General features: G+C 66.4%; 61 protein-coding genes (2 of these 61 running past the window's edge). 30 read left to right on the plus strand and 31 right to left on the minus strand.

What is annotated here, in order from left to right; genetic code table 11:
* Positions 1-739: the 5' portion of a lipase family protein gene (locus tag ACFVUS_RS07390; protein WP_387762332.1), read on the minus strand. 419 nt of this gene lie to the left of the window's left edge; the window shows 739 of its 1,158 coding nt (coding positions 1-739); it begins with the start codon at positions 737-739; its stop codon lies off the left edge, out of view.
* A gap of 36 nt (positions 740-775) precedes the next feature.
* On the opposite strand from ACFVUS_RS07390, the gene ACFVUS_RS07395 reads away from it, so the two are divergent.
* Both ACFVUS_RS07395 and ACFVUS_RS07400 read left to right on the plus strand, forming a co-directional pair.
* Positions 776-1,693, plus strand: a complete 918-nt coding sequence (locus ACFVUS_RS07395) for a Ku protein (protein ID WP_387762333.1) — start codon at positions 776-778, stop codon at positions 1,691-1,693.
* A 44-nt stretch (positions 1,694-1,737) separates the two neighbouring features.
* Positions 1,738-2,310: a GNAT family N-acetyltransferase gene (locus ACFVUS_RS07400; RefSeq protein WP_387762334.1), complete on the plus strand. Its 573-nt coding sequence runs from the start codon at positions 1,738-1,740 to the stop codon at positions 2,308-2,310.
* 6 nt (positions 2,311-2,316) lie between these two features.
* Here the strand turns inward: ACFVUS_RS07400 and ACFVUS_RS07405 are convergent, their stop codons facing one another.
* From ACFVUS_RS07405 to lexA, 3 genes are all read right to left on the minus strand, one after another.
* On the minus strand, positions 2,317-2,931 hold the full coding sequence (locus tag ACFVUS_RS07405; RefSeq protein ID WP_387762336.1) for a hypothetical protein: 615 nt from the start codon (positions 2,929-2,931) through the stop codon (positions 2,317-2,319).
* A gap of 136 nt (positions 2,932-3,067) precedes the next feature.
* Positions 3,068-3,523, minus strand: a complete 456-nt coding sequence (locus ACFVUS_RS07410) for a DUF4189 domain-containing protein (RefSeq protein ID WP_364635815.1) — start codon at positions 3,521-3,523, stop codon at positions 3,068-3,070.
* 87 nt (positions 3,524-3,610) lie between these two features.
* Entirely contained in the window at positions 3,611-4,273 is a 663-nt protein-coding gene (gene lexA / locus ACFVUS_RS07415) for a transcriptional repressor LexA (RefSeq protein WP_387762337.1), read from the minus strand.
* Between the two features lie 88 nt (positions 4,274-4,361).
* Here lexA and ACFVUS_RS07420 point away from each other — a divergent pair, with 88 nt between their 5' ends.
* Positions 4,362-4,988, plus strand: a complete 627-nt coding sequence (locus tag ACFVUS_RS07420; protein ID WP_387762338.1) for a hypothetical protein — start codon at positions 4,362-4,364, stop codon at positions 4,986-4,988.
* A 12-nt stretch (positions 4,989-5,000) separates the two neighbouring features.
* On the opposite strand, the gene ACFVUS_RS07425 is transcribed toward ACFVUS_RS07420, so the two are convergent.
* Positions 5,001-5,528, minus strand: coding sequence for a hypothetical protein (locus ACFVUS_RS07425; protein ID WP_387762339.1), 528 nt, complete (start codon positions 5,526-5,528; stop codon positions 5,001-5,003).
* Between the two features lie 351 nt (positions 5,529-5,879).
* On the opposite strand from ACFVUS_RS07425, the gene ACFVUS_RS07430 reads away from it, so the two are divergent.
* Both ACFVUS_RS07430 and ACFVUS_RS07435 read left to right on the plus strand, forming a co-directional pair.
* Positions 5,880-6,776: an alpha/beta hydrolase gene (locus tag ACFVUS_RS07430; protein ID WP_387762340.1), complete on the plus strand. Its 897-nt coding sequence runs from the start codon at positions 5,880-5,882 to the stop codon at positions 6,774-6,776.
* Positions 6,777-6,850: 74 nt separating this feature from the next.
* Complete coding sequence (locus ACFVUS_RS07435; RefSeq protein WP_387762341.1) at positions 6,851-7,918, plus strand: fatty acid desaturase family protein; 1,068 nt, start codon at positions 6,851-6,853, stop codon at positions 7,916-7,918.
* Here the strand turns inward: ACFVUS_RS07435 and ACFVUS_RS07440 are convergent.
* The 8 genes from ACFVUS_RS07440 to ACFVUS_RS07475 form a co-directional block, all read right to left on the minus strand.
* Positions 7,902-8,753: an alpha/beta fold hydrolase gene (locus ACFVUS_RS07440; RefSeq protein WP_387762342.1), complete on the minus strand. Its 852-nt coding sequence runs from the start codon at positions 8,751-8,753 to the stop codon at positions 7,902-7,904. The two genes, ACFVUS_RS07435 and ACFVUS_RS07440, sit on opposite strands and share 17 nt — an antisense overlap.
* Positions 8,754-8,850: 97 nt before the next feature.
* Positions 8,851-9,267: a metal-sulfur cluster assembly factor gene (locus tag ACFVUS_RS07445; RefSeq protein ID WP_387762343.1), complete on the minus strand. Its 417-nt coding sequence runs from the start codon at positions 9,265-9,267 to the stop codon at positions 8,851-8,853.
* A complete protein-coding gene (sufU, locus tag ACFVUS_RS07450) occupies positions 9,260-9,748 on the minus strand; it encodes a Fe-S cluster assembly sulfur transfer protein SufU (RefSeq protein ID WP_364635840.1) in 489 nt (162 codons plus the stop codon). Before sufU ends, ACFVUS_RS07445 begins: the two co-directional genes overlap by 8 nt.
* Positions 9,749-9,751: 3 nt before the next feature.
* Positions 9,752-11,005: a cysteine desulfurase gene (locus ACFVUS_RS07455; protein ID WP_387762344.1), complete on the minus strand. Its 1,254-nt coding sequence runs from the start codon at positions 11,003-11,005 to the stop codon at positions 9,752-9,754.
* A gap of 12 nt (positions 11,006-11,017) precedes the next feature.
* Entirely contained in the window at positions 11,018-11,788 is a 771-nt protein-coding gene (gene sufC, locus ACFVUS_RS07460; RefSeq protein WP_364635846.1) for a Fe-S cluster assembly ATPase SufC, read from the minus strand.
* A 46-nt stretch (positions 11,789-11,834) separates the two neighbouring features.
* Positions 11,835-13,013 (minus strand): Fe-S cluster assembly protein SufD, encoded by a 1,179-nt coding sequence (gene sufD, locus ACFVUS_RS07465; RefSeq protein ID WP_387762345.1) that lies wholly within the window; start codon positions 13,011-13,013, stop codon positions 11,835-11,837.
* Entirely contained in the window at positions 13,013-14,449 is a 1,437-nt protein-coding gene (gene sufB, locus ACFVUS_RS07470) for a Fe-S cluster assembly protein SufB (protein WP_387762346.1), read from the minus strand. Before sufB ends, sufD begins: the two co-directional genes overlap by 1 nt.
* Positions 14,446-15,240, minus strand: coding sequence for a helix-turn-helix transcriptional regulator (locus ACFVUS_RS07475; RefSeq protein WP_387762347.1), 795 nt, complete (start codon positions 15,238-15,240; stop codon positions 14,446-14,448). Before ACFVUS_RS07475 ends, sufB begins: the two co-directional genes overlap by 4 nt.
* A gap of 184 nt (positions 15,241-15,424) precedes the next feature.
* Between ACFVUS_RS07475 and ACFVUS_RS07480 the strand changes: the two genes are divergently transcribed.
* Positions 15,425-16,096, plus strand: coding sequence for a GAP family protein (locus tag ACFVUS_RS07480; protein WP_387762348.1), 672 nt, complete (start codon positions 15,425-15,427; stop codon positions 16,094-16,096).
* Positions 16,097-16,100: 4 nt separating this feature from the next.
* Here the strand turns inward: ACFVUS_RS07480 and ACFVUS_RS07485 are convergent, their stop codons facing one another.
* Together ACFVUS_RS07485 and ACFVUS_RS07490 are read right to left on the minus strand one after the other, a co-directional pair.
* Positions 16,101-17,123, minus strand: coding sequence for a zinc-binding dehydrogenase (locus ACFVUS_RS07485; protein WP_387762349.1), 1,023 nt, complete (start codon positions 17,121-17,123; stop codon positions 16,101-16,103).
* Positions 17,124-17,165: 42 nt separating this feature from the next.
* Complete coding sequence (locus ACFVUS_RS07490) at positions 17,166-17,759, minus strand: TetR/AcrR family transcriptional regulator (protein WP_387762350.1); 594 nt, start codon at positions 17,757-17,759, stop codon at positions 17,166-17,168.
* 330 nt (positions 17,760-18,089) lie between these two features.
* On the opposite strand from ACFVUS_RS07490, the gene mptB reads away from it, so the two are divergent.
* The 4 genes from mptB (at position 18,090) to ACFVUS_RS07510 (ending at position 22,519) form a co-directional block, all read left to right on the plus strand.
* Positions 18,090-19,772 (plus strand): polyprenol phosphomannose-dependent alpha 1,6 mannosyltransferase MptB, encoded by a 1,683-nt coding sequence (mptB, locus tag ACFVUS_RS07495; protein WP_387762351.1) that lies wholly within the window; start codon positions 18,090-18,092, stop codon positions 19,770-19,772.
* Complete coding sequence (locus ACFVUS_RS07500; RefSeq protein WP_387762352.1) at positions 19,769-20,701, plus strand: ABC transporter ATP-binding protein; 933 nt, start codon at positions 19,769-19,771, stop codon at positions 20,699-20,701. The genes mptB and ACFVUS_RS07500 overlap by 4 nt, the downstream gene beginning before the upstream one ends.
* Positions 20,698-21,480 carry an ABC transporter permease gene (locus ACFVUS_RS07505; RefSeq protein ID WP_387762353.1) on the plus strand — a complete coding sequence of 261 codons (783 nt, stop codon included), beginning with the start codon at positions 20,698-20,700 and terminating at the stop codon, positions 21,478-21,480. The genes ACFVUS_RS07500 and ACFVUS_RS07505 overlap by 4 nt, the downstream gene beginning before the upstream one ends.
* A gap of 64 nt (positions 21,481-21,544) precedes the next feature.
* The gene (locus ACFVUS_RS07510) at positions 21,545-22,519 is read left to right on the plus strand and encodes a heme A synthase (protein ID WP_387762354.1); all 975 of its coding nucleotides are present in this window, start codon (positions 21,545-21,547) and stop codon (positions 22,517-22,519) included.
* 74 nt (positions 22,520-22,593) lie between these two features.
* Here the strand turns inward: ACFVUS_RS07510 and ACFVUS_RS07515 are convergent, their stop codons facing one another.
* The 8 genes from ACFVUS_RS07515 to ACFVUS_RS07550 all read right to left on the minus strand — a co-directional run bounded on the left by ACFVUS_RS07515 (position 22,594) and on the right by ACFVUS_RS07550 (position 31,235).
* Positions 22,594-23,463: a class I SAM-dependent methyltransferase gene (locus ACFVUS_RS07515; RefSeq protein ID WP_387762355.1), complete on the minus strand. Its 870-nt coding sequence runs from the start codon at positions 23,461-23,463 to the stop codon at positions 22,594-22,596.
* A gap of 72 nt (positions 23,464-23,535) precedes the next feature.
* Positions 23,536-24,477 carry a tellurite resistance/C4-dicarboxylate transporter family protein gene (locus tag ACFVUS_RS07520; RefSeq protein WP_387762356.1) on the minus strand — a complete coding sequence of 314 codons (942 nt, stop codon included), beginning with the start codon at positions 24,475-24,477 and terminating at the stop codon, positions 23,536-23,538.
* A 56-nt stretch (positions 24,478-24,533) separates the two neighbouring features.
* Positions 24,534-26,060 carry a serine hydrolase domain-containing protein gene (locus ACFVUS_RS07525; RefSeq protein WP_387762357.1) on the minus strand — a complete coding sequence of 509 codons (1,527 nt, stop codon included), beginning with the start codon at positions 26,058-26,060 and terminating at the stop codon, positions 24,534-24,536.
* Between the two features lie 63 nt (positions 26,061-26,123).
* A complete protein-coding gene (gene nagB / locus ACFVUS_RS07530) occupies positions 26,124-26,906 on the minus strand; it encodes a glucosamine-6-phosphate deaminase (protein WP_387762358.1) in 783 nt (260 codons plus the stop codon).
* Positions 26,894-28,060 (minus strand): N-acetylglucosamine-6-phosphate deacetylase, encoded by a 1,167-nt coding sequence (locus ACFVUS_RS07535; RefSeq protein ID WP_387762359.1) that lies wholly within the window; start codon positions 28,058-28,060, stop codon positions 26,894-26,896. The genes nagB and ACFVUS_RS07535 overlap by 13 nt, the downstream gene beginning before the upstream one ends.
* 46 nt (positions 28,061-28,106) lie before the next feature.
* Positions 28,107-29,762, minus strand: coding sequence for a phosphoenolpyruvate--protein phosphotransferase (gene ptsP, locus ACFVUS_RS07540; RefSeq protein WP_387762360.1), 1,656 nt, complete (start codon positions 29,760-29,762; stop codon positions 28,107-28,109).
* Positions 29,752-30,015 carry an HPr family phosphocarrier protein gene (locus ACFVUS_RS07545; RefSeq protein ID WP_387762361.1) on the minus strand — a complete coding sequence of 88 codons (264 nt, stop codon included), beginning with the start codon at positions 30,013-30,015 and terminating at the stop codon, positions 29,752-29,754. The genes ptsP and ACFVUS_RS07545 overlap by 11 nt, the downstream gene beginning before the upstream one ends.
* On the minus strand, positions 30,015-31,235 hold the full coding sequence (locus ACFVUS_RS07550; protein ID WP_387762362.1) for a PTS transporter subunit EIIC: 1,221 nt from the start codon (positions 31,233-31,235) through the stop codon (positions 30,015-30,017). Before ACFVUS_RS07550 ends, ACFVUS_RS07545 begins: the two co-directional genes overlap by 1 nt.
* Positions 31,236-31,346: 111 nt before the next feature.
* Here ACFVUS_RS07550 and ACFVUS_RS07555 point away from each other — a divergent pair, with 111 nt between their 5' ends.
* Together ACFVUS_RS07555 and ACFVUS_RS07560 are read left to right on the plus strand one after the other, a co-directional pair.
* Positions 31,347-31,577 (plus strand): glucose PTS transporter subunit EIIB, encoded by a 231-nt coding sequence (locus ACFVUS_RS07555; RefSeq protein ID WP_387762363.1) that lies wholly within the window; start codon positions 31,347-31,349, stop codon positions 31,575-31,577.
* Between the two features lie 5 nt (positions 31,578-31,582).
* On the plus strand, positions 31,583-32,032 hold the full coding sequence (locus tag ACFVUS_RS07560; protein WP_387762364.1) for a PTS glucose transporter subunit IIA: 450 nt from the start codon (positions 31,583-31,585) through the stop codon (positions 32,030-32,032).
* A 65-nt stretch (positions 32,033-32,097) separates the two neighbouring features.
* Here the strand turns inward: ACFVUS_RS07560 and ACFVUS_RS07565 are convergent, their stop codons facing one another.
* Positions 32,098-32,793 (minus strand): GntR family transcriptional regulator, encoded by a 696-nt coding sequence (locus ACFVUS_RS07565; RefSeq protein ID WP_387762365.1) that lies wholly within the window; start codon positions 32,791-32,793, stop codon positions 32,098-32,100.
* 60 nt (positions 32,794-32,853) lie between these two features.
* Entirely contained in the window at positions 32,854-33,204 is a 351-nt protein-coding gene (locus tag ACFVUS_RS07570) for a hypothetical protein (protein ID WP_387762366.1), read from the minus strand.
* A gap of 80 nt (positions 33,205-33,284) precedes the next feature.
* On the opposite strand from ACFVUS_RS07570, the gene ACFVUS_RS07575 reads away from it, so the two are divergent.
* Entirely contained in the window at positions 33,285-34,250 is a 966-nt protein-coding gene (locus ACFVUS_RS07575) for a quinone oxidoreductase family protein (protein ID WP_387765440.1), read from the plus strand.
* A gap of 1 nt (position 34,251) precedes the next feature.
* Here ACFVUS_RS07575 and ACFVUS_RS07580 read toward each other — a convergent pair whose 3' ends face one another.
* Positions 34,252-34,857 carry a TetR/AcrR family transcriptional regulator gene (locus tag ACFVUS_RS07580; protein WP_387762367.1) on the minus strand — a complete coding sequence of 202 codons (606 nt, stop codon included), beginning with the start codon at positions 34,855-34,857 and terminating at the stop codon, positions 34,252-34,254.
* A 90-nt stretch (positions 34,858-34,947) separates the two neighbouring features.
* Here ACFVUS_RS07580 and ACFVUS_RS07585 point away from each other — a divergent pair, with 90 nt between their 5' ends.
* The 3 genes from ACFVUS_RS07585 (at position 34,948) to ACFVUS_RS07595 (ending at position 38,718) form a co-directional block, all read left to right on the plus strand.
* A complete protein-coding gene (locus ACFVUS_RS07585; protein ID WP_387762368.1) occupies positions 34,948-36,489 on the plus strand; it encodes an FAD-dependent monooxygenase in 1,542 nt (513 codons plus the stop codon).
* A 209-nt stretch (positions 36,490-36,698) separates the two neighbouring features.
* Positions 36,699-38,201 (plus strand): hypothetical protein, encoded by a 1,503-nt coding sequence (locus ACFVUS_RS07590; protein WP_387762369.1) that lies wholly within the window; start codon positions 36,699-36,701, stop codon positions 38,199-38,201.
* Between the two features lie 64 nt (positions 38,202-38,265).
* Positions 38,266-38,718, plus strand: a complete 453-nt coding sequence (locus ACFVUS_RS07595; protein ID WP_387762370.1) for a flavodoxin domain-containing protein — start codon at positions 38,266-38,268, stop codon at positions 38,716-38,718.
* Positions 38,719-38,908: 190 nt separating this feature from the next.
* Here ACFVUS_RS07595 and ACFVUS_RS07600 read toward each other — a convergent pair whose 3' ends face one another.
* Entirely contained in the window at positions 38,909-39,904 is a 996-nt protein-coding gene (locus tag ACFVUS_RS07600) for a hypothetical protein (RefSeq protein WP_387762371.1), read from the minus strand.
* Between the two features lie 366 nt (positions 39,905-40,270).
* Between ACFVUS_RS07600 and ACFVUS_RS07605 the strand changes: the two genes are divergently transcribed.
* Positions 40,271-40,654, plus strand: coding sequence for a hypothetical protein (locus ACFVUS_RS07605; RefSeq protein WP_387762372.1), 384 nt, complete (start codon positions 40,271-40,273; stop codon positions 40,652-40,654).
* 32 nt (positions 40,655-40,686) lie between these two features.
* Here ACFVUS_RS07605 and ACFVUS_RS07610 read toward each other — a convergent pair whose 3' ends face one another.
* Positions 40,687-41,157, minus strand: a complete 471-nt coding sequence (locus tag ACFVUS_RS07610; RefSeq protein WP_387762373.1) for a DUF6194 family protein — start codon at positions 41,155-41,157, stop codon at positions 40,687-40,689.
* A gap of 62 nt (positions 41,158-41,219) precedes the next feature.
* Between ACFVUS_RS07610 and ACFVUS_RS07615 the strand changes: the two genes are divergently transcribed.
* Positions 41,220-41,924 (plus strand): MerR family transcriptional regulator, encoded by a 705-nt coding sequence (locus ACFVUS_RS07615; RefSeq protein ID WP_387762374.1) that lies wholly within the window; start codon positions 41,220-41,222, stop codon positions 41,922-41,924.
* On the opposite strand, the gene ACFVUS_RS07620 is transcribed toward ACFVUS_RS07615, so the two are convergent.
* On the minus strand, positions 41,925-42,227 hold the full coding sequence (locus ACFVUS_RS07620; protein ID WP_387762375.1) for a hypothetical protein: 303 nt from the start codon (positions 42,225-42,227) through the stop codon (positions 41,925-41,927).
* Between the two features lie 399 nt (positions 42,228-42,626).
* Between ACFVUS_RS07620 and ACFVUS_RS07625 the strand changes: the two genes are divergently transcribed.
* On the plus strand, positions 42,627-43,307 hold the full coding sequence (locus ACFVUS_RS07625) for an LppP/LprE family lipoprotein (protein WP_387762376.1): 681 nt from the start codon (positions 42,627-42,629) through the stop codon (positions 43,305-43,307).
* Between the two features lie 131 nt (positions 43,308-43,438).
* Complete coding sequence (locus ACFVUS_RS07630; protein ID WP_387762377.1) at positions 43,439-44,008, plus strand: hypothetical protein; 570 nt, start codon at positions 43,439-43,441, stop codon at positions 44,006-44,008.
* Between the two features lie 57 nt (positions 44,009-44,065).
* Here the strand turns inward: ACFVUS_RS07630 and ACFVUS_RS07635 are convergent, their stop codons facing one another.
* Positions 44,066-45,052, minus strand: a complete 987-nt coding sequence (locus ACFVUS_RS07635; RefSeq protein WP_375953261.1) for a heme o synthase — start codon at positions 45,050-45,052, stop codon at positions 44,066-44,068.
* Between the two features lie 392 nt (positions 45,053-45,444).
* Between ACFVUS_RS07635 and tkt the strand changes: the two genes are divergently transcribed.
* The 9 genes from tkt (at position 45,445) to ACFVUS_RS07680 (ending at position 54,763) form a co-directional block, all read left to right on the plus strand.
* Positions 45,445-47,589, plus strand: a complete 2,145-nt coding sequence (tkt, locus tag ACFVUS_RS07640) for a transketolase (protein ID WP_387762378.1) — start codon at positions 45,445-45,447, stop codon at positions 47,587-47,589.
* A gap of 6 nt (positions 47,590-47,595) precedes the next feature.
* Entirely contained in the window at positions 47,596-48,729 is a 1,134-nt protein-coding gene (gene tal, locus ACFVUS_RS07645; protein WP_387762379.1) for a transaldolase, read from the plus strand.
* Positions 48,730-48,731: 2 nt separating this feature from the next.
* Positions 48,732-50,297, plus strand: coding sequence for a glucose-6-phosphate dehydrogenase (zwf, locus tag ACFVUS_RS07650; protein ID WP_387762380.1), 1,566 nt, complete (start codon positions 48,732-48,734; stop codon positions 50,295-50,297).
* Positions 50,294-51,202 carry a glucose-6-phosphate dehydrogenase assembly protein OpcA gene (opcA, locus tag ACFVUS_RS07655; protein ID WP_387765442.1) on the plus strand — a complete coding sequence of 303 codons (909 nt, stop codon included), beginning with the start codon at positions 50,294-50,296 and terminating at the stop codon, positions 51,200-51,202. Before zwf ends, opcA begins: the two co-directional genes overlap by 4 nt.
* Positions 51,195-51,929, plus strand: a complete 735-nt coding sequence (pgl, locus tag ACFVUS_RS07660) for a 6-phosphogluconolactonase (protein WP_387762381.1) — start codon at positions 51,195-51,197, stop codon at positions 51,927-51,929. The genes opcA and pgl overlap by 8 nt, the downstream gene beginning before the upstream one ends.
* 109 nt (positions 51,930-52,038) lie before the next feature.
* On the plus strand, positions 52,039-52,851 hold the full coding sequence (locus tag ACFVUS_RS07665; protein WP_387762382.1) for a CPBP family intramembrane glutamic endopeptidase: 813 nt from the start codon (positions 52,039-52,041) through the stop codon (positions 52,849-52,851).
* A 330-nt stretch (positions 52,852-53,181) separates the two neighbouring features.
* The gene (locus ACFVUS_RS07670) at positions 53,182-53,466 is read left to right on the plus strand and encodes a hypothetical protein (RefSeq protein ID WP_387762383.1); all 285 of its coding nucleotides are present in this window, start codon (positions 53,182-53,184) and stop codon (positions 53,464-53,466) included.
* 147 nt (positions 53,467-53,613) lie between these two features.
* The gene (locus ACFVUS_RS07675) at positions 53,614-54,315 is read left to right on the plus strand and encodes an SDR family oxidoreductase (protein ID WP_387762384.1); all 702 of its coding nucleotides are present in this window, start codon (positions 53,614-53,616) and stop codon (positions 54,313-54,315) included.
* Between the two features lie 28 nt (positions 54,316-54,343).
* A complete protein-coding gene (locus ACFVUS_RS07680) occupies positions 54,344-54,763 on the plus strand; it encodes a tautomerase family protein (protein WP_387762385.1) in 420 nt (139 codons plus the stop codon).
* Here ACFVUS_RS07680 and ACFVUS_RS07685 read toward each other — a convergent pair.
* The gene (locus ACFVUS_RS07685; protein ID WP_387762386.1) at positions 54,757-55,410 is read right to left on the minus strand and encodes a TetR/AcrR family transcriptional regulator; all 654 of its coding nucleotides are present in this window, start codon (positions 55,408-55,410) and stop codon (positions 54,757-54,759) included. The two genes, ACFVUS_RS07680 and ACFVUS_RS07685, sit on opposite strands and share 7 nt — an antisense overlap.
* 61 nt (positions 55,411-55,471) lie before the next feature.
* Between ACFVUS_RS07685 and ACFVUS_RS07690 the strand changes: the two genes are divergently transcribed.
* On the plus strand, positions 55,472-55,605 hold the 5' portion of the coding sequence (locus ACFVUS_RS07690; protein ID WP_387762387.1) for a glycosyltransferase. The gene runs 1,036 nt beyond the window's last position; only the first 134 of its 1,170 coding nucleotides appear in the window; its start codon is at positions 55,472-55,474; its stop codon lies off the right edge, out of view.

Genomic DNA, 55,605 nt, shown 5'->3' on the forward strand with positions numbered 1-55,605 from the left:
AGTTCGGATAGTGGTACCGCACGGCCTCCACCAGATACGGCAGGATCAGATATTGATCGGGAACGTTGAGCGTCCCCGCCCGAATTGCATCCGCGAACTCGAGTTCCAATGCCGGTGACAACAGCACCGCCCCACGGATATTCAATTCCGGCGCATACGATTTCGCCGTCTCCGATGCCGATTGCGCGGCCCGCCCACCCTGCGAGATCCCGACCAGCACGGTCTCCCCCGCCAATGGCAGGCCCATCGCCCGCGCCGCCCGTACCGAATTCAAGATGTCGTACCCGGACGACGGCGTATCCACATACGGCGCGGCCCCCGGCCCATCGAGCCCCTGGTAGTTGGTCATCACCACCGCCCGATGTCCCTCGAGTATCGCCGTCACCGCGGGGGCGGACCCGAACAGGGTCGGCGAATTGGTCGGCGCGCACGCGCTGACCACACCGGAGGTGCCGTGCCCGAGGCCGATCATCGGCCAGCCCCCGGCGGGCGCGTCACCCTTGGGCAGGAATACCGCACCCGACACCTCGATCGGCTTCCCCGCGGGCGAGGTCGACAGGTAACGGATATAGGTGGCCGAGGAAGCGGCCGCCGACAATGCCGGGTCCAGCTTCGTCAGCGGGCTCTGGGCAATCAGCGCACCGGCGGTGTCCGCCGCCGTTTTCCCGCTATCGGCGGTCGTACCGCAGGCCGCCACGACCAGCGCGGCGACGATCGGGAAGAGAATTCGCGTTCGCATACCACTCCTCCTACAGAGATTGGCTACGATCAGACCATGCGGTCCATTTGGAAGGGCTCCATCGCGTTCGGGCTGGTCAACGTCCCCGTGAAGGTTTACACCGCCACGGAAGACCATGACATCAAGTTCCATCAGGTGCACGCCGCCGATGGTGGGCGAATCAAATACGAGCGGGTCTGCACGGTCGACGGGCAACCCGTGCAGTATGCCGATATCGATAAGGCGTACGAATCCCCCGAGGGCGATCGGGTGATCCTCACCGATGAGGATTTCGCCAAACTTCCCGCCGCCGAGAAGCATGAGATTCCGGTGCTGCAATTCGTGCCCGCCGAACAGATCGATCCCATGCTCTTCGATAAGAGCTACTTCCTGGAACCGGATTCGACGACACCCAAAGCCTATGTGCTGCTGGCGAAAACACTCGAACACACCGATCGGGTCGCCCTGGTGCATTTCACCCTGCGACAGAAGACCCGGCTCGGCGCGCTCCGAGTGCGGGACGGGGTGCTGGTATTGCAGGCGCTGCTGTGGCCCGATGAGGTGCGTGCGGTGGCGTTCGACAAACTCGACGGGGTCTCCGAGCCGCGACCGCAGGAATTGCAGATGGCCGAGACGCTGGTCGATACGCTCTCGGACGATTTCGATCCCTCGCAGTACGTGGACGAATACCAGATCGAATTGAAGAAGATGCTGGACGAGGCCATCGCCAGCGGCAGCGGCAAGGTCACCCGCGCGCCCGAGAAGGCCGCGCCCGAGATGGATGCCGAGGTAGTGGACCTGGTCGCGGCGCTGCAACGCAGCCTCGAGGCTTCCGGGCGCGGTACCGGTAAGTCCGCATCGGCCCCCGCCAAGGCGGCCAAGGCCACCAAGGCCACCGCCGCCGCGAAGAAGACGCCCGCCAAGAAGACCGCGGCGAAGAAGGCCCCGGCCAAGCAAACTCGCAAGGGCGCGTGAGACCGGGCGGGTGAGAACCGCATCCACCTGGCAAACTGTCGGGTATGGAACCCGCCATAGCCATCGTCCCCATGGGACTCGGACATCTACGCCAGGTCCTGGATCTGGGCTACGAAGTATTCGACACCTCCACCAAGCCCTACACCTCCTGGTCGCTGACCTCGGTGGCCGAGCATATGGACAGCCCCAGCCGCTCCTGCTGGGTGGCGGTGGACTCGGATCGGGTGGTGGGGTTCGTGCTGGGTTCCATGGAATTCGAATTGCGCGATGACTGGGGCTATCTGGAGTGGATCGCGGTCGCACCGGATATGCAGGGCCGCGGTATCGCCGGGCGGCTCATGTCCGCCTGCTGCGACACCCTTTTCGAGGGTGGCGCGCGCCGGATCGTCACCGATGTGGAAATCCACAACACCGCCTCGGCATCCTTGATGAAGCGCAACGGCTTCACCGAGGGCACCACAGTCACCCTGTTCGTGCGCCCGAATCCCAGCCCGGTCGAGGAGGCCGTCGCGGCCGGTGACAGCGATCAGGTCACGCTGACCCCGGGCACCAAACGCGAACTCATCCGCAAGGGCCGCATCGCGGGTGAGGGCGGCCGCCCGCGCGTCAACCGCTAGCCCGCATCACGCGTCGGCGACGGCGCGGGCCCGGCCCTCCCGGAAGAATTCCAGCAGGGCCTCGACCGTGCCCACCTCGGTCCGTGAACGTTTCGCCCCGAACGGGGCATTCCAGAACTCGCCGTGCCGCCGCGTCCACGGGCCGACATAGGCGTACGGCTGCGGGTTCTCCCAATCGCCCGGCGACACACCGTAATTCACCTCGCCCACCGCGACCGACAGATCGAAGTGCTCCGGCCACAGCACCGGCTGCTCGGCCGCGAAGCGCCGTAATGCGGTGTCCCCCACCGCGAACCAGTCGTGCACCGTCACCGCCGCCTCGGTGTCCACCACGAACGGCTCGTCCGGATCCATGCCCGTGCCTTCGCAGTACAACCCGTTGGGCGGCCCGTCCGCTTCGAACCCGGCGGCGATGGCGAGCTGAGTGTAGCTGCCGTGTAATCGGATTCGGCCCTGCGGCCAGACCAGATCCGGCCCGGTCACCGACACCGGCCATTTCACGCCGGTGAACCCGCCCAGCACGATGCGCATGCGAATGCTGCCGAATCTCCGATACTGCGGACCCGCGATGAGCAGTTCCGCCGCCGCGTGCATCGCGAACCGGGTGTCCTCATAGGTCATGTCGTCCACCTCGAAATCATCTCCGGCCGGACGGGTGGTTTGCTGGAAAACGGGCCCTGGCAAACAAAAGTGCGCCGCACCGGAAAATCCGGTACGGCGCACGGGCGGCGAGTACGCTAGCGCGCGCTCGCCAGGGTCAACGCGCGTTATCGGTGCACGCCGACAGAATCACCTTGGCCCCGCGCGGCGACGCGGAACCGACGTCCGGGAACTTCGGCGCGCTGTTGCCCAGCACGTCGATGGCGCCCTTCTCGGCATCTACCTTGGTGGCCGCCCACGCCCAGCCGAAGCGGGTGTCGGCGCCCTGTGCGACAGCGCCGCACGCGTTGGCGAAGTGCACGACGACCTCACAGTCGCCGCCACCGCACTTGCTGACGGCGGCGCCATCGGCACCGCCCCAGCTGCCATAGTTGACCGCGTATGCGACATTTCCGGTGCTCCGAGACAGCGCCAGGGCGCCGTACAGATCACCGGAAGCGGCCGTGAATCCCGGCGCGTCTTCCGCCGCGTTGGCGGGACCGGCGGCCATGATGCCCATCGCGGCCATCGAGGTGATGGCGAGGCCTATTCCGGCCTTGCGCAGCAACGACATTCGATACTCCCCGTGATGAATTATTGGAACGGGTCGAATCCTTGTCGAGGGACCCCATATTGTCCAATCCGGTCTTACCGGACGGAATCAAACGCGGCGCATTACCGAGACGACTTTGCCGAGCACAACTGCCTTGTCACCATCGATCACGTCGTAGGCCGGGTTGCGCGGCTCCAGATAGACATGGCCGTTTCGCCGGCGATAGACCTTGACGGTGGCTTCGCCATCGATCATGGCCGCCACGATTTCCCCGGAGTGCGCCTCGCTCTCCTTCCGGATCACCACGATGTCGCCATCGCAGATGGCCGCGTCGATCATGGAATCGCCGCGCACGCGCAGTCCGAAGACGGTGCCGCGGCCGACCAATTCGCGCGGCAGCGACAGCACATCGTCGGTGTGCTCCTCGGCCAGGATCGGCGTGCCCGCCGCGATATCGCCGACCACCGGCACCGGCACCGAATCGCCCGCGCTCTGCTGCGGCGCGGCGGCGGTGAGGAACAGCCGCACATCCATCGGCCGGGTGACCGATTCGCCGCGGGTGAGGAAACCGCGATCCTCGAGCGCCTTCAAATGTTTCGATACCGACGAACCGGATTTCAGCCCGACCGAGTCACCGATCTCCCGGGAGCTGGGCGAATACCCGTGCCGCTGTACCCAATCGCGGATCGTGCAGAGAATCTGCTGCTGGCGCGGGTGCAGGCTGGAGGTGTCGAGGTGGGCGAACCCGTCGAAGTCGTCGTATCCGGTCACCCGCGCATCCTACGGTGCGGCGACACGGTTGCCCGCCGACTGCCGCCAACGGTCCGCGTGTGTCGCCGCCGTGGACTAGTTTGGTGCGGTGAGTTGCGAATTCGTCGTACTACCGGCCGATTCCGTTGCTTCCGCCGATGAGGTCGAAGCGTATGCAGCCGCCAGCGGCGGCATTCCGGCGGTGAGTCTGGGCCCGGTACTGGCCGGGCTGTGGCGCTGGAATACCGAGATCCCGGTCTGGAACGGGCGCATCACGCTGGCCGCCGTCGGCGATTGCGTCCGGGTGACAGTGCCCGATCACGCGGCCTGGCGCGCGCTGCTATGGATCGAAGAACTCATCGCCGGAACCGAATTCGCGCTCTACGATCCGCGCGACGGCAGTCTGGCGGGACCCCAAATGCGGGACTTCCGCGTCAATGTCGGCGGCGCGCGCTATTTCAATGTGCTGACCCAGCGCCAATTGCACTCCTGGATACCGGAATTGACGACGGTCGCCCGCACTCCCTTTCTGATTGTCCAGGAGCCGGATGATCCGGACACCTTCATCCAGACCTACCGGCAGCCGACCGGTGAATTCCTGCTGGAGTATCGCGACGGCGGCCACATGTTCAGCACCACCCTGGACAATCCGACGCGTATCGCCGACTACATGTGGGACTGGGCCGATGATCGCCGCAAGAATCTCGACAAACTGTTCTGGACCAAACGTCCCTGACGCCTTGACGACTCAGTAGTAGAAGCACACCAGGCCGGTGCCCTCGGCCTGGCAGGTGCGCGCCCATTCGCGCATTTCGGCCACCGAGCCGCGAATCGAGTCGTCGGTCAGCAGCTCCAGGTCGACGGCGTCCAAAGTGTCGGCCATGGCATCGATTCGGTGGTTCTCCACGAACCCGATACTCGGGAAGTCGTCGATGGGCGGCAGGTCGATGGGCGCGCCACCGAGCACGAGCTCCGCCGGATCGAAATCGACGCCGATATCGGCCAGCGCCTGTTCCACCATCGAGAAGTAGCGGAACCGCATGCCCGCCCAGTGCGCATTGCCGAGCAGCTTCCCCGAGTGGTGGCACAGCACCTCGAGCGCATGCCCGTAGGTGGGCCCGAAGTCCTGTTCCATCGGCTCGCCCAGCAGCAGCTGCCGCATCACATCGCGCGGGGTGAGCCCGAGCTCCTCGGCCTCATCGAGCCGATCCAGCACATGCTGCGGCGTCGACCGCACCACGGCATCCGCGAACTCCTGGCCATAGGATCCGACCAACCGGATCCCTTCCAGGTCAACGGCATACGGGCTGACAATGTAGGACAAGGCTCCCCTTCCGGCGCGACGCGCACACCCTAACAGCCCCCGGCCACCCACACCCGCGGTCGATATCACCCCGAGATCTGGACGACGATCACCTCATTCCGATCCGGTTCCCGGAACGCCCCTGAGATGGGCAAATTCCTCGACCGGCACACCTGGGCGGCTACGATCGTGCGGACGGGACCGGCGAGCTTTCCCAGCGGAGGCGGCATGCGGCATCGGATTCGAATCATCTTGGTAGCCGCGTGCTTTGCGGTATCGGCGGCGGTCCTACCGGTCCCGGCGCGGGCCGAGCAGTCGGAGATCGTGAGCACCCGGACCATCGACGATCGCAAGCTGTCACTCCAGGTGTACTCGGCCGCGATGGACAAACAGATTCGAGTGGATGTGCTGCGGCCCGCGGATCGATCCCGGCCGCGTCCGACGCTGTACCTGCTCAATGGCGCGTCCGGCGGATTCGGCGGCAAGAGCTGGCAGGATCGGGTGCCCGAGGTCTTCGACTTCCTCGCCGCCAAGGAGGTGAATGTCGTCGAGCCGATCGGCGGGATCGCCAGCTTCTACGGTGACTGGCGCGCGCCCGATCCGGTGCTGGGCGTGAACAAATGGAAGACCTTCCTCACCGCGGAACTGCCACCGCTCATCGATAAAGCGTTGGGCACCAACGGGATCAATGCGATCGCGGGCGTATCCGGATCCGCCACCGCCGTGCTGAACCTGGCGATCGCCGCACCCGGATTGTTCCGCGCGGTGGCCGCCTACAGCGGCTGCCCGCAGATCAGCGATCCGATCGGGCACGAATTCGTGCGCGTGGTGGTCGAATTGGTGGCGGGCGGCAATATGGACAATATGTACGGCGCACCGGACAACCCGCTGTGGGCCGCGAACGATCCGTACGTGAACGCCGAAAAACTGCGTGGGGTGCCGCTTTACCTCTACAGCGGCACCGGCGTCCCCGGTGATTACGATGGGATCAGCGACGAATTCCCCACCGCGGCCGATGTCGTCGACCATCTGGTCGTGGACGGCGTGACCGAAGCCGCCACCGGTTACTGCACGCGCAATATGGTCGATCGGCTCGTCCAGCTCGGGATCCCGGTCACCTACGATCTACCCCCGGTCGGCGGACACGCCTGGCAGTACTGGCGGGACGCGCTGATCAAGAGCTGGCCGGTGCTCGCCAAGGGCCTCGGCATCGATCCCTGACCCCTACCACGGTGCTATTGCGTACCGTACCAAGGGATTACAGCCGACGAGAAAACCGCCGATAGCTTCGGGGAATGACGACATCCGGCTTGGTTCCCGAGTCATCTCCGCGGTCAGCACGGCGCGGCGCCGATGGTGATTACCCCCGACTGCTACGCCGGATCTCCGAGGCCGGACTGATGGATCGACGGCCCGGCTACTACATCGTGCGACTCGGCCTGGTCGGTGCCGCGTTCGCGGGCGGGTGGGCGGCATTCGCGCTGATCGGCGATTCGTGGTGGACGCTGCTGATCGCGGGGTTCATGGCGGTGACGTTCGCTCAGGTCGCGCTGGTCATGCATGATGTCGCGCATCGGCAGGTCTTCCGGCTGCGCAGACCGGCGGAGTTGATGGGGCGGATCGTCGGGAACGCCGGGATCGGGCTGGGCTACGGATGGTGGCAGGACAAGCACACCCGGCATCACGCCAATCCGAACCATGAGGAACTCGATCCCGATGTCGCGCCGGACATTCTGGTCTGGTCGCAGCGGCAGGCGCGATCCAGTCGCGGTGCGGCGCGGTTGATCGGGCGCGCGCAGGCGTACCTGTTCTTCCCACTGCTCCTGCTCGAGGGATTGAACCTGCATCTGGCGGGGGTGCGGGCGCTGCGGAATCGATCGGTCAAGCATCGCGGGGTGGAGGGTGCGCTGCTGTTCACCCACTTCGCGCTCTACCTGACCGCGGTATTCGCGGTGCTGCCCGCCGATAAGGCCTTGGCGTTCATCGCGGTGCACCAGGGCCTGTTCGGTCTGTACATGGGGTGCATCTTCGCCCCGAACCACAAGGGCATGCCGACCTTGACCGGTGACGAGCGGCCCGACTACCTGCGCCGCCAGGTACTCACCTCACGCAATGTGCGGGGTGGCGTGCTGACCGATATCGCCCTGGGCGGACTCAACTATCAGATCGAGCACCACCTGTTCCCGAGCATGCCCACGCCCAATCTGCGGCACGCCCGGCTGATCGTGCGCGACTACTGCGCCGAAATCGGTGTGGCGTACCACGAGACCGGGTTGCTCTCCTCCTACCGCGAAGCGCTGCGGCACCTGCATCACGTCGGCGCGCCGCTGCGCCACCCGGACGAACTCAGCGCAGCAGGTTGACCAGGGCCGCCGCCACCGGGTCGGGGTTCTCGACCTGGGGGTAGTGGCCGGTCGGCGGTTCCTCGTCGAGAACGATGAGCTGAGCGTTCGGCAGGCGCTCCCGCAACCGGGGCAGCACATGCGCCCCGCTGACGGGATCCGCTGGGCCCCAAATGAATTGGATCGGACCCGGGTAGCCCTCCAGCGCCGCGCGCCAGCGGTCGGAGTGGGTGCGACGCTCGTCGATATAGCGCAGCAGCCGATGCTGCACCCGTTTGCCGTTGTTCATCGTGGTGGCCAGCCACATATCGTGCACGTCCGCATCGCTCACCGGCCGGCCGAACACCTCGTCCAGCGAGCGGCGGTACATCCGCTCGCTCGACAGGTGTTGCAGCACAATCCCGGCGGGGCCGTGCAGCAGCCGCTGTATCCGGATCGGCCGGTGCAGGTCCGGATACAGACCGCCATTGAGAAATGCCGCCGCGGTTATGCGACTCGCGTTGCGGTGCAGCAGTTCCTGAGCGACCGACACCCCGTAGTCGTGCGAGACAAGCGCGGTCTTGTCGATATCGAACCGCTCCCACAGCTCCTCGATAATCGAGGCCTGCTCGGTGAGCCGATAGTCGTGGCCCGCGGGCTTGGCGCTGGCCCCGAACCCGAGCAGATCCAAAGTGGTTACCCAGCAACCCGATTCGACCAGCGCCGGAACAACGGCCGCCCAGTCGTGCGATGAGGTCGGAAACCCGTGCACCAGCGTCACCGGCCGCCCGTCCACCGGCCCGTCCTGCCGATAGAAGATGTCATGCCCACCAAGCTGTATGTGCCCGCCACCGGCGATCCACTCATCGAGCCGCATACGGTATGCCTACCACCCCGGCCGCCGAATCCGACAGAGCGGAAAGCAAGATCACCCCCGCCGGATTCCGGCGGGGGTGAGGACAGGCGGTGTGGGACTAAACCGTGAAGCCGAGGGCGCGCAGCTGTTCGCGGCCGTCATCGGTGATCTTGTCCGGGCCCCACGGCGGCATCCAGACCCAGTTGATCTGCAAATCCTCGACCAGACCGCTGCGCACCAGCGCGTTGCGGGACTGATCCTCGATCACATCGGTCAGCGGGCACGCCGGGGACGTCAGGGTCATATCCAGCTTGCAGATGCCGTCGGTGACGGTCATGCCGTAGACCAGGCCCAGATCGACCACATTGATGCCGAGTTCGGGGTCGACGACATCGCGCATGGCCTCTTCGAGGTCCTCCAGGAACTTGGCGTCTTCCTCGCTCAGCTCCTGCGGCGCAACGGTTTCGGTGGTCTCGACCACGGCGTCGGCGTCCTGCACCGAGCCGTCGGCCGGAGTTCCGGTGGTCTCACTCATCGTTCTTCTTCTCCCCGTTCGACATCGGCAGCTTGGTCTCCTCGGCGGAGGCGATCTGCACCACCGCGTCCTTGAACGCCATCCAGCCCAGCAGCGCGCACTTGACCCGCGCCGGGTACTTGGACACGCCCGCGAAGGCGATGCCGTCGCCGATCATGTCCTCATCACCCTCGAGGGTGCCGCGGCTGGAGATCATCTCGTTGAACGAGTCGACCACCTTGAGCGCCTGCTGCACCGGCAGGCCGATGACCTGATCGGTGAGCACCGAGGTGGACGCCTGGCTGATCGAGCAGCCCTGACCGTCATAGGACACATCGGTGACATCACCATTGTCGTCCAGCTGTACGCGCAGCGTGATCTCGTCACCGCAGGTCGGGTTGACGTGATGCACTTCCGCACCGAACGGCTCGCGTAGGCCGCGGTGGTGCGGGTGCTTGTAGTGGTCCAGGATCACTTCCTGGTACATCTGCTCCATGCGCATGATCTATGCAACTCCGAAGAAGCTCTGAGCCTTCCGCACCGCCGCCAGCAGCGCGTCCACCTCGTCGAGGGTGTTGTAGACGGCGAAGGAGGCACGGGCGGTGGCCGGAACGCCGAGGCGGCGCATCAGCGGCCACGCGCAGTGGTGCCCGACGCGGATCGCGACGCCCTCGTCATCGAGGATCTGGCCCACATCGTGGGCGTGAATACCGTCCACCACGAAAGATACTGCGCCACCGCGATTCAGGGTATCGGCCGGGCCGACGATGCGAACACCGTCGATCTTGGCGAGCCCCTCGAGCGTGGCGGCGACAAGCGAATGCTCGTGCGCGGCAACCGCTTCCATGCCGATGGCTTCCAGATACCGCACGGCGGCGCCCAACCCGACGACCTGCGAGGTCATCGGCACGCCGGCCTCGAACCGCTGCGGCGGGGCCGCGTAGGTAGTGGCCTCCATGGTGACCGTCTCGATCATGGAACCGCCGGTGATGAACGGCGGGGTCTCTTCCAGCAGTGCGTAGCGGCCGTACAGCACGCCGACACCGGAGGGGCCGAGCATCTTGTGACCGGAGAACGCGGCGAAGTCCACGCCCAGTTCCCGGAAGTTCACCGGCATATGCGGCACCGACTGGCAGGCATCGAGGACCACCAGCGCGCCGACTTCCTTTGCGCGGCGCACCATTTCGGGTACATCGGCGACCGCACCGGTCACATTGGACTGATGCGTGAACGCGACAACCTTGGTGGCGGGCGACAATTCGAGCGAATCGAGATCGATGCGCCCGTCATCGGTGATGCCGTACCACTTGAGCGTCGCACCGGTACGGCGCGCGAGCTCCTGCCACGGAACGAGATTCGCGTGATGCTCGAGCTCGGTGACCACGATCTCGTCACCCGGTCCCACGTGATACGGGAACCGCGAATCGGAGAACGCGTAGGTCACCAGGTTCAGCGATTCGGTCGCGTTCTTGGTGAACACGATCTCGCGCGCGTCCACGCCGACGAAGCGCGCGATATCCGCACGCGCGTCCTCGTAAGCGTCCGTGGCCTCTTCGGCCAGCTGATGCGCACCACGGTGCACCGCCGCATTGTGCTGGGTCAGGAAGGTGTGTTCCGCGTCCAGCACCGCCGTGGGCCGCTGCGAGGTGGCGCCCGAGTCCAAGTAGACCAGGGGTTTACCGTCTCGCACCGTGCGGCTCAGGATCGGGAAGTCGGCGCGGATGCGGGCGACGTCCAAAGCAGGCACCGTAGTGGTCATCAGCAAAGGCTCCTAAACAGCAGCAGCGGAGGTGAAGCGCACGTAACCGTTCGAGTCGAGTTCCTCGGCCAGCTCCTTGCCGCCCTCGGCGACAATGCGGCCGTTCACGAACACGTGCACGAAATCGGGTTCGATGTAGCGCAGGATGCGGGTGTAGTGGGTGATCAGCAGAATGCCGCCGTTCTCCCGCTCCTTGTACTTGTTGACGCCCTCGGAGACGATGCGCAGCGCGTCGACGTCCAGGCCGGAGTCGGTCTCGTCCAGGATGGCGATCTTCGGCTTGAGCAGACCCAGCTGCAGGATCTCCTGGCGCTTCTTCTCACCGCCGGAGAAGCCCTCGTTCACCGAGCGCTCGACGAAGCTGGGCTCGATCTCCAGCTCGGTCATGGACTCCTTGAGTTCCTTGACCCAGGTGCGCAGCTTGGGGGCCTCGCCGCGGACGGCGGTGGCGGCGGTACGCAGGAAGTTCGAGACCGAGACGCCCGGAACCTCGACCGGGTACTGCATGGCCAGGAACAGACCCGCGCGGGCGCGCTCGTCGACGGTCATCTCCAGCACGTCTTCACCGTCGAGGGTGATCGAGCCGGAGGTCACCGTGTACTTGGGGTGACCGGCGATGGCGTACGACAGCGTCGACTTGCCCGAGCCGTTGGGGCCCATGATCGCGTGCGTCTCACCCGAGCGCACGGTCAGGTTGACGCCCTTGAGGATCTTGATGGGCTCGCCGGACTCGTCGGGGTTGGCGACCTCGACGTGCAGGTCCTTGATTTCCAGGGTGGTCATCGAATTCGAATTCCTTTGCGAAGTAGAGGGAGTCAGACGACGGTGCTTAAACCCCGACAGCGGCGAGCTCGGCCTCGATGGCCGCCTCGAGCCGCTCCCGGACCTCGGGGACCGTGATCTTGGAGATGATCTCGAAGAAGAAGCCGCGCACGACAAGTCGCCGCGCCACCTCCTCCGGGATACCGCGCGAGCGCAGGTAGAACAGCTGCTCGTCATCGAAACGCCCGGTGGCCGAGGCATGTCCGGCGCCGACGATCTCGCCGGTCTCGATCTCCAGGTTCGGCACCGAATCGGCGCGCGCGCCATCGGTGAGCACCAGGTTGCGGTTGGCCTCGTAGGTCTCGGTGCCCTCGGCGGCGGCGCGAATGAGCACATCGCCCACCCATACGGTGCGCGCATCGGGCTTCTTCGAGGTCGGATCGCCCTGCAGCGCACCCTTGTACAGCACGTTGGACTTGCAGTTCGGCTCGGAGTGATCCATGAGCAGCCGCTGCTCGAAGTGCTGGCCGTCATCGGCGAAGTACACGCCGAGCATCTCGGCGTCGCCGCCCGGACCGTCGTAGCGCACGGTCGCGGTCAGGCGCACCAGATCGCCGCCCAGGGTGACATTGGTGTGCCGCAGGGTGGCGTCGCGACCCAGCTTGGCGTGGTGCGCGGTGAGGTGCACGACATCGTCGGCCCAGTCCTGGATGACGATGACATTGAGCTTGGCGCTGTCGCCGAGCACGAATTCCACGTTCTCCGCGTAGGTTCCGCTGCCGCGCTGATCGATGACCACATTGGCGTGCGCGAAATTGCCCAGGCGGATCTGGGTGTGCCCGTAGGCGGTCTTGCCCTCGCCCGGACCGGTGACCGTAACGGTAACCGCTTCGGCCACTTCGGTTTCCGCGCCGACGGACACGATGGTCGCCTGCTCGAAGCCCGAGTACGCCTGTGCGGCAACGCGATCGGTCGGGGTGCCGGCGACGCCGAGGCGCGCGTCGGCGCGATCGACGGTCTCGACGGTGACGCCCTCGACGGACGTCACCTCCACCACGGCCTGTCCGTCACGAACGGCGGTGCCGTCGTGCAGCCCGCGCAGGCGGCGCAGCGGGGTGAACCGCCACGCCTCGTCGTGCGCCGAGGGAATCTCGAACGCGTTGACGTCGAACGAGGCGAAGACTTCGCCCTTGTTCAATGCCGGAGGACGAGCCTCGGCGGCAACGGCAACATTCTCGACCGTCATCAGCCGACGGCTCCTTCCATTTGCAGTTCGATCAGGCGGTTGAGCTCGAGCGCGTATTCCATCGGCAGTTCCTTGGCGATGGGCTCCACGAAGCCGCGCACCACCATCGCCATGGCCTCGTCCTCGGTGAGGCCGCGGCTCATCAGGTAGAACAGCTGATCGGCCGACACCTTGGACACGGTCGCCTCATGACCCATGGTCACGTCGTCCTCGCGGATATCGACGTACGGGTAGGTGTCCGAGCGAGAGATGTTGTCCACCAGCAGCGCATCGCACTTCACGGTCGACTTCGAGCCGTGCGCGCCCTTGTTCACCTGCACCAGGCCGCGGTACGAGGCACGACCGCCACCGCGCGCCACCGACTTGGAGATGATGTTCGAGGAGGTGTGCGGCGCCAGGTGCAGCATCTTGGCACCGGTGTCCTGGTGCTGACCCGCACCGGCGAACGCGATGGAGAGCACCTCGCCCTTGGCATGCTCACCGGTCATCCACACGGCCGGGTACTTCATGGTGACCTTGGAGCCGATATTGCCGTCGACCCATTCCATGGTCGCGCCCGCCTCGGCCTTGGCCCGCTTGGTGACCAGGTTGTAGACGTTGTTCGACCAGTTCTGAATGGTGGTGTACCGGCAGCGGCCACCCTTCTTCACGATGATCTCGACCACCGCGGAGTGCAGCGAATCGGAGCTGTAAATCGGTGCAGTACAACCCTCGACGTAATGCACGTAGGCATCCTCGTCGACGATGATCAGCGTCCGCTCGAACTGACCCATGTTCTCGGTATTGATGCGGAAGTACGCCTGCAGCGGGATATCCACGTGCACGCCCTTCGGCACGTAGATGAACGAACCGCCGGACCAGGTGGCCGAATTCAGCGCGGAGAACTTGTTGTCACCGGACGGAATGACCGAGCCGAAGTACTGCTGGAACAGCTCCGGGTGCTCCTTGAGCGCGGTATCGGTGTCCAGGAAGATGACGCCCTGCTTCTCGAGGTCCTCGCGGATCGAGTGGTAGACGACCTCGGACTCGTACTGCGCGGCGACACCGGACACCAGGCGCTGCTTCTCCGCCTCCGGGATGCCCAGCTTGTCGTAGGTGTTCTTGATGTCCTCGGGCAGGTCATCCCAGGTGGCGGCCTGCTTCTCCGAGGAGCGCACGAAGTACTTGATGTTGTCGAAATCGATGCCGTCCAGGTCCGAACCCCAGTTCGGCATCGGCTTCTTCTCGAAGATGCGCAGCGCCTTCAGGCGGAAGTCGAGCATCCATTCGGGCTCGCTCTTCTTCGCCGAGATGTCGCGTACGACCTCCTCGGAGAGGCCGCGCTTGGCACTGGCACCGGCGACATCCTTGTCGGCCCAGCCGTACCCGTACGTACCAATGGAGGCGATGGTCTCCTCTTGGGACAGCGGCTGCACCTGGTCAGTCGTAGTCGTCATTCGGCACTCCTTCCGGAGTCGTGTGTAGAAGTCGTTGCGGGCTGGGCAACGTGGGGTTTTGCGTTTTTAGGGGTAAGCATCAGCGGCACATGCGTGGTGCACGCGCAATCGCCATTGGCGATGGTCGCCAGTCTTTGTACATGGGTACCCAGGATTTCCTTGAACGCCTCCAACTCGGCGGCGCACAATTCCGGAAACTCCTCGGCGACATGCGAAACCGGGCAGTGGTGCTGGCAGATCTGTACTCCCGCACCGACTTTCCGGGTGGAGGCGGCGAATCCGGCTTCGGAGAACGCGTCCGCGATCTCATCGGCCTTATCGGTGGTCGCCTCCGGCGTATGCCGCTCCAACTGTCCGATACCGGCGACAATCGCGGCGACCCGCTTGCGCGCGAATTCGACGATGGCCTTATCCCCGCCGATCTCGCGCAGCTGGCGCATCGCGGCGCCGGCCAGGTCATCGTAGGCATGGCCCAAACGACCGCGACCGGTGGCCGTCAGCTGGTATTGCTTGGCCGGACGACCACGCCCCTGCTGCTGCCAGGACGCCGATCGCGCGGCCCGGGCCTCACCGGATTCGATGAGCGCGTCGAGATGCCGCCGTACACCCGCCGGGCTGAGGCCGAGCCGTTTGCCGATGGCGGTCGCGGTGATCGGACCGTCCTCCAGCAGTAGCTTGATCACGGCCTCGCGGGTGTGGCCTTCACCGGCCGGTGCGGGCACAACAGCAGGCCGGGCGCCCAGCTGGCGCCCGGTTTCCGCCTTCGCGTTCCGCAAACCCACGGTTTTCACAACATCAGTGTGACCGAATTACTTCCCGCGTTCCAGTAAGGGTCACCTGACTTTGCGGGTACCGGGGGTGTGAACCTTTGCACACCATCTACACGCGGTCCGACCGGCGCAAAGTTCGGCAATCTTCTGGCTACTCTCAACCTCGACCAATCGAGCGGTGAGATCAACCCACAGGAGACGCCCCATGGGACACGCGGTCGGCCAGTTCCTCAGCCATGCGGTGGGCGTAGCTATCAGCCCGCTCGCGCTGATAGCGGTGATTCTGCTCATCGCCACACCGCGCGGGCGCTCGAACGCGGTGGCATTCATGATCGGCTGGGTGCTCGCGATCAGCGGGCTGTTCGCGGTGTTGCTCGGGATCGGGATCGTGGCGGGGGCCGAACACAATGGGCAGCCCGGGACCTGGGTGGCATGGTTCCGGCTCATTCTGGGCGTGCTGCTGGCGCTCATGACGCTGCGACAGCTGCGGCTGGCCCGGGCGGAGAACGCGGGGATGCTGCCCGCGCGGCTGGCGCATCTGGAGCAGTTCCGGGGTGGAAACTGCCTCGCGCTGGGCGTGGTACTGGCGCTGGCCAACCCCAAGAACGTCACGCAGATCGCCGCGGGCGCGGTGACCACCGCCGAATCCACCGCGCATATCGCCGGAAGGCTCGGGGCCGCACTGATTTTCATCGCGATCGCGTCGGCCGGGGTGCTGGTGCCACTGTCCTTGCATTTCGTGCGACGCGAGACCGCCGCGAGCACGCTCGAACGCTGGAAGGAGTGGACCGTGCGCAATCACTACGTGATCATGGCGGTGCTGTTCGCACTGCTCAGCGCCAAATCGCTGGGTGATGGGATCAGCGGGCTGGCATAGCGGCTCAGGCGCGCACGGCGACGAGTTTGGTCGGTCCTTCCAGCAGGGCGTCGATGGAATCGGACCACGGGACGACGCTCGTGGTGACGATCGAGGGATCGAAGCGGCCGGACGCGACCAGATCGAGGATCTCCGGGATGGCTGGGCGGACGTGGGCGCGGCCGGTATGGAAGGTGCAGCAGCGGGAGTACATGCCCAGCATGGGCAGTGCCACATCCTTGGCCTGCACGCTGACGCTGGTGCACCAGCCGTCGTTCGCGGTGGCGTTGACGGCCGCGATCAGCGCTTTGGCGCCGCCGGCGGCCTCCACCGTGACAGGGAAGCGGCCGACCCTGGTGTCGGGCTTGCCCTCGATGACCTCCGCGCCGAATTTGGCTGCGATGGCGAGTCTTTCGGGGTCGGTGTCGAGATAGACGGTGCGGGACGCGCCCAGCGCGACCGCGAGGCCGGTGGCGTAGAGGCCGATGGACGAGGCCGCGGGGCCGCCCAGGACCAGTACCTCCGCGCCCGGGTCGGCCGCCAATTGCGGTGCGACCGCGCGATATCCGTCCGGAATATTGTCGCTGGCGCTGGCCACGGCGGCCGGGTCGACGCCCGCCGGGACGGGGACGAGCATGGCGTCCGCATGCGGGATGAGCGCCAGCTCAGCCCAGAGTCCGCCCCAGTTCAGGCCGCCCATGGGGCCCAGTCCGAAGGTGGACATGAGGGGGTGTGAGGTGCAGTTTCCGGTGCGGCCGCGCAGGCACGAAGCGCAGGCGCCGCAGGAGATCTGGAAGGGGACGACCACGATGTCGCCCGGTCGAACGGTGCCGACGTGCTCGCCGACGGTGACCACCTCCGCGACGCCCTCATGGCCGAAGGCGTATGGCCCCGGCAGCGGGAACCTGCCCTGTAGCACCGCGGGGTCGATATCGCAGGTGGCCAGGGCGATCGGGCGGACGAGGGCTTGATCGGGGGAATCGAGAACGGGTTCGGGGCATTCTTCCCAGCGCAGTGCGCCGGGGCCGTCGAGCATGAGTCGCTGCATGCTTCGATCATCCCTAGAACGATCGTTCTAGACAACCCCTGTCTAGGGTGAGTTACGCTCCGCGACAGCGATTTCCGCCAGGCTCGAGCGAATGAGCCGGGCCATGGCCGCGGACACCGTATGCAACGGCTCCTGCGACCGCCGCACCCGAGCCAGCAGGGTCGCCCCCTCATAGGCCGCGACGACCGTGGTCGCGAGTTCATGCGATTCCGCCTCGGGCAGACCCATTTCGGTGAGCAGTTCCGCGAAACCCGCTGCCATGGCATCGAATGCCGAAACGCACGCGGTGCGCACCGCTTCCACATCACTGCCGCCGTCCAGCGCGGGCGTGCCCACCGGGCAGCCGTCGGTCCATTCGGAGACAGCGAGTTTCGCGGCCATGAAATCGAACAGGCCTGCCGCCGTGGTGAACACATCGGCCGGGGCGTCCTGGATCATCCGTCCCACCAGCAGCCCGGTCCCCGCGATGGCCGACACCGCGATCTCCTCCTTTCCACCCGGAAAGTGGTGGTAGATGGACCCGTACGGCAGCCCGGCCGCCTCGCTCAGCTTCTTCAACCCGAACCCGTGGTAGCCGTGCCGCGCCAAAAGCCCCGCCGCCGCCACCTCGATCCGCCGCTTCGACTCGGAAACCATGCGTCAAGCGTATGAGCGAGGTCCAACACCGGCAGCGCGAATCGAGCCGAACCGGCGTAGATCACTCAATTGTTTTGCACGGTGCGCACTTTCGCAGACCGTGCGGCCCTCTTCGCCGGTTCCGAGGATGGCGGGTCCGGTGCGAGGCGCGCCGAGTCCGGTGTGGGTACCTCGATCGCGGGCCTTCGGAACCTCGAACGTGCCGTGCGGTCGGCAACCTGCGCGATGGGTTCGTCGATCGATTCGCGGCAGGTCCCCGATCGGGTTCACCACTCGGCACAGCCGGGCGATCAGAGTCGCGCGGTACCCGCCCTACTAGGCTTGGCCACCGTGGCGGTAGCGGACGGCGCGGGGCGCAAGGTAATGGAGCTGGGTCGCCGGGTGCTGGGCCTGGACGTGCGGCCGTCCGACCATACGATCGCGGTGTTGCACACCAATGAGTCCGAGGTGCCGGGGCTCGATCGGCGAGAAACGCTGCAGCTGATGCGGATCCGGTTGCTGGGGGCGACCGGGGTCGTGATCATGGCGATTTCCGCTCTCGGGGTGGGGGCGCAGCCGGTACATCAGAATCCGACGTCCGGGTTGCGGGTGCTGGGATTCTTCGCGCGGGCGCACACCTCGACGTTGGCGATGTGCATGATCGGCGCGACGCTGGTGGTGATGGCGTGGCTGCTGCTCGGCCGGTTCGCGGTCGGCGGATGGGGCGGGAATCCGCGGCATCGGCTCACGCGATCGCAGATGGATCGGACACTGCTGCTGTGGATCATTCCGCTCAGTGTCGCGCCGCCGATGTTCAGCAATGACGTGTATTCGTATCTGGCACAGAGTGAAATCGCGGCGCGCGGATTGGACCCCTATCAGGTGGGGCCGGTCGACGGGCTCGGGCTCAGCAATGTGCTGACCAATAATGTGCCGAATATCTGGCGGGAGACGCCCGCGCCCTATGGACCGCTGTTTCTGTGGATGGGTCGCGGTATCGCGGAATTGACCGGCAGCAATATCATCGCCGGGGTTTGGATGCACCGATTGCTGGCGCTCGCGGGCGTGGCCTTGATCGTCTGGGCGCTGCCCCGGCTGGCCCGGCGCTGCGGAGTCGCGCCGGTCAGCGCGCTGTGGCTGGGCGCGGCCAATCCGCTGGTGCTGTTCCACCTGGTCGGCGGCGTGCACAATGACGCGATCATGCTCGGGCTCATGCTCGCGGGATTGGAATTCTGCCTGCGGGCCATTGACGATGCGCCGGTATTCGATCGAAATGCCTGGGCCACGCTGATATTCGGCGCAGTCGTCATCACATTGTCCTCGTCGATCAAAATCACCTCGATCGTCGCGCTCGGATTCGTGGGAATGGCGCTCGCCCGGCGCTGGGGCCGCGGACTTCGGTCGATTCTGTTGGCGGGTTGCATATTGGCCGCGATCGCCATCGGCACCACGGTTTTCGTCAGTGGTTTCAGCGGATTGGGATTCGGCTGGGTGTACACCCTGAATCAGGCCAGCACTGTCCGCAGTTATCTGTCCCTGCCCACCGCGGTCAGCATCATCACCGGGTTCGGCGGTGTGCTGCTGGGTTTGGGCGATCACACCACGGCACTGCTCGATCTCATTCGCCCGATGGCCGAGATCGTGATGGCCTTCGTGATCCTGCGCATGCTCGTCGCCACCTGGACCGGACGCCTCAACCCCATCGGCGCGCTCGGCGTCGGCCTGGGCGCGCTGGTACTGCTCTTCCCGGTGGTGCAGCCCTGGTATCTGCTGTGGGCGATCGTGCCCCTGGCCGCCTGGGCGAACCGGCCCGCGTTCCGTGTTCCGGCGGTGGTGCTCTCAGTCGTGGTGAGCATGATCGTGATGCCGCGCGGCGCGGATTTCTACGTTTTCCAGATCGTCGAATCCGCGATCGCGACCGTGCTCGTGGGCGTGCTGTTCATTTTCCTGACCCGGAATGTGCTGCCGTGGCGTAATCAGCCGGGGGTGTCGGCTCCGTCACAGCGACCCACGGCTTACGGTGTCTCATCGTGACCGCAGCCTCCGAACCCGCCGTCAGAGTCGACGGCGTCGTCAAACGCTTCGGCGATACCACCGCGGTCGACGGCCTCAGCTTCGAACTGCAACGCGCGCAGGTGCTGGCGCTGCTCGGGCCCAATGGCGCGGGCAAGACCACCACGACGGAAATGTGCGAGGGATTCGTCGCCCCCGATGCCGGAACCGTGCGCGTGCTCGGACTCGATCCGATCGCCGATTCGGACAAGCTGCGCCCGCGCATCGGCGTGATGCTGCAGGGCGGCGGAGCGTATCCGGGTTCGCGGGCCGGGGAGATGCTGGATCTGGTCGCCTCGTATTCGGCGCATCCGCTCGATCCGAACTGGCTGCTCAAGACACTCGGTTTGCAGGACGCGCGCCGTACTCCGTACCGCCGCCTATCCGGTGGTCAGCAGCAGCGACTGGCCCTGGCCTGCGCCCTGGTGGGACGCCCCGAAATCGTCTTCCTCGATGAGCCGACCGCCGGATTGGACGCGCAGGCAAGGCATTTGGTGTGGGAGCTGATCGACGCGCTGCGCCGGGACGGGGTGAGCGTACTGCTCACCACCCACCTCATGGATGAGGCCGAACAGCTCGCCGATCAACTGGTCATCATCGATCACGGCCGCATCGTCGCCCAGGGCACGCCCACCGAGGTGACTTCCCATGGGGCCGAAGGCCGCCTGGCCTTCACCGCGCCGCCGAATCTGGATCTGGAACTGCTGGCGCAGGCGCTGCCGGAAGGCTTCACCCCCAAGGAATCCAGCCCCGGCTCGTACCAGCTGCACGGCGATATCACCCCCCAGGTGCTGGCCACGGTCACCGCCTGGTGCGCGCGAATCAATGTGCTGCCCACCGATATTCGCATCGACCAGCGCCGCCTGGAGGATGTCTTCCTGGAACTGACCGGACGGGAAATCCGCGGATGACCGAGACCACCAACCGCTTCGCCCCCGGGACGTTCGCCCCTGCGCCGCAGCCCACCACCCGGTCCAAGATGCTCGCCGCGCAGACGCGCATGGAGCTGATCCTGTTGCTGCGCAATGGGGAACAGCTGCTGCTGACCATGTTCATCCCGATCACGCTGTTGATCGGCCTGACGCTGCTGCCGATGAGCGGACTGGGCGAGCACCGCGTCGATCGCGTCGTGCCCGCCGTCATGATGGTGGCGGTCATGTCCACCGCCTTCACCGGTCAGGCCATCGCAGTGGGCTTCGATCGCCGCTACGGCGCACTGAAACGCCTTGGGGCGACACCCCTTCCCCGCTGGGGCATTGTCGCGGGCAAATGCGCCGCCGTGCTGATCGTGGTGGTGATGCAGTCGATCCTGCTGGGCGGCATCGGATTCGCGCTCGGCTGGCGGCCCTCGCTCACCGGTCTGGCGCTCGGCGCGGTCGTCATCGCCCTGGGCACAGTCGCTTTCGGTGCGCTGGGACTGCTGCTCGGTGGCACGCTCAAAGCCGAAATCGTGCTGGCGCTGGCGAATATCCTCTGGTTCGTCATGCTCGGCACCGCCAGCCTGGTCTTCATGTCCGACGATCTTCCGAGCGCGGTCAGCTTGATCGCCAGGATCATCCCGTCGGGTGCGCTCTCGGAATGCCTGGAACAGGCGCTGCGCACCAGCATCGACTGGTACGGGCTCGCCGTCCTGGCCGCCTGGAGCGCGGTCAGCGGCTGGCTGGCCACCCGCTTCTTCCGCTTCGACTAACGACGACGACACGCTGTAGTAGGCCGGGTGTGGAGCGCCGATGTCACCCCGCTACCATCGTCGGGTGCTAGCTCGCGCCTTCCAGCGATTCGCCGACCTGTTCCCGCTGCCGTCCCTGCGGGCGCAGCGCATCATCGCCTTCGCGGTGATCCTGTCGCAGGCCGGAATCTCGGTGACCGGAGCCATTGTTCGAGTCACCTCCTCGGGGCTCGGCTGCCCCACCTGGCCGCAGTGCTTCCCCGGCAGCTTCACCCCGACCGCGGTGGCCGAGGTGCCCGCCATTCACCAGGCGGTCGAATTCGGTAATCGCATGCTGACTTTCGCGGTGACGCTGTGCGCGGCCGCGGTCGTGATCGCGGTGACGCGGGCGCGGCGGCGGCGCGAGGTGCAGGGCTACGCCTGGCTGATGCCCGGCGGCACCGTATTGCAGGCGGTGCTCGGCGGTATCACCGTGCGCACCGGACTGCTGTGGTGGACGGTGTCACTGCACCTGCTGGCCTCCATGCTGATGGTGTGGCTGTCGGTGCTGCTGTACGCCAAGATCAGCGAACCTGACGCCGGGATCGAGACCGTGCGCGTGCCCAAACCGCTGCGGCTGCTGACCGGACTCAGCGCGATCGCGCTCACCGGCACCCTGATCGCGGGCACCCTGGTCACGGGCGCCGGACCGCACGCCGGTGACAAGAGCATCGAGAAGCCGGTCGAGCGACTCCAGGTCGAGATCGTGACGCTGGTGCATCTGCACGCCGAGCTGCTGGTCGCCTATCTCGCACTGCTGGTCGGCCTGGCCTGCGGGCTGGCCGCGATCGGCATGAACAAAGCCATTCGCACCCGGATGATCGTGCTCCTGGTCCTGGTATGCAGTCAGGCACTGGTCGGCCTGGTGCAGTACTTCACCGATGTGCCCGCGGCGCTGGTGGCCATCCACGTCGGTGGCGCGGCCGCCTGCGTCGCCGCGACCGCCGCGCTCTGGGCCGCGATGCGCACCCGGGAATCGGTTCCCGCCGAGGTCACCGAGCCCGCGACACAGGCCGTCTGACAGCGCGATTCACCCCGATACCGGCGGGCATCAATGCCCGCCGGGTGGCCATCCGAAGCCGATCCCGCAGCGCCTCAGCTCACATCGGCAACCGCGATACGCCCACTGCCGAGGAACCGGCTCGGCGGGATATCCAGATCCCGCGCCACATCGATCAGACCGGCGTCCATGGTCACGTCGAATGCGCTCTCACGCAACATTTTCCGCAGTCGTTCCGGTGACCACGAGGAACGGAACGGCTCATTCGCCATCGGGTTGTCCCTGCCGGTGAGGGTGAGGATTTGTTGAATCGCCCTGCGCCCGAGCGCATTCAGCCTCGACGTCGTGGAGTAGGTCAGGATGAGCCGACTGCCCGCGGCACTGCGCGCGCCGACCACGGCGGTGGTGGCCGCGACCTGCGCGGGCGTGAGATAGGGCACCACGCCCTCCCAGATCCAGGTGGTCGGGACGGTCGCGTCATGACCGGCGGCCGCCAGGGCGTCACCGAGCGAGTCCACGGCGAAGTCCACCGCCACGAAATGGATCGCACCGGCGAGCACCGCCCGCTCCCCCAGCCGCTCCCGCTTCTCCCCCTGTGACGCGGGCTGATCCACCTCGAACACCGCCGCCCCGGCGAGCTCCTGCATCCGCCAAGCCCGCGCGTCAAGCCCCGCACCGAGAATCACCACCTGCGGATTACCCCGGTCACGCACCGCGTCATCGATGGTGACGGTCCGTGCGGCGAGGATTTCCGAAGTCCCCGCGAGCAATTCGAACTCCATCCGCGGTCCGAGCGCACTCGGGATCTCCCCCGAGCGAACGGTCGAGACGAGTTCGCGTTCGGAGTCGGTGAGCAGTTCCAGCGCGATCGGATCGGCGAAGCGTCCCACCGCCAATCGCCCATCCGCCACCGCGCGGCCCTGACACACCAATACCGCTGTCCGACTTGCCTTGCGCTCGGCCATGGGGGTGATTATTCAGCAGGTATTCCGAGGCGGCGCATCGGACGCGCAGGTACCCGATGGACGCGCCGCCGTTCACGCCACCGGTGTTCGGCCCATACGCGTACTGACCGCCCATTCGACGGCGACCAGGATCCAGACCGCGGTCGCGAAGGCCAACAGCACTTTTCCGAGCGAGTGCAACCAAGTCACCTCGACGACCGCACCGGTGGACAGTGTCGCCACGGCGGTCATGCCGAGGGGGAAGACGGTGGCCCAGCGGCGAATGTCATAGCCCGGGCGGTATCGGATGATCTCCGCGATCAGCAGGACGGCGTACGCGAGCAGGGTGATGGTGAGCAGGACCAGAGTCACCACGCGTAATGCGTTGTGCGAGTTGCCGGTCCAGTGCGGCCAGGCGGTGAGTTTGGAGGCGGTCAGCGTCGAGATCGCCACCGCCCCCGCCGCCACCCACTGGTCCCCCGCGCCCTTCCAGATCTGTGTGAAGTCGAAATGCGTGAATGCCGCGGCGTAGAGGATCACGCCGAGGATGAAGAAGATCAGCGCGGCGGGCATGAGCCAATCAGCGGCGTGCGCCAGCGCGAGTGTGGAGCCCAGGACCGCCAGGCCCTGGGTGGATACGCAGACCAGGAACGCCGCGCCCGGCATCCGCCGATTCCAGTGCCGGAGCACCGAAACCAGCAGTACCGGCCAGACGAGGGCCGCTATCACGAGCAGCCCGACCGCGACGGCATGCCAGCCCAGCAGCGTAATTCGGGTACCGAGAACCGTGGTGGCCGCGACCGCGGTCAAGGCGGGCGGGGTATCGGATTCGGTCTCCCAGCGCGAGTGATCCCACAGCAGCCGGGTGGCGAAATCCACGGCCAGCAGCACCCAGACGACGCCCGCCACTGCGAGCGCGATCCGGGACAGCGGTTCGAAGTCGGTGAGATGCAGTCCGACCGAGAGGATTCCGGTGGCCATGACGAACGCGCCCGCCGCCGGGGGCATCTCGGTCCAGGCGCGTCGCTGGGTCATGCGCTCATCACATCCGGAGCACCGGACCCTAGTCAAGCAAACGCGCGGCTATCAGATCACTTGCATGCGGGCGAGCTGTCGCCCGCCATCCGCACCCATGCGCACGCCCACGGTCGGTCGATTCGCCACTGCCCTTCGGAGGAGACCAGCGGAAAGACCATAGGACTCTTTCCTCCCAGTGAGCTTGCATCAGCCGTTGCGTACAGCGACTGCCCGATTCTGGTCACCTTCTTCACTTGGAACTCGACCTGGAGTTTGCCGAAGAACGACCCGATCCGGGTGGTCAGATCCGGATCCTCGGCATCGCCCTGACCTCGCAGGGGCCGCTGCGCCAGCGGAACATTCGGATCGAGCGTCTGCCGCAATTGCGAGGTCAGCTCATCGGCCGAGGGCACAGGCGGAGTGGGCGCACTCCAGAGATTGTCGCCTTCACCCTGAGTACCCGGGTACAACGCGCCGACGATATCCGACCAGATCACGGGAGCAAGTAGCGTGAAGCTTGCGGGCGGAACCGTGTAGTGATCGACTGCGACCACCACGGTGAGCTTGCGTTCTGGCAGGTAGCGAACGTCGGCGGTGTAGCCGAGTACCGCACCCTCGTGCCCGAGCCAGCCGTTGTTCACCATCAGTCCCAGCCCGTAGGGCAGGGCCGCGTCCGGGGCGGCGGTGTCCTGCACCCGGGCGCGCTCGCGGAAAGTCTCGGGTCGCAGCAGATCACCGCGACCGAGTTTGCCCGCGTACTCCGCCAGATCCGAGATGGTCGACACCATGGATCCCGCCGCACCGAATGTCGCGGGCGTGGTGCGGGCGGTGACATCGGTCGGGTTCTCGTCGAAATAGGCATAGCCGTGGCTCACCGGATCGCGCATCGTCGCATCGGCGGGATAGCTGGTCTCGTGCAGTCCGTATCGGTTCGCCAGATCGTCGAGTACTTCCCGTACCGGCTTGCCGGTCACCTTCTCCAGCACCAGGCCCAGCAGGAAGAAGTTCGAATTCGAGTACGTGGTCCGGGTATTGGGCGGTGTGGCGCGATCCGGATTGTCGACGATGGCGCGGAGGAAGTCGCCCTCGCGCCATTCGGTCGCCGGCGTCTTCTGCGTCAGCTGCTGGAACAATGCCCCACTCGTCGAGACATCCCAAACACCGGCGCGCATATCGAGCAGATCCCGCAGCGTGATCACATCGCCGTAGGGGATGTGATCCACATATCGGTCCAGCCGATCATCGAGCGAAATCTTGCCCTCGTCGACGAGCCGCAGCACGGCCGTGGCGGTGAAAGTCTTTGTGATACTGCCGATTCGCACCGAATCGTGAATGGTGGCGGGACGGCCGGTGGCGATGTCCGATACCCCGTACGCGTGCACGTAGGAGCCCCGTTCCGGGTCGATCACCGCCACCATCATGCCCGGGATGAGGGCCGCCGTCATGCTCGAGGCGGCGATCTCATCGATCTTGCTCGCCAATTCCGCTGGGAAGGAGGGGGTTTCGTCCCCGCGATGGCTGCCACACCCGACGATGGCCGTCGCCAGCACCAGCGCCACGACGCAGGCACGACTGAATCTGCCGATCAGACTGCTATTCAAGATATCCCGCCCCCAGGTAGATCGAACAGGGACGAGCCTACCGGGTATTCGCCCGTGCCCGAATCAGAAGCTCTGCCAGGCGGGCTTGTTCTCGACCGCGAAGCGGTAGTAGTCGACGGCCTTCAGGTTCGCGGCGGCGGCCGGGTCGACGATGACGGTGACGTGCGGGTGCATTTGCAGGATGGAGGCCGGGCAGAAGGCCGAGACCGGACCTTCGACGGCGGCGGCGACCGCGTCGGCCTTGCCTTCGCCGGTGGCGATCATGAGCAGATGGTCTGCGTCGCTGATGGTTCCGAGGCCCTGGGTCAGGACGTGGGTGGGGACCTGACTCAGGTCGTCCTCGAAGAAGCGGGCGTTGTCCTCGCGGGTCTTCGGGGTGAGGGTCTTGACGCGGGTGCGCGAGCGCAGCGAGGAGCCGGGCTCGTTGAAGCCCAGGTGCCCGTTCGCGCCGATACCGAGGATCTGCACCGAGATCCGCCCGGTCTCGGCGATCGAGCGCTCGTAATCCGCTGCGGCGGCGGGGATATCGGCGGCATTGCCGTCGGGGCTGTGCACATTGGCGTCGGTGAAGTCGACGTGCGCGGTGAACTCGTCGCGAATGAACTGCGCGTAGGACTGCGGATGCCCCGGCGGCAGGCCGATGTACTCGTCCAGCAGGAAGGCTTGCACGCCCGCGAAACTCACCTCACCGGCCTGATATTGGCGAATGAGCTCCTGGTATGCGCCGAGCGGGGAGGAGCCGGTGGCCAGGCCGATGGCGCGGGCGCCGCGGCGTACATGGTCGGCCATGATGCGGCCCGCCAGTACTCCGGCTTCGGCCGCGTTATCGGTGATCACGAGTTCCATTGGGTTCCGTCCTTATACACGGTCAGTGGGGTCAGGTGGGAGTCGGTGACGAGCAGGTCGGCTCGCATACCGGGGCGGAGCGCGCCGAGTTCATCGGTGCGTCCGAGCAGGCGGGCGGGGGTGGCGCAGGCCGCGGTCGCGGCGGCGGTGAGATCGACTCCGGCGTGGAATACGGTGCGGCGCAGCACATCCGCGGCGCAGGCGGTGCCGCCCGCGATCGCGCCCTCGCCGTGCGGGTCGTACAGCCGCGACACGCCGTCCTTCACCACGACATCGAGGCTGCCCAGGTGATAGCGGCCGTCGGGCTCCCCGGCCGCGGCCATGGCATCGGTGATGAGGGCGAGATTGTCCGGGCCGATGGTGTCGAACACCATGCGCACGGTGCCGTCGGCCAGATGCACACCGTCGCCGATGACTTCGGCGACCACATCACCGCGTCCGGCGGCGGCCATGGCGGCGGTGAGGAAGTTGGCGTCGCGGTGCGCGAGTTCGGGCATGGCGTTGAACAGGTGGGTGATGGATACCCGCCGTCCGCGCCGCATGGCGTGCACCGAATGCTCGTAGTCGGCGACCGTATGCCCCAGGGACAGAATCACGTTCGCCTCGGCGAGCACATCGGCCAGCGCGTCGAAATGCGCGGTCTCCGGGGCGATGGTGACCGAGACTATGCGACCACCGGCATAGTCGACGAGCCGTCGCAGCATGGCCGGATCACCGTCGATGATCCGGTCGGGATTGTGTGCGCCCCTGCGGTGTTCGCTGATGAACGGGCCTTCGAGGTGGATGCCCGCGAGCAGTCCGGCATCGATGGCCTTGCCCAGCACGTCGATTCGTTCCCGCAGTTCGGCCTCGGTGGCCGAGACCAGCGAGGCGATAAGCGTGGTGGTGCCGTGCCTGCGATGGAAGTCCGCCGCGACCGCGACGCCGTCGGAATCGGTTTCCGGAAAACCGAATCCGCCACCGCCGTGGCAGTGCACATCGATGAGCCCGGGCAGGATCACCGGCGACTCCCCAGCGATCCAGGGGAGCTCACCGTCGAATCCCGTTGCCGGGCCGACATAGTCGAGCAGCGGTCCGTCGAACGACACCACACCGTCGGCGAGTTCGCCCGCCTCGGTGAGGGTGACGACCCGGCCGCGCAGTGTCGTCCTCAACGCGCTATCGCCCTCGATCGCGGCGTCATGCGGAGCCGTCCCGCGGTCATTTCGCCTGTCCCAGTGCGGATCGAGCGGCCTGTACCGCGTCTTGCGCGGTGCGCGCGGCGAGTACCGCGGCCGCGGCGGCCCGGCACTGCTCGAGCGTGACCGCCGCGAGCTGAGCCCGCACACCGGCCAGTGAACGCGGTGCCATGGACAGGGTATCGACGCCGAGACCCACCAGCACACAGGCGAATTCGGGGTTGGAGGCCGATTCGCCGCACACCCCGACCTTCACATTGTTCCTACCCGCCCCGGCGACGACCATGGCGATGGTCGCGGCGAGCGCGGGCTGCCAGGGATTGTGCAGCGCGGCCAGGGTGGAGGACATGCGGTCCGCGCCGAACAGGTACTGGGACAGGTCATTGGTGCCGATGGAGAAGAAATCCACTTCCGCGCCGAGGTGTTCGGAGCGAATGGCGGCGGCCGGGATCTCGATCATCACCCCGGGTGAGCGCACCCCGGCCGCGCGGGCGCGGGCGGCGAAGTAGTTCGCCTCCTCGACCGTGCCGACCATGGGAGCCATGACATTCACCGTAGCCCCGGTGGCCGCGCGCGCGGCCTCGATCGCGGTGAGCTGATCGAGCAGCGTCCCCTCATCGACGCTGCTCAACCGCAGCCCGCGCACGCCCAGCGCGGGGTTCTCCTCATCCGGCAGGTTGAGGAAGGGCAGCGGCTTATCCGAGCCCGCGTCCAGGGTGCGCACGGTGATCGGCCGTTCGCCCAGGGCGCGGAAGATATCCGCGTATTGCTCGGTCTGCTCGGCCACCGTGGGCGCGGATTGCCTGCCCAGGAAAAGGAATTCGGTGCGGAACAGGCCCACGCCCTCCGCGCCGAGTTCCACGGCGAGCTGGGCGTCGGCGACGCTGCCCACATTGGCGAGCAGCGGGACCGCATGCCCGTCGGCGGTGCGGCCGGGACCGGTGGGCGCGTCTGCCTGTCGTGCGCGCACGGCAAGCACTTCCTCGCGACGCGCCGCATCCGGTTCGAGTTCGACCACACCGTTCGTCCCGTCGACCACGACGACGGTGTGCTCCGCGATCTCGACCGCTCCGGGAGCGGCGACCACGGCCGGAATCCCCAGGGCCTTGGCCAGAATCGCGGTATGCGAGGTGGGTCCGCCCGCGACTGTGAGCAATCCGACCACGACGGCCGGATCCAGCGTCGCGGTATCGGCGGGCGCGAGATCATGCGCGGCGAGCACGAAAGGCTCGGTGCTGTCCGGGATTCCGGGCGGATCCACGCCGAGCAGCTCGGCCACCACGCGCTGACCGACGTCCCGCAGATCGGAGGCGCGTTCGGCCATCATGCCGCCCAGGGCCGTCAGCTGATCGGCGAAATGCCGCACCGCATCGGTGACCGAATGCGCGGTGGGACCGCCCGCGCGGATGCCCGCGCGCACCTGATCCAGCAGCGCCGGATCGGCGGCCAGCGCCGATGTCATGAACAGGATGTCCGCGGCCGGCCCCTTGGCGTCGAGGGCCTGCGCGGAGTACCGCGCCGCCACCGCCTCGAAAGCCGTTTCGACACGGGAGATTTCGGCGTCGACATCGCTGCCGGGCGCGTCGGAGGCGCTGGTGGCGGGCGCGGACGCCAGCCACTTCACCGGTCCGACGGCGATTCCGGGAGCGGCGGCGACGCCGCGCACCTCATGCGTCAAGATCGGTCTCCAGCAGCTTGACCAGCTGGTCGAGGGTGTCCTCGTTACCTTCCTCGGTGTAGAGGATGACCTCGTCGCCCTGTTTGACGCCCAGGGTCATGACCTGGAGCAGGCTCCCGGCGGCGACCGGCGGCTTACCGTCGGCCGAAATGGTCACCGGCGCGGGCGATTTGGCGGCGGCCTGGGCGAACATGGCGGCCGGGCGGGCGTGCAGACCGGTCTTCGAGGCGACTACAGCGGTGCGATTGATCATTACGCGACGTTCTCCTTCTCGATCTCTTCTTCGTCGGGTTCGCGACCCGGGGTGGGCAGGTTCCAGCGTCGAATGATGAAGCTGAAGGTGACGTAGTACAGCACCGCGTACCCCAGGCCGATGGGGATCAGCAGCAGCGGATGCGTGGCCTTGCCGAAGTTCAGCAGATAGTCGATGGCTCCGGCGGAGAAGGTGAAGCCGTCGTGGATGCCGAGCCAATTGGTCAGCGCCAGTGCGGAACCGGTGAACACCGCGTGGATGAGCAGCAGCGGCCACGCCACGAAGATGAACGCGAATTCCAGCGGTTCGGTGATACCGGTGACGAAGGCGGTCAGACCGGTGGACAGCATGATGCCGCCGATCATCTTGCGGTTCTCCGGCTTGGCATTGCGCCAGATGGCCAGGGCGGCGGCGGGCAGGCCGAACATCATGATCGGGAAGAAGCCGGTCATGAAGGTGCCGGCGTTCGGGTCACCGGCCAGGAAGCGCGGGATATCGCCGTGCACGCCGTTGTAATCGCCGATCACGAACCAGACGACCGAGTTCAGGATGTGGTGCAGGCCCAGCGGCAGCAGCATGCGGTTGGCGAAGCCGAACACCCCGCCACCGGCGACGGCGTTGTCCGCCACGGTGTTTCCGAGCCAGGTCAGGCCGGAGTTGAAGGCCGGGTAGATGAACGCCATGATCACGCCGATGACGACGGCGGCGCACGCGGTCAGGATCGGGACCATGCGGCGGCCGGAGAAGAAGCCGAGGTAATCGGGCAGCTGCGTGCGGTGGAAGCGCGTCCACAGCACGGCCGCGGTGATGCCGATGACGATGCCCCCGAGGACACCGAAGTTGATCATCAGCTGTCCGCCCTTGGCGTCGACCTTGCCGTCGAGCACCACCGGGGACATGGCTTTGAAAACGCCACCGAGGGCGAGGTATCCGACGACCGCGGCCAAGGCCGTGGATCCGTCGGCCTTCTTGGCCCAGCCGATGGCGATGCCGACCGCGAACAGCAGCGGCAGATTGTCGATGAGCGCGCCGCCGGCTCCGGCGAGGACGTTTGCGACGGTTTTGAGCGCCGACCACCGGCCGAGCATGTCGTCCTGGCCTAGTCGTAGCAACAGGCCAGCGGCAGGTAGCGTGGCAATCGGCAGCATCAAGCTGCGGCCGAGCTTCTGCAGTCCGGACAGGTCGATTTTCTTGCGCGCGCTCTGGGCGGCATCGGCCATAGCGGTGGTCCTCAGTCTGTGAATAGGGTCACCCGGAGGTATGGTGACTGGTTATAACCACAGTAAACTGGTTATAACCAGCTTTGTCCACTCGACACGCACGGAGGAAAGATGTCGAAAGTCGATCAAATCGTCGCCGGTCTCGGCGGTCTCGGCAATATCGTCGAGGTCGAAGGGTGTATCACCCGGCTTCGCGTCGAGGTCAAGGACGCTTCCCTGGTGAACGACAAGGATCTCAAGGCCGCCGGCGCGCACGGCGTGGTCAAGGCGGGCGCGGCCGTTCAGGTCGTGGTCGGGCCGACCGCCGATGCCCTGGCCGAAGACATCAACGATCTGCTCTGATCGCCATGAGCACGCAGATTCTCGCGCCCCTGCCGGGCACCGCCATCCCGCTGTCCGAAGTCCCGGATCCGGTGTTCTCGGCGGAGATGGTCGGCTCCGGCATCGCCATCGAACCGCCCGATACCGATGAGCCGATCACGGTCGTCGCACCCATTTCCGGATCGATCGTGAAGCTGCATCCGCATGCCGCGGTCATCGTTTCCGATGACGGTCTCGGGGTGCTGTTGCACGTGGGCATCGATACCGTCGGCAAGCCCGATTTGTTTCAGGTCAAGGCCGTCGAAGGTGAGCGCATCGAGGTGGGCGAACCTCTGGTTATCTTCTCGCCAAATGCCGTTCGACGACTGGGGCTCAGCGCCGCCGTCCCGGTCGTGGTGATGGATACCGCGCCCGGATCGGCGCAGGACACCGTCATCGGTGCGGTCGCTGTCGGCGACAAGCTTTTCGCCATCTGACCCATCCGGCGGAAACGAACTGAGCCCCGGCCCGAATCAGGCTGGGGCTCAGTCGCGTCGGCGTACTAGTCGGCCGCGGAGACGGTCATGTAGACCTGGTAGCGGTCCGCCCGGTACCAGGAGTGCGCGTGCTCGATACAGCGGTCCCGCGAATAGGACATGCGGTCGAAGGCCAGTAGCGGCGACCCCACATCGGTGCCGAGCCAGCCCGCGCCGCGCTCATCGGCCGCCACCGCGCGCACCGTCTGATCGGCGCGATCGATCGGGCAGTCGTACTGCTTCTCCAGCAGCGAATACAGCGATTGCGTCAGATCGTGTTCGAGCAGTCCGGGCAGCAGATCGGCCCGGTACCAGCCGTCATCGATGGAAATCGGCAGCCCGTCGGCCAATCGGAGCCGCACCAGGTGAAAAGCCTTCTCGCTGGCCCCGATTGCGAGCGCGTTGATCGAAGCGGGCGGCGGCACAGTGAATTCGGTGTGCAGCACCACGGTGCTGGGCGTGCGGCCGAGCCTGCGCATGTCATCGCTGAAGGACGCCATATGCAGTCGCGAACGCGCCACCCGTTCGGCGACGAAGGTGCCCTTACCCGGGATACGGGTGATGACGCCCTCGGTTTCGAGCTGCCCCAGCACTTCTCGCACCGTCATGCGGCTGACCCGATAGTCATCGCAGAGCTGGCGTTCGCTGGGCAGCATCTCACCGGGACGCAACTGCGCGCACAGGGTGGTCAGCGCGGAGCGCAGCTGCGCCTGTTTCGTCACTCGGACCGACACATCGTCCTCTGGGTGCGTACGTCCCCCGCGGATTGCGGGCTCATTGACCTACTTCTCGTTGCGCGCCTTGGGGAATCGCTTCTGCTTGGCGACCCAGCCCGCCATCTTGGCCCAGTGGCCCTTGGCCGGGGTGACGACCGAGACCAGCTCGCGGTTCCACTCATCGGCCTCGGTGAGCCCGTCGACGGTCTCGACCAGGGCCTTGGCGGTCGCCAGATCGCCGACGACCCGATCGCCGAGCACGCCGTCGGCGCCGACCAGGGTGACACGGACGCCGACGCGGCCGATGGGCTGCAGCACCGCGGTGGCGGAGCCACCGTGCTCAGCCAGGAATCCCTTGACGGAATCCACGACGGACGGCGACAGCTTGGCGGGTGCCTCGGCAGTGGTAGCGCTCATGCCCAGGAGTTTACCCATCGGTAAAACGGAGTCGATGAGCCGCCGTACAGCTCACAGTGGCGCGGGTGTACAAACAGACGATGCGCGCCATTCAGGTTTCCGAAAACGGCGGTCCCGAAGCACTGCGGCTCACCGAGGTTCCGGACCCGCAGGCCGGGCCGGGACAGCTGCTGGTGGAGACCGAGGCGATCGGTGTGAACTTCATCGACACCTACATCCGGACCGGGTTCTATCCGACGCCGCTGCCCTACATTCCGGGGGCCGAGGGCACGGGTGTGGTGACCGCGCTCGGGGCGGGCGTGAGCGATTTCCAGGTCGGCGATCGGGTGGCGTGGGCCACCGCGCCGGGCAGCTATGCCGAAAAGGTGCTGGTGCCAGCCGCATTCGCGGTTCCGGTGCCCGCCGGGGTGGCCGCGCCGGTCGCGGCGTCGGCGCTGTTGCAGGGGATGACGGCGCACTATCTGATCGAGTCGATCTACAAGCCGGAGCCGGGTGAGACCGTGCTCGTGCACGCCGGGGCGGGCGGGGTCGGGCTGATCCTGACCCAGCTGCTGGCGCATCGCGGGGTGCGGGTGATCACGACCGTGTCGACCGATGACAAGGAGAAGTTGTCCCGGGACGCGGGCGCGGCCGAGGTGCTGCGCTATGACGACGAGATCGCCGCGCGGGTAAGGGAACTCACAGCCGGGGCGGGCGTGGCGGCCGCTTATGACGGTGTCGGCAAGAGCACTTTCGAGGCCAGTCTGGCCTCGGTCCGAGTGCGGGGCATGCTCGCGCTGTACGGCGCGGCCAGCGGGCCGGTGCCGCCGTTCGATCTGCAACGGCTCAATCCGGCCGGATCGCTGTTCGTGACGCGGCCGACGCTGGCGCACTACATCCGCGATCGCGACGAATTGCTGTGGCGCTCAGGCGATATCATGAACGCCATCGCCGATGGATCGCTGAATGTGCGGGTCGGCGCGAGTTACCCGCTGGCCCATGCCGAGCAGGCGCATCGGGATCTGGAGGCGCGCAAGACGACCGGATCGGTCGTGCTGCTGCCCTGAGTCAGGGCATATCGCGGCCGGTGAGACCGCGATAAATGAACAGGGTCAGCGAATCGACGGCCTGGGCATCGGTCAGTTCCAGGCCGCCCTCCTCGATGGCCTGCAATACGCCCGTGGTCGCCATGAACATCATGGCCAGGCTGGCGTCGACGGTGCCGGGCAGGGTGAGCCCGGCGGCCGGAAATCCGTCCAGGTGATCGGCGATATCGGCGCGCTGTTCCGCGCCGTAACCGGCCACCATCTGGGCGAATTGGTCGTTGACCAGTGCGGCCTGATTCATGGCGCGCAGCACCGGCCAGTTGCGCCGGGCGAAATTCCAGTACTGCTCGACGTGATACCGGACCGCTTCGGGATCGGTGAAATCCGATTTGTGCTCGGGCGCTTCCGCCGAGGAATCACCTTCCACCACAAGGTCTTCGAGCAGGGACTGGAGTAGTTCCTCCTTGCTCGCGAAGTGGTTGTAGAACGAGCCCGCCGCGCGCCCGGCCGCCGCGGTGATGTCGGTGATCTTGGTGTTGAGGTATCCGCGTTCGGCGAACACGCGCCGCGCGGCCGCCTTGAGCGCCTGCTCGGTCTCGGTCGACCGTTCCTGACGTCGCCCTGCCATTTTCTTCGACCACCTCCTTGACAGCGGAAACTACCACCCACAATACTGAATCCACATTCAGTGAATCTCGATTCAGTAATTGGAGTTGTGATGTCTTCGCAGGTACTCATTGCCGGAGCCGGTCCGACCGGACTCACCCTCGCCATCGATCTGGCGCGCCGCGGCGTGGCCGTGCGCATCGTCGATCACGCCGAGACGTTCTTCGACGGATCGCGCGGGGACGGCATCCAGCCGCGCACCCTCGAGGTTTTCGACGATCTGGGCGTGCTGGACGCGGTACTGGCGGCCGGAATGCCGCAGGCGCTGATGCGAGTGCATATGGGCGGGGAATTCGTGATGGAGCGGCGCATGACGCCGATCCGGGAGGCCACACCCGATGTGCCGCACCCGAATCCGTGGGTGCTGGGGCAGTCCGATACAGAGGGGCTGCTGCGCGATCGGCTCGCGGAATTCGGGGTCCGGGTCGAACTCGGCACGGGCGTGGTCGATTTCGCCGCCGATGCCGACGGGGTGAGCGTCACACTGGCGCACGACGGCGTGACCGAGACCGTGCGGGTGGACTATCTGGTGGGCGCGGACGGCGGGAAGAGCACCGTCCGCAAGACGCTCGGCATCGCGTTCGAGGGCACCACCGATGAATCGATTCGCATGCTGCTCGGGGATGTGCGGGCCGATGCGCTCGATCACGAGTTCGGGTACTGGTTCGCGGACGCGGAGAATCCGATGAACGGAATCGCCATGACGCCGCTGCCCGGCGGGCGCAAGTTCCAGTTCGGCGCACCCCTGGAACAGGATTCGGATACCGATCTGGCAGCGTTGCAGAAGCTGCTGGAATCGCGGTCCGGGCGTACGGATCTGGTGTTGTCGGAACTCACCTGGTCGACGGTGTGGCGGCCGAATATCCGGCTGGCCGAGCGCTTTCGGGTGGGCCGGGTATTCATTGCCGGGGACGCCGCGCATGTGCATCCGCCGACCGGCGGGCAGGGGTTGAACACCGGGGTGCAGGATGCCTACAACCTGGGCTGGAAACTCGCTGCGGCGCTGCGTGATCCGGGCGCCGAGAGTGAGGCGCTGCTGGATTCCTATGAGACCGAGCGTCGTTCGGTGGCGGCGCGGGTGCTCGGCTTGAGTGCGGCGCTGCTGGACAAGACCGTCAAGGGTGATCCGGACGCCATGGATCGCGAGGGGACGCAGCAGCTCGATATCAGCTATCGGGATGTGGTCGCGGGCAATGACTCCGGTGATCGCACGGTGCGCGAGCTGGTCGCCGGGGATCGTGCGCCGGACGCGCCGCTGATCGATGCCGATGGGCACGCGGTCAGCCTGTTCGAGGTTTTCCGGGGGCCGCACGCGACGCTGCTGGTTTTCGGCGGTGACGGCACGCCCGATGCGGCGATGGCGCGGGAGATCGCCACTCTCGAGGCGTTCGGGGTGCGAGCGCGGATCGTTCCGGTGTCGCGACCGGGCGGGGCGGCTCTCGAAACCCGGCCCGGCGCGGACTCGGAAGCACCCGCCGGGATGGGGCTCGCGGTGATCGATGTCGACGGTCACGCGCATCGCGCGTACGGCGTCGGCGCGGCCGCGCGGGTGCTGATCAGGCCCGACGGTTATGTCGCGGCACTGAATCACTGAGGGGCCCGCCACATCCTGGGCGGTTGGTCCTATTGGTCCGGAACCGGCCGGTAGGCCGCCCCGGGAGCGGCGATATCGCGAACCATGCAGAATGATCTTGCTGCCGCGCAAGACGATTCATCGCGACCCCCTGGCGGAACACCGTAAGGTAGTCGCGGCGACCGTTCGGGCGGCCGGCAGGTGAAGGCATCGGTCAGAGGTGGTCTTGGATGTTGGTGAAGGTCCGCAACGACGACCCGTCGCGGCTGTCGGGCACCGAACGCACCGTGGTGAACTGGCTCAAATCCTGGAGCGGTCCGCACGCGGTACCCGGAATCGCGATCGTGCAGTGCCAGGACGCCGACATCGTGGTGTGGACGCCGCAGACCAGTGTGGTGCTGGGTGTGCACGCCTTCGCCGAGCGCGTCACCGGAACGCTCACCTGCGCCGAGGACGAACCCTGGACGATCGACGGCAAACCCGCGCCCATCGACGGTGACGCCGATCCGCTCGAACGCGTGCGGCGGCAGACCATGGATCTGGCCCGTCAGCTGCGCTCCGCGCCCGGGCGGGAGAACGTTCCGGTCAGCGGGCTGGTACTGCTGGTGCCGCAGCTGGGCAGCCGGGTGAAGCTCGAAAAGGGCACGCTCCCGGCGGGTATCGACGTGCTCATCGGGGATGGGCCGTCCTCGCTGCGCAGCTACTTCACCACCATCGCCGAGGGCGCGACGCCGTCCTGGGATGCCGCACAGGTGGGCCAGGCGCTCGGCGCGCTCGGATTCGCCGCCGCCGCAACCTATTCCGATCTGGTATCGGAGGGGTTCCCGCCGCCGGAGTCGGCGCGCAGTTCGGCGCTTCCGATGTCGGCCGCGCCGACGGTGGTGGTGCCCTCGGTGCCGGTGCAGACCGAGGCTCCGGCCGCGCTGCCCAAGCGGGTCGCTGGGGCATCCGGGATCCAAACACCCAGCGGCCCCGGCACTTCCGGATCGGGATCGCGCGAAAGTGGTGACCAACCGGGCGGACCTGGCGCGAGTGGTCGGGGTGCGGGCCCGGCGATCGCCGGTGGTGCGGCGGCGGGGGCGGCGGCCGGAACCTCCGGTGCGAGTACCGAATCCGGTGCGCCAAGTGGTCCGGGATCCGCCGAGCCCGCACAGCGATCGTCCCGCGCGGGCAAGGTCGCCGCGGCGGGCGCGGGTGTCGCCGGCGCGGCAGCGGCCGCGGCCGCCTACCGTGCCGTCACGGGATCGTCCGAACCACACGAGCCGCGTTCCACTGTGCCGCAGGGCGCACCGCAGGGTCCGCCACCGCAACAGCCGCGACCGCAACCGGCGGGTCCGCAGGGCGCTCCGCCGCCGCGTCAGCAGCAGGTTCAGCAGGGTCCGCCCCCGGCCCAATCCAATCCGCAGGCAAGCTATTCCGCCGCGCCGTCGCAACCGGCGGCCCCCGGTTTCCCGCTCTGGCCGAATCAGCAGAATCAGGTCGCGCCGCGGCCGCGCCGTCGCAAGGATCTCCCGGTGTTGCTCGGCCTGATCCTGGTCGTGCTGGTGCTCGCGGTGGCCGCCATGTGCACCGGTCGCACCACCCACACCGAGGAGAAGCCCGCCCCGGGTCAGCAGACCTCGACGGTGCATCGCCCGTCGAGCAGCAGCGGCGGCGCGACCACGACCACCGATCCGACCATCCCCAAGACCACCATCGCTCCCCCGTGCTTCCCGATGCAGCCGGGTTGCTGATCACTTCCCTTCACAGCAATGTAGGTTAGGCTACGCTTACATACTCTTCGAAGGGAGTCTTTGCGTGCGCGTAGTCATTCTGTTCGGATCCGAAATGGGCACGGCCGAGAACGCCGCGGAAGCCATCGCGGACGAGCTGACCAGCCATGATGTCTCGGTCTACGATATGACCGATTTCGACCCGGCCGATCTCGACGCCGCCGACTTCCACATCATCGTCTGCTCCACCTACGGCGACGGCGAACTCCCCACCGGCGCCGAACCCTTCTTCAACACCCTCGACGCCACCACCCCCGACCTGACCGGCCTGCGCTTCGCCGTCTTCGGCCTCGGCGACATCATCTACGGCGACACCTTCAACCGCGGCGGCGAAATAGCCGCCGAGAAGCTGACCGCCCTCGGCGCGATCCAGATCGGCGAGCACGCCCGCCACGACTCCTCCACCGAAATCCGCCCCCGAGACATGGCCCGCGACTGGGCAAGCACCCTCCCGATCCCCGCCCTGCAAAACAGCTGACCGCACCGCGTTGCCCCGAACTCGGTTCAGATGACACCGAATTCGTGCGGCACCGACCCGACGGCAGCGAGGTGACACGTACACGGGCGCGAACCATACAGCTGCCCGTCCTGCGCTTTCGTCGCGAACGCCTGCGCGACGGCCTGCGGATCAGCTTCCATGCCAATGCCTTTCATCGATGAATTCACCGTTACGCACGTGCGATGCCCAGTTCGGCATTCAGGTAGAACAACCCCTGATCCATCTCTTCCTCGTGCCCGGCGTAGAAACACAGATCCTGAGGACTCCGAACACCGAAGACCTCACGAAAAGTCGCGATCGTGCGCGGAACAAGATCGCCGAGTGTGTGCAGGCGCGGACCACGCACGACGGGGCCGAGCCACAACGGACACTCGAAACTCTCCATATCCACTGGGGCCCAATGCCAACCGAGTCCGACCATCTTCGTGTGTTGCGCATGGGGATCGGCGGCAGCGTCGTTCCCCGGGAAGCATTGGTTGTGGATCGTGGACCGGTTCACGAACTGAATGGCCACGACATCGCTTCCCTCCGCGATTCGCAAATTCATGGCGCCGCCCCGTGGCAATGTCGACAGCGACCATTCCAGTCGATCAGCGAAATCCCGCCACTCCGTACATATTTCGGGTGCGCCACGATGCGATGGACGATCCGGGGCAACTGCGGTCAACTCCTCCTCTGCCTCGCACAACGCATCCATCGGACCGGAATCTCCCGCCACGGTGTACCGCAATCGCTCGGGAGTCGCACCGAACCCGTCCCGCAGCACCTCGATCACGGCCGCCGCCACTTCCCGACGGAATCGATCGTTGTCCAACCAATCGGTCTCGACCTGCCGCACCGACTCCGCCGCCGACTCGTCGAATATCGCCGCAGGACTCCACATCGGGCGATCCCGCGCCCGAACGACCTCACCCGAGGGCGAATAGTTCAAGCGAGTGTTCGTCGTCCGATGCCCGCGCAACACCTCGATCGCCCGGTGCGCCACCACCGGATCCGCCGGGATCGGCACCTTGACAACGAACCCTCCGCTGCGCTGAAAAACCACCCGACACCCGGTCTCCGCATCCCGAAGCTGAATCACCTCACCATCGGGTTCATGCGGATACCCGAACGACATATACCGCGGCATCTCCTCGAGCAATCGCTCCCAGCGATAGTCGATCAATCTCTCCCCTCCCACTCCCCCAACCTAGCCACCCTCACCGACACCGCGCACGCCATTACCGCCCACGAGATGGTTTGCGATGCAGCCGAACTCGCCCGATAGGATTGGCGCATGGTCGCTTCGGGATTGCTGCACACCATCCCGCCACCGCAGGAACTGAGGCGACGGGCGCGGATAGTGGCACTGCTCGACTGCGTTCTGACTGGGCTGGTGCATTCAGATCCGCTGCGGCGGTATCGGTTCGTCGATCGGTGGCGGGCGGCGATATCGCTGGCGTCGATGCGTAATGGTGCGGGGGACGAGTATTCGATCGTGTTCTGTGCCGCCGGTGTGTATGTGCGGGGGTATGACTCGACGGTATCGCCGTTGCCGGGGATCACCGATGGCCTGCCGAATCGGTTTACCAGGTATGTCACCGAGCCGGAGTTCCAGTTCGCCGACGGTGCGCCCGCGATGACCCTGTGCGTCTGGTACCGGGCGGGTGAGAGCGGGTGGCAGGCCGGTCGGGCCGTCGATGGCGGTGCAAGAACCTCGGCTGTCGACGGTTCCGCCCGGCTGTTCGACGCACTGCTCGACTGGAACGCAGGAGCTCTCGGCGCGGCTTTCCGAGTCCATTCCGAACCTGATCAGGGTGCGGTGCAGGCGATTATGGACGGGGCTCCGATCTCACGCGCGGTAGTACAGAAATTGAACCCGGACGCCGACTTCTCGATCGTCGAGCGGGAAATGGCGATCATTGGCCGCCGGTAACGGGAGCAGGCGAAAAACGGTGGGGCCGGGGCTTATTCGGGTGAGTTGCGGTTGTAGCGGGTGCGCGCACGGTCGTAGGCCGTGTGCAACAGGTCGGCGATCACCGGTTCGGACTGGGGACCGGGATTGACTATCGACAGCCAGCCCGCACTTGCGTAGGTGGGGTGTGGGATGAGGGTGTCGAGGGCGCTCGGGTCGGCGGGGTGGGCGGATGAGTCACGCGGTGGGTAGCCCAGGTGGGTGGTGAAGGAGTCTTTGCCCGCGTGGATGTTGAGGCGGAAGGTGTTGGGGCGGTTCAGGTTCGAGGATTTGTCGTCGGGATAGTCCTTGGTGACGACGGTGGTGAAGGGTTGGACGGTGGTGGGGATTTTGCCGTCGGGGGCGTAGTAGATGAAGGAGTCGCCCCAGGCTATTTCGGGGTAGGTGGGGTCGCCGGGGGTGGGTGAGAGGCGGAGGGTGCCGGGGAGGGAATCCAGTAGGGCGATGATTTCTTCGATGGTCATGGGTTCTAGCGTTACATTCATGTGCTTGTGGAGGGTTGACACGTGAATTGGCAGGTGAGCGTATGACGGGTCTCCATTCGGAGGTTCTTCGCACTGCCGATGTGGGGCGGTTGGCGGGATATTCCGTGCAGCAGGTGCGCAATCTCGAGCGTGATGGTGTGTTGCCGCCTGCGGGGCGGACCGCGGCCGGGTATCGGGTTTATGGCCGGGCGCATGTGGTGTCGGCGCGAGCGTATCGGGCGTTCGCGGCGGGGACGGGGCCGGTCGAGGCGAAGCGGATCATGCGGGCGGCGCACTCGGATCCCGAGGGGACATTGCTGGCGATGGTGGACGCGGCGCATGCCGGGCTCGATCGGGAGCGGCGGGATCTGGAGTCCGCGAAGGCGGCGGTGCGGCATATCAGCGCGGAGCCGGTTACGGGGGTGCGCGCCTCGGATGCGATGACGATCTCCGAGTTGGCGGAGGCGCTCGGGATTCGGCCGTCGACCCTGCGACATTGGGACGCAATGGGTTTGGTGAATCCGGGGCGAGGTGGCACCCGGGCGCGCACCTACTCCCCCGAGGATGTGCGGGCGGCACGGATCGTGCATCAGCTGCGATTGGCCGGGTACGGGATCACGCTGTTGCAGGGATTGATGCCGGAACTGTCCGGTGCGCCCGGCGATGTCCTCGAAGGCCTGGAGGCTCGGGAGGCGACCATTCGCACGCGGTCCAGAGCGTTGCTGGCGGGCGCGGCGGAACTCCACGCCCTGCTCACTGCCTCCTGATCAGGATTCGACGGTGACCGTCAGGGTCGGATTGGGGTTGGGGCGCGATCGCACCGTGGCATCGGTGGCTACCTGCGCGGAAGCGCACGCGCCCAAGCGCCCGTCCGCTTTGTAGACCACGGGCATACCGGCCAGGATGGCGTAGGCGCGATCTCGCTCGACTAGGTATTCGCGCGCACCCACGTTGAACACGTACATCTCATCGTTCTCGGTGATGGTCCGGTCGTCGAGACAGAATGTGCCCCAACGCCAATCGGACTCGAAGAACGCCTGAATGGTCTGCCGCGCCTGTTCGTACGTCACGCCCAAGGTTTCGGTTCCCAACCCTCATCGGTCACTGGTTTCGGTCACGCCGCTGGATAACGCATTGTCCCTCATGGTGTTTGCTACGGGTGTACTCCTGGTGCGGCGAGTCGGGTTCCAGCGGAAGGGAATCGCAGACCAGGCGGTTCTCAACCAAGCGTTCAGCTGGCATTGCCGAAGTGTCGCCCGATCTCCGCGTTGTGCCCATGCTTCTTGGGGCACAGGATCTTTGGGCAGACCCGCCGGGGTCATGCGGATAACAGGACAAGTTGCCGGTCCGATGACCAAGTAGTTCTCCCGATTATCGAGATCACAATCCGAATGCCACCGGCAGAGTTGGCATATGCGGCGAGGACGCTGTTTTCCGGATGATTGCCGGACCAACTTCGAGGGGATCACATGAAAACCACCACGGCCGTGCTCGCGGCAGGTCTGGCGCTGGTGCTGAGCGGATGCGGTTCCACCACAACGGACTCCAGCGGTGCGAGCACCACCTCACGTGCGGTCTCCACGTCCGCGGCGGCCCCGACCACCAAGGCGACACAACCGGCCGACCAGTCCCAACAGCCCGGTCAGCAGACCCCCGTCAGCACCGAAACCGCGCCCGGCACCGCCATCACCGAAAGCCCCGCACCCACCAACCCGCCCGCGACCACCGTCGCCGCCCCGAACGGCAGCGGCCACGGCCTCTGCTTCGACGTCAACTCAGCACTCGCCAACACATCCCTGAACCGGCTCGCCGCAACCGCTTCCGGCCCCTGGCAGGTCGAGTCGGGCAGCAACGACGCGATAGCGGACGGCTGCACGGGCGTCCTGTCCTACCTGGTAGCCACCTCGGGCAACATCCACCCGTACACCCACATCCTCTTCTTCACCAACGGCACCTACCTGGGCACCGCCACCTCCCAGCCCTACGGCTACACCAGCGTCACCGGCAAAACCCGCACCGCGGTCTCCGTCGACTACCGCTGGCTCAAAGGCAATGAAGCCCTGTGCTGCCCCGAAGGCGGCCCCAGCACGGTCACCTTCACTCTCAACGGCACCACGGTTCAGGCCAACGGCCAGTTCCCGCCGAAGTAGCGCGACCGAATCTCCGATACCCGCTTCCCGACAGCCGTCGCTGTCGGGTTGAGAGGCAATCCGCATATATCTTCATTGGTGCGGGGTTTGGGCTGGGTGAGGAGAGAGCGGGTTCGATGCACTGGGATCAGATGAGAGATACGCCGGAGGATTTGCGTAAGCGGGCGACGCGGTTGCGCAGGGGTATCGGGCAGTTGGGGATTCTGGAGTCGATTATCGAGGCCGCCGAGGGGCCGTGGCTGGGGGCCATGGATGCCGATGGGCGCGGGGCCGCGGAGTTGCGGATGCATTTGGCGGGCAAGTATCGGCTGCTGGTGGTGGTGACCAGTGCGGGGAAAATCAGCCTGGTGCACGTGAATTCGCTGGTCAAGGGCGGGGACGGGGAGAAGATCCTGTCCACCAAGACCGCGCTGCGCAAGGGCTGGGATGCGGAGAAGATGCCCAAACCGCAGGAGTGGGTGGAGTACGCGGTGCGGTGGGTGTCCGATGTGAGCGGGGAGGTCGATCGGCGCGATGTCGTGGAATGGCTGCTGTCCGGCGCCGATCGCAAGCTGAGCACGGTGAACGATGTGATCGAAAGTCTGCGGATCAGCCTGCGCGAGCAGGAGGAGGTCCGCGATGAGCGCGCCGCCGAGGTCGCCGAACTCAAAGCCGAGCTGAAATACCTCAATTCGATCGCCGAGCGCCAAGCCGTCGAATAACGAAAACCGCCGCCGGACACGGGGTCCGGCGGCGGTGCTGTTTCGAGCTGCTGCGGGTCAGCCGAAGGCGATGTGGCCCAGGGTGTTCCAGCCCATGACCGAGTCGACCGCCAAGCCGCAGAAGACCACGGCGAGGTAGTTGTTCGACTGGAGGAACAGACGCAGCGGCTTCACCGGCTCGCCACGGCGAACACCGGAGTAGAGCTGGTGCGCCATCAGCAGGAACCACGCGCCCGCCGCGATGGCCACGGCCGCGTAGATGGCTCCGGCCGCCGGAACCAGCGCCAGCGTCGCCAGCACGGTCAGCCAGGTGTAGATCACGATCTGCTTGGTGACGACCTGCTCGGTGGCGACCACCGGCAGCATCGGCACGCCGGCCGCCTTGTAATCCTCCTTGTAGCGCATGGCGAGCGCCCAGGTGTGCGGCGGCGTCCAGAAGAAGATGATCAGGAACAGCACGATGGCGGGCCAGCCGATATTGCCGGTGACCGCGGACCAGCCCACGAGCGCGGGCATGCATCCGGCCGCGCCACCCCAGATGACGTTCTGTGAGGTCCGCCGCTTGAGGCCCAGGGTGTAGACGAAGACGTAGAACAGAATCGTCGCCACCACCAGCACACCGCTGAGCAGGTTGGCCTGCCACCACAGCCACGCGAACGACCCGAGCCCGAGCACGATGCCGAACACCGCGGCGTTCCGCGTCGGCACCGCCTCCCGCGCCAGCGGACGCTTGGATGTCCGCTTCATCACCTTGTCGATATCGGCATCCGCCACGCAGTTCAGCGTGTTGGCCGAGGCCGCGCCCATCCACCCGCCGAACAGCGTGGCCAGGATGAGCCGCAGATCCGCATGCCCGCGATCGGCCAGCAGCATGGTGGGAATCGTTGCCACCAGCAACAACTCGATCACGCGGGGCTTGGTGAGCGCGATGTACGCCAGCACGCGCCGGGTACCCGCGGCAAGCGGTCCACTACCCGTGACGCGGTCGGCCAGCACCGTCCCGGAGGAGCCGTGAGCGCCACCCGGCTGTTGCCCAATCCGCACTGTTTCTCCTCGCACGCCGTGCACTTGATCCGGTCTGGAAAGCAGCGCGCTCTGCTATCCCCCTTGGAGACAAGGCTGTGCCGGCGCGGCTACTACTACAGAGCATGGTAGACCCACGGCGACCGTGCTCTCGCCCAGGTCCGGCCCGGGCGCACCGAACGAGGTTTGAAATCGGGTCTAGGAGGGATCACGAAAGGGTCTGCGGGAGGACACGAACATCGACACGTCGCCCGGTGAACGCGGGTTCCCGCGTGGAGCGGAAACCGCCACCTCTAGGGTGGTGGCTAGTCCGGTGCGCTGTCGGATGATTGAGTCGGCGCATCGCGCACGCCCCCGCCAGCGAGCCCGCCGACAACCTCAGTGTTCACGAGAAGGTCAGGAGAACCTCGGTCGTGTCAGTCACAGACGACATCCGCGCCCTCACTCAGCCGCATCACCCCACCGACTGGTCCGAAGTGGACACCAGAGCCGTTGATACGGCGCGTGTCCTCGCCGCGGACGCGGTGCAGAACGCCGGAAACGGCCATCCCGGCACGGCGATGAGCCTGGCGCCGTTGGCGTACACGCTGTTTCAGCGTGTGATGCGCATCGATCCGAGCGATCCGGAGTGGGTGGGGCGCGACCGTTTCGTGCTGTCCTGCGGTCACTCCAGCCTCACTCAGTACGTGCAGCTGTACCTGGCCGGTTTCGGTCTGGAGCTCGATGACCTGGTGAACCTGCGCAAGTGGGGCTCGCTCACCCCGGGTCACCCGGAGTACCGGCACACCAACGGTGTGGAGATCACCACCGGCCCGCTGGGTCAGGGTCTGGCGTCGGCGGTCGGCATGTCGATGGCCTCGCGGCGTGAGCGCGGTCTGTTCGATCCGGCTGCGGCACAGGGCGAGAGCGCGTTCGACCACTTCGTCTACGTCATCGCCTCCGACGGCGATCTGGAAGAGGGCGTCACCTCCGAGGCGTCCTCGCTCGCGGGCACCCAGCAGCTGGGCAACCTGATCGTCTTCTACGACGACAACCGCATCTCCATCGAGGATGACACCCGCATCGCGTTCACCGAGGATGTCGCCGCGCGCTACCGCGCCTACGACTGGCATGTGCAGGTCGTCGAGGGTGGCGAGAATGTGACCGGTATCGAAGAGGCCGTCACCGCCGCGCAGGCCGTCACCGATAAGCCGTCGATCATCGTGCTGCGCACCATCATCGGCTTCCCGGCTCCGACCAAGATGAACACCGGTGGCGCGCACGGCGCGGCGCTGGGCAAGGACGAGGTCGCCGCCACCAAGAAGATCCTGGGTTTCGATCCGGAGCAGAACTTCGAGGTCGACGAGTCGGTCATCGCGCACACCCGCAGCCAGGTCGCCGATCGCGCCAAGGCCGCCAAGGCCGCTTGGCAGGATCAGTTCGACGCGTGGGCCGCCGCCAACCCGGAGAACAAGGCGCTCTTCGACCGCCTGCAGACCCGCTCGCTGCCGCAGGGCTGGGCCGAGACGCTGCCGTCGTGGCCCGCCGATCCGAAGGGTATGGCCACCCGTAAGGCGTCCGGTGCGGTGCTCGCCGCGCTCGCGCCGGTGCTGCCGGAACTGTGGGGCGGTTCGGCCGACCTCGCCGAATCCAACAACACCACCATGCCGAACACCCCGAGCTTCGGCCCGGAGGACATCTCCACCGGTATGTGGAAGGCCAACCCGTACGGCCGCACGCTGCACTTCGGTGTGCGCGAGCACGCTATGGGCTCGATCCTCAATGGCATTGCGCTGCACGGTCCGACGCGTCCGTACGGCGGCACCTTCCTGGTGTTCTCCGATTACATGCGCCCCGCGGTGCGCCTGGGCGCGCTCATGCGCACCCCGGTCACCTACGTGTGGACGCACGACTCCATCGGCCTGGGCGAGGACGGTCCCACGCATCAGCCGATCGAGCATCTGGCCGCGCTGCGCGCCATCCCGGGCCTGAACGTGGTGCGCCCGGGTGACGCCAATGAGACCGCGTACGCCTGGCGCACCATCCTCGAACGTGACTCCGCGGAACGGCATTCGCATTTCGTGCCGGCCGACGCCCCGCATCAGGACGGTCCGTCCGCGCTGGCGCTGACCCGTCAGGATCTGCCGATCCAGGAGGGCACCAGCTACGAGGGTGTCCGCAAGGGCGGTTACGTGCTGGCCGAATCATCCACCGCCACACCGCAGGTGATCCTCATCGCCACCGGTTCCGAACTCCAGCTCGCCGTGGATGCCCGCGCTACGCTCGAGGCACAGGGTGTCGGCACCCGCGTGGTGTCCATGCCGTGTGTGGAGTGGTTCGACGCGCAGGATCAGGCCTACCGGGATCAGGTGCTGCCGCCGTCGGTGCGGGCGCGGGTCACCGTCGAGGCCGGGATCGCGATGCCGTGGCACCGATTCACCGGTGATGCCGGTGAGAACGTGTCCATCGAGCACTTCGGCGCCTCGGCCGATTACAAGACGCTGTTCCGCGAGTTCGGCATCACCACCGAAGCTGTGGTCGACGCCGCCAACCGCTCGCTCACCAAGGTGAAGGGATAAGCCACCATGACTCAGAACACCAACCTCGCGGCCCTGTCGGCCGCCGGGGTCTCGGTGTGGCTCGACGATCTCTCGCGTGATCGCATCAAGTCCGGGAACCTCCAGGATCTGATCGATACCCGCAGTGTCGTCGGTGTCACCACCAACCCGACCATTTTCCAGGGCGCGCTCTCGCAGGGCCACGACTACGACGCTCAGGTGCGCGAACTCGCCGCCCGCGGCGCCGATGTGGATTCCGCGATTCGCACCATCACCACCGATGACGTGCGCGCGGCCTGCGATATCTTCGCCGACGTGTTCGCGGCCTCGAACGGTAAGGACGGCCGCGTCTCCATCGAGGTCGATCCGCGTCTGGCGTTCGACACCGACGGCACGGTGGCCCAGGCCATCGAGCTGTGGAAGATCGTCGACCGGCCGAACCTGCTCATCAAGATTCCGGCGACCGAGGCCGGTATTCCGGCCATCACGCGGGTGATCTCCGAGGGCATCAGCGTGAATGTGACGCTGATCTTCTCGGTCGAGCGCTACCGCTCGGTCATGGGCGCGTACCTGGACGGTCTGACCAACGCGCTGACCGCCGGGCACGATCTGGCCAAGATCCATTCCGTCGCTTCGTTCTTCGTGTCCCGGGTGGACTCCGAGATCGACAAGCGCCTCGAGGACATCGGCACCGCCGAGGCCCTGGCGCTGCGCGGTAAGGCCGGAATCGCCAACGCGCGCTTGGCCTATGCCGCGTACCAGGATGTATTCGACGGTGGCGCACACACTTCGGTGTTCGCGCGGCTGCGGGCTTCCGGTGGCGCGAACGCTCAGCGGGCGCTGTGGGCCTCGACCGGTGTGAAGAATCCGGAATACCCGGACACCATGTACGTGACCGAGCTGGTGGGTCCGAACACGGTGAACACGTTGCCGGAGAAGACGCTTCAGGCCGCCGCCGATCACGCCGAGATCACCGGGGACACGCTGTCCGGTACCGGTCCGGCCGCGCAGGAGATCTTCGATCAGGTGGCCGCCGCGGGCGTCAACCTGGACGAGGTCTTCGGTGTGCTCGAGGTCGAGGGCGTCGATAAATTCGTGAAATCCTGGGAGGAACTGCTGGTCGCCACGACCGAGCAGCTCCGGGTAGCCGGAGGAAACTGACGGTGGCAGCCCGCGCGGCGACAACGGTCACGAAGGGGAACCCGCTCCGCGATGGGCGGGACAGCCGGGTTCCCCGCATCGCCGGACCGTGCAGCATGGTGATTTTCGGGGTAACCGGTGACCTGTCGCGGCGCAAACTGCTGCCGGCCATCTATGACCTGGCGAACCGGGGGCTGCTGCCCCCCGGTTTCGCCCTGGTCGGGTTCGCCCGGCGCGGATTCTCCGATGAGGAATTCGCGGCCCTGGTGAAGGATTCGGTCAGCTCGTCGGCGCGCACCCCCTTCCGCGAGGAAGTGTGGGAGCAGCTGCGCGAGGGATTGCGGTTCGTCCAAGGCACTTTCGAGGACGACGCCGCATTCCATCGGCTGGCCACCACGTTGAAGGATCTGGACCGGGATCGCGGGACGGGCGGCAATCACGCCTTCTACCTGGCGATTCCGCCGACCGAGTTCCCGATCGTGTTGGACGGGCTCTCCAAGAACGGTCTGGCGCAACCGAATGCGGCGCAGGCCGAGCAGGCTCCGGCCTGGCGGCGCGTGGTGATCGAGAAGCCGTTCGGGCACGATCTGGAGAGTGCACGCGATCTGAACGCGCTGGTCAATCGGGTTTTCCCGGAGTCGTCGGTATTCCGCATCGACCACTACCTGGGCAAGGAGACGGTGCAGAATATTCTGGCGCTGCGCTTCGCGAACCAGCTGTGGGATCCGATCTGGAACGCCAATTACGTCGACCATGTGCAGATCACCATGGCCGAGGACATCGGATTGGGCGGGCGCGCAGGGTATTACGACGGTATCGGCGCGGCCCGCGATGTGATTCAGAACCATCTGCTGCAACTGCTGGCGCTGACGGCGATGGAAGAGCCGGTGTCCTTCCAGCCCAAGCAATTGCAGATCGAGAAGATCAAGGTGCTCTCGGCGACCAAACTCGCCGAACCGCTCGATGTGACGACCGCGCGCGGGCAGTACACCTCCGGGTGGCAGGGCAGTGAGCCGGTGGTGGGGCTGTTGCAGGAGGAGGGTTTCGACCCGAATTCGCGCACCGAGACCTACGCGGCGATCACGCTGGCCGTGGAGACGCGGCGCTGGGCGGGGGTGCCGTTCTATCTGCGCACCGGAAAACGCCTGGGCCGCCGGGTAACCGAGATCGCGGTGGTGTTCAAGCGCGCGCCGCATCTGCCGTTCGATCAGACCATGACCGAGGAGCTCGGGCAGAACGCCCTGGTGATTCGGGTGCAGCCGGATGAGGGCATCACCATGCGATTCGGGTCCAAGGTGCCCGGGTCCAGCATGGAGGTCCGCGATGTGAATATGGACTTCAGCTACGGCGAAGCGTTCACCGAGGACTCCCCCGAGGCGTACGAGCGGCTGATTCTCGATGTGCTGCTCGGTGTTCCGTCGCTCTTCCCCGTCAATGAGGAAGTCGAATTGTCCTGGAACATCCTCGATCCCGTGCTCGACCACTGGGCATCGACCGGGAAGCCCGATCCGTACGAGGCCGGGACCTGGGGCCCGGAATCCGCTGACGAGATGCTCGCGCGCAGCGGGCGGGAATGGCGGCGACCGTGATCATCGATATGCCCGATACCGATACCCGCGAGGTATCCAAGCGGCTGATTCAGCTGCGCGAGGCCAATGGCGTCGTGACCGTGGGCCGGGTGCTGACGCTGGTGGTGTGCACCCTGGACAGCTCCGAGGCGGAGGACGCGATCGACGCGGCCAATGACGCCTCGCGTGAACATCCTTGCCGGGTAATAGTTCTCGCACGCGGTGACCGCAATGCGGGCACGCGCTTGGATGCCCAGATCCGTGTCGGCGGGGACGCCGGTGCGGCCGAGGTGATCGTGCTGCGGTTGCAGGGCGATCTGGTGGCGCACGAGAGCAGTGTGGTGGTGCCGTTCCTGCTGCCCGACACCCCGGTGGTGGCGTGGTGGCCGCGTGGGGCTCCGGAGTTCCCGTCCAAGGATTCGGTGGGGCGCTTGGCGACTCGGCGCATCACCGATGCGACGTTCGCGCCGGATCCGCAGGAGACCATCAAGAAGCGGCGCGGCTCCTACGCGACCGGCGATACCGATCTGGCGTGGAGCCGGATCACGTATTGGCGGGCGTTGCTGGCGGCGGCGCTCGATGAAGCGCCGTTCGAAGCCGTTGAGTCCGTCACGATTTCGGGTCTGCGCGATGAGCCCGCGCTGGACATGCTCGCGGGATGGCTCGCCGCCCGGCTGGATTGCCCGGTGGTGCGCAAGACCGGTGAGCTGAAGGTGGAGATGCGTCGTTCGACCGTCTCGATCTCCATCGCCCGGCCGCAGCACGGCCGTACCGCCACCCTGACCCGCACGGGCGAACCGGATCAGCGATTCGCCTTGGCACGCAGGGAGACTCGCGATTGCCTCGCCGAGGAACTGCGGCATCTGGACGCCGATGAGATCTACGCCGAGGCGCTGACCGGAATCGAGAAGGTGAACTATGAGTAAGCCCACCGTGGAAACCTTCAGCGGCCCCGACGAACTCGTGCAGGCCGCCGCGGCCCGCTTCGTGGTTCAGGTCGTCGAGGCGCAGCGGCTGCGCGGCTCCGCCTCGGTGATTCTCACCGGCGGCGGGACCGGTATCGGCCTGCTCGAATGGGTCCGCAAGGCGCCCGGTGATATCGACTGGTCCAAGCTCGACATCTTCTGGGGCGATGAGCGTTTCGTCCCCACCGGCGATTCCGAGCGAAACGACCTGCAGGCCCGTCAGGCGCTGCTGGACCATGTCCCGGTGGACCCGTCCCGCGTGCACCCCACCGAGACCTCCAGCGGCGACTACCCGGACATTCTCGAGGCCACCGGCGAGTACTCCGCGACGGTGCACGCGCATCTCGCCGAACACGGCGCCTTCGACCTGCACCTGCTCGGCATGGGCGGCGAAGGCCACATCAACTCCCTCTTCCCGCACACCGCCGCCACCCGCGAGGAACACGATCTCGTTGTGGCGGAAACCCATTCGCCCAAGCCCCCGGCCTCGCGCATCACCTTGACGCTCCCGGCCATCCGCAAATCCCGTCACGTCATGATCATCACGGCGGGCGAAGCCAAGGCCGCGGCGGTCGCGGCGGCCCTGAATGGCGCTTCCCCCCTGGACATCCCGGCGGCCGGTGCCATCGGCACCGAATCCACCACCTGGCTGCTCGACGAGGCGGCCGCGGCGGATCTCCCTCGCTAGCCCTCGCGAAGCCGAGTCGTCTTCGGACGGCTCGGCTTTCGCGTTTCACAGCGAATCCAGTACTCCAGGGTGATCCGCAAATGGAAAATCGCCTGCCAGTGTGATTCCTGTGAGCCCCACCGGTATCAGCAACGCGGAGCCCGGCCCCGCCCGCGCGCCACACGCACCAACCGCATCGAAGCTGTGGTTAGCCCTCGGCGTCTACATCCTGTCGACCCTCGCGGCTTCTGTCGCTCTCCTTGCGGTGCAACCCCATTCGGGCATTGATGCCGCCGCCCTGTCCCTGGTGCAGTTCGCCCCCGCACTCGGAGCCCTGACAACCTGGCTGGCGTTTCGGAAAACCATCGCCCAGGCGCTACCCCCGGCGATCTCCGCCCGCCTCCTGAGCGTGAATCTGCTCGTGACAGTCACAGCCTGCGTACTTTTCGGCCTGCTGATCACCGCTGCCGCCCTCCTCACGAACACCACCCTGACAGGCCCTGCCCCAGTCGGAGGCGTCCCTTTCGCGGTCTTCATCCCCCTGCAACTGATCGGCGCCGTCGGCGAGGAGATCGGCTGGCGCGGCCTGATGCAACCCGTCCTGGAATCCCGCCTCACCAAACTCACCGCCATCGCGATCACCGGAACCACCTGGGCCCTCTGGCACGTCCAAGCCTTCACCGCGGGCCCGATAACCGCCCTCAGCTTCTTCATCGGCGTCCTGGCCTTCGCCACCATCCTCGGCTACCTCAGCACCGGCACCTTCCCGCAACGAGTCCTGACCGCCGCAATCGGCCACTGGCTCATCAACCTCGCCACCTGTCTCCTCGCAGGCGACAACACCCTCGACCACCCCCAAATCCTCTTCACCGCCATAGCTGCGGTCCTCACCGCCGCAGCGGTTACGACCTACCATTTCCATCGAACCCGCCGACAGCGCTGACCCACCTCACGACTCGAACCCCTCCGGATAGAAGACCCTCTCAGCATCCAATAGCGCTGCCGCCGCCCGATATTCGCGATCATCGCCCCGCAACAGCGGTAGCACATCGTCCGCGTGACACATCGGCAGATGTGTCGACCCGCGAAGGTGCGCCTCGACCAAACGCACGATCAGCTCCCCCGGCAACCGAGGTGGCTGCGCCCTCCCATCAGCCTCACCCATGCACGACAGCATCGCGCGCGGGTCCGACAACAATGGCTGCCCGTAGTCTTCCCGCCCCAGCAAGTAGGGGCCACCGGATCGCGGTGGGGGTCGCTACCGTCGCTGGTCATGATGAAGAAGACATTGACTGTTCTCGCTTGTGCCGCAAGCATTTCCGCCGCCGGAGCCGGGTCGGCGTCGGCGCTGCCGCTGGGGTCGGCGGATGTGCCGGTGAATCTGGGGTCGGCGCAGGCGCTGACGGGGTCGGGGACGGGAGTGCTGTCCGGTAGTGCGCATTCGCTGGCGGGTTTGTTGGCCGGGAGCAGCGCTCCTGTTTTGAGCGGTAGTGCACAGGATCTCGGGAATGTGCTGAATTGCCTGTTCCCCGGGCCGACTGTTGTGTGCGTGGGATAGATCGGGTCGCCACCGGGGGTTCTCGGCTGACGCTCGTGCGGCGTATCCGCTTGATCAGTGAAATGAATCAAGTGGGTGCGTCGCTCGCGCAGTTTGGCTATAGTTTTATATAGTCAGACTGTGAATGAGCGGATGAGAGAGGCAAATATGACCGCGATCGAGGGTGCGACCGTGTTGGTGACCGGCGGGCAGCGGGGGCTGGGGCGGGCGTTCGCGCAGGAGTTTCTGGAGCGGGGTGCGGGGAAGGTGTATGTGACTGCGCGGAAGCCGGAGGTGAGTGCGGATCCGCGCATCGTGCCGGTGGAGTTGGAGGTGACTGATTCGGATTCGATTGCGGCGGTGGCGGATCGGGCGGGCGATGTGAGCATCGTGGTGAACAATGCGGGGGTGCTGCGGTCCGGATCGCTGTTGCGGGGTGAGATCGCGGATGTGCGTGAGACGTTCGAGACGAATGTTTTCGGGCCGTTGCTGATCGCGCGGGCGTTCGCGCCGATACTCGCCGCGAATGGGGGTGGGGCGCTGGTGGATATTCATTCGGTGCTGTCGTGGAGTTCGGGGGCGGGGGCGTATGGGGCGTCGAAGGCGGCGCTGTGGTCGATTACCAATTCGCTGCGGATCGAGTTGGCGGGGCAGGGGACTCAGGTGGTCGGGGTGCATTTGGGATTCGCGGACACCGATATGGTCAAGGCGATCGAACTGCCGAAGCTCAGTCCCGCGCAGGTGGCGAGGGCGGTGGCCGACGGGCTGGAGCAGGGGGCCGCAGAGGTGCTGGTGGATGAGTTCACCAGGGGCGTGAAGGCTGCGCTGACGGGGCCGGTGGAGGGGCTCGCATTGCCGTTCAGGCGCTGAAAATCCGCTTCGTTCAAAGGAATTCACTATGCCGCTGTGGCACATCTACCATACGGCCGATACTTTCACGGCCGCGGACAAGCAGAGCTTCGCCAAGGACATCACCGACTATTACGCGCGGTTCGGGCTGCCGGAGTTCTACGCGGTGGCACTCTTCCACGAGGTTCCGGCCGACTCGTTTTACGTTGGCGGCGTTGCGATTCCGGCGGTGCGGATCACGATCGATCATCTGGCGCGACAACTCGACGATCCGGTGATGCGCAAACGGATGACCGAACGTCTGCACGATCTGATCGCCCCGTACACCCACGATCGCGGACTACATCTCGAATTCAATGTCACCGAGGTCCCCCGCGACACCTGGATGATCGCGGGTCAATTCCCGCCGCTGCCCGGTACGGATACCGAACGCGGCTGGGTCGAGGCGAACAAACCCCTGCCCTACTGAACGACAGGCGGCTGCGCGACAGGCGCGAGCAGAGCCGCGACGAGGGTTTCCGCCACCCACCGTTCGGTATCGGTGGCGGACCAGCCGCGGTCGACCATGAGCGAGCGGTAGACGTCATAGGCCGTGAGCGCGTACATGATGTCGGCCGCGCGTTCGGCGTCGAGATCTTGCCGCAGCGCGCCTTTGGCCGCCAGTTCGGGCGTGATGTGCGCGGGGCCGTCGTACCGCCCGCGTTCGGAGGCGGCCAGGAACGCCCCCACTTCGGGATCGGCGGCCGCGGTCACGCGCATCACGTCGAGCAGGGATATGTACCGCTCGGAGACCGTCCGCATATGAGCCGCGTACAAGGCGAGTTGACGCCGGGCGTCTGGTTCGGCGAACAGCTCGCGGACCCATTCGCGTTCGGGCGGCGGTGTCGAGGACTCCTCGTCCGGCCCCGCCACCAGCACGGCCGCCGTCTCGGCGAGCACCGCCACCTTGGTCCCGAACGCCTGGTAGATGGTCTGCACATGCACCCCCGCCGCATCGGCGATGGCTTGCAGGGTGGTTGCCGCATACCCGCGTTCGGCGAACAGGGTGGCAGCCGCCTCAGCTATGCGACGACGCGTCCGGGTGCGCCGATCGCTGTGACGGGGTGCGGTTGACATGCTCGCCATCCTATCTATAGTTCACTATATAGCGCACTATAGCTGAGGGAGGTTCGGCGATATGCGAGTCCTGTGTTCGACAACCCCGATGGAGGGCGTCTTCGCCCCCGCGGTCCCGCTCGCGCGAGCATTGCGCGCCCGCGGGCATGAGCTGCTGGTGGCGACCGCGCCGCAATTGCGATCCCGCGTCGAGGC

It is taken from the genome of Nocardia sp. NPDC058058 (assembly GCF_042885355.1).
Classification (GTDB): Bacteria; Actinomycetota; Actinomycetes; order Mycobacteriales; family Mycobacteriaceae; genus Nocardia.

Excerpts from the sequence above, each read along its gene's own strand:
- ACFVUS_RS07480 (WP_387762348.1), top strand. The coding sequence starts at position 15,425 with ATGGGACACGCGGTCGGCCAGTTCCTCAGCCATGCGGTGGGCGTAGCT.
- ACFVUS_RS07685 (WP_387762386.1), bottom strand. The coding sequence starts at position 55,410 with ATGTCAACCGCACCCCGTCACAGCGATCGGCGCACCCGGACGCGTCGT.
- ACFVUS_RS07575 (WP_387765440.1), top strand. The coding sequence starts at position 33,285 with ATGCGCGCCATTCAGGTTTCCGAAAACGGCGGTCCCGAAGCACTGCGG.
- ACFVUS_RS07590 (WP_387762369.1), top strand. The coding sequence starts at position 36,699 with ATGTTGGTGAAGGTCCGCAACGACGACCCGTCGCGGCTGTCGGGCACC.
- sufU (WP_364635840.1), bottom strand. The coding sequence starts at position 9,748 with ATGCGCATGGAGCAGATGTACCAGGAAGTGATCCTGGACCACTACAAG.
- ACFVUS_RS07675 (WP_387762384.1), top strand. The coding sequence starts at position 53,614 with ATGACCGCGATCGAGGGTGCGACCGTGTTGGTGACCGGCGGGCAGCGG.
- ACFVUS_RS07560 (WP_387762364.1), top strand. The coding sequence starts at position 31,583 with ATGAGCACGCAGATTCTCGCGCCCCTGCCGGGCACCGCCATCCCGCTG.
- ACFVUS_RS07400 (WP_387762334.1), top strand. The coding sequence starts at position 1,738 with ATGGAACCCGCCATAGCCATCGTCCCCATGGGACTCGGACATCTACGC.
- ACFVUS_RS07680 (WP_387762385.1), top strand. The coding sequence starts at position 54,344 with ATGCCGCTGTGGCACATCTACCATACGGCCGATACTTTCACGGCCGCG.
- ACFVUS_RS07670 (WP_387762383.1), top strand. The coding sequence starts at position 53,182 with ATGATGAAGAAGACATTGACTGTTCTCGCTTGTGCCGCAAGCATTTCC.
- ACFVUS_RS07455 (WP_387762344.1), bottom strand. The coding sequence starts at position 11,005 with ATGACCACTACGGTGCCTGCTTTGGACGTCGCCCGCATCCGCGCCGAC.
- sufC (WP_364635846.1), bottom strand. The coding sequence starts at position 11,788 with ATGACCACCCTGGAAATCAAGGACCTGCACGTCGAGGTCGCCAACCCC.
- ACFVUS_RS07410 (WP_364635815.1), bottom strand. The coding sequence starts at position 3,523 with ATGTCGTTGCTGCGCAAGGCCGGAATAGGCCTCGCCATCACCTCGATG.
- ACFVUS_RS07580 (WP_387762367.1), bottom strand. The coding sequence starts at position 34,857 with ATGGCAGGGCGACGTCAGGAACGGTCGACCGAGACCGAGCAGGCGCTC.
- ACFVUS_RS07485 (WP_387762349.1), bottom strand. The coding sequence starts at position 17,123 with ATGCAGCGACTCATGCTCGACGGCCCCGGCGCACTGCGCTGGGAAGAA.
- ACFVUS_RS07555 (WP_387762363.1), top strand. The coding sequence starts at position 31,347 with ATGTCGAAAGTCGATCAAATCGTCGCCGGTCTCGGCGGTCTCGGCAAT.
- ACFVUS_RS07570 (WP_387762366.1), bottom strand. The coding sequence starts at position 33,204 with ATGAGCGCTACCACTGCCGAGGCACCCGCCAAGCTGTCGCCGTCCGTC.
- ACFVUS_RS07445 (WP_387762343.1), bottom strand. The coding sequence starts at position 9,267 with ATGAGTGAGACCACCGGAACTCCGGCCGACGGCTCGGTGCAGGACGCC.
- ACFVUS_RS07630 (WP_387762377.1), top strand. The coding sequence starts at position 43,439 with ATGAGAGATACGCCGGAGGATTTGCGTAAGCGGGCGACGCGGTTGCGC.
- ACFVUS_RS07440 (WP_387762342.1), bottom strand. The coding sequence starts at position 8,753 with ATGCGGCTCGATGAGTGGATCGCCGGTGGCGGGCACATACAGCTTGGT.
- nagB (WP_387762358.1), bottom strand. The coding sequence starts at position 26,906 with ATGGAACTCGTGATCACCGATAACGCGGCCGAAGCCGGAGTACTGGCG.
- ACFVUS_RS07395 (WP_387762333.1), top strand. The coding sequence starts at position 776 with ATGCGGTCCATTTGGAAGGGCTCCATCGCGTTCGGGCTGGTCAACGTC.
- pgl (WP_387762381.1), top strand. The coding sequence starts at position 51,195 with ATGAGTAAGCCCACCGTGGAAACCTTCAGCGGCCCCGACGAACTCGTG.
- sufB (WP_387762346.1), bottom strand. The coding sequence starts at position 14,449 with ATGACGACTACGACTGACCAGGTGCAGCCGCTGTCCCAAGAGGAGACC.
- ACFVUS_RS07625 (WP_387762376.1), top strand. The coding sequence starts at position 42,627 with ATGAAAACCACCACGGCCGTGCTCGCGGCAGGTCTGGCGCTGGTGCTG.
- ACFVUS_RS07405 (WP_387762336.1), bottom strand. The coding sequence starts at position 2,931 with ATGACCTATGAGGACACCCGGTTCGCGATGCACGCGGCGGCGGAACTG.
- ACFVUS_RS07545 (WP_387762361.1), bottom strand. The coding sequence starts at position 30,015 with ATGATCAATCGCACCGCTGTAGTCGCCTCGAAGACCGGTCTGCACGCC.
- ACFVUS_RS07610 (WP_387762373.1), bottom strand. The coding sequence starts at position 41,157 with ATGACCATCGAAGAAATCATCGCCCTACTGGATTCCCTCCCCGGCACC.
- ACFVUS_RS07515 (WP_387762355.1), bottom strand. The coding sequence starts at position 23,463 with ATGGCCGAGCGCAAGGCAAGTCGGACAGCGGTATTGGTGTGTCAGGGC.
- ACFVUS_RS07550 (WP_387762362.1), bottom strand. The coding sequence starts at position 31,235 with ATGGCCGATGCCGCCCAGAGCGCGCGCAAGAAAATCGACCTGTCCGGA.
- tal (WP_387762379.1), top strand. The coding sequence starts at position 47,596 with ATGACTCAGAACACCAACCTCGCGGCCCTGTCGGCCGCCGGGGTCTCG.
- ACFVUS_RS07490 (WP_387762350.1), bottom strand. The coding sequence starts at position 17,759 with ATGGTTTCCGAGTCGAAGCGGCGGATCGAGGTGGCGGCGGCGGGGCTT.
- ACFVUS_RS07435 (WP_387762341.1), top strand. The coding sequence starts at position 6,851 with ATGACGACATCCGGCTTGGTTCCCGAGTCATCTCCGCGGTCAGCACGG.
- ACFVUS_RS07505 (WP_387762353.1), top strand. The coding sequence starts at position 20,698 with ATGACCGAGACCACCAACCGCTTCGCCCCCGGGACGTTCGCCCCTGCG.
- sufD (WP_387762345.1), bottom strand. The coding sequence starts at position 13,013 with ATGACGGTCGAGAATGTTGCCGTTGCCGCCGAGGCTCGTCCTCCGGCA.
- ACFVUS_RS07585 (WP_387762368.1), top strand. The coding sequence starts at position 34,948 with ATGTCTTCGCAGGTACTCATTGCCGGAGCCGGTCCGACCGGACTCACC.
- ACFVUS_RS07615 (WP_387762374.1), top strand. The coding sequence starts at position 41,220 with ATGACGGGTCTCCATTCGGAGGTTCTTCGCACTGCCGATGTGGGGCGG.
- ACFVUS_RS07520 (WP_387762356.1), bottom strand. The coding sequence starts at position 24,477 with ATGACCCAGCGACGCGCCTGGACCGAGATGCCCCCGGCGGCGGGCGCG.